Source organism: Actinomadura vinacea (genome assembly GCF_039532545.1).
Lineage (GTDB): Bacteria > Actinomycetota > Actinomycetes > Streptosporangiales > Streptosporangiaceae > Spirillospora > Spirillospora vinacea.
Genome location: NZ_BAAARW010000002.1, coordinates 404,069 through 459,347, shown reverse-complemented (window position 1 = coordinate 459,347; position 55,279 = coordinate 404,069). Strand labels below are relative to the sequence as shown.

Here is a 55,279-nt window from a genome sequence, read left to right as displayed (position 1 = left end):
CCAGCACGCGCACGCTGCCCGGGACGCAGATCCGCGACTTGTCGTTGCGGTCCACGTCGGTGCACATGGTCAGCTCGGACTCGTCCTTGGCCGACGAGAGGATCGTGCGGATCTGCTCGGCGTCCTCCAGCGCGTCGGCGCCGCGCCGGATCGTCCCGGCGATCGGGCAGGTCTCCACCCGGTCGCCGCTGACCCGCACGAACATCTCCGGCGAGGCCCCGACCAGGTGCTCGCCCTCGCCCAGGTTGAACAGGAACTCGTAGGGCGCGGGATTGGTCTCGCGCAGCCGCTCGAAGAACGCGGGCGGGGAGTCGCAGCGGCCGGACATCGCGTGCCCGGGGGTCACCTCGAACAGGTCGCCGCGGACGAACTTCTCCTTGGCGTCCCGCACCATCTGCGCGTACAGGCCCGGGACGGGCTGCGGCGGCAGTTCGGCGGCGGCCGCGGGCGGCGTCGGCTCGGTCTCGCGCGGCAGCCCGGCGGTGCCGGCGCCGTCCACCGTGAAGTCGTAGGACAGCCGGTGCGAGGTCTCCCGCTTCCGGTCCACCACGATCATCTCGTCGGCCAGGTGGAGCACCAGGTCACGCTGGTCGGCGGGACGCTCCAGGCGCGTGCGCAGCGGCTCGAACTGCAGCGACAGGTCGTAGCCGAACGCCCCGTACAGGCCCAGGTGCGGGTCGTCGCAGCGGAACAGGTCGATCACGGCGCGCAGCGCGGTGAAGACGGTCGGCCGGCGGCTGCGCTCCTCCTCGGTGAAGAACCCCTCGGCGGGCGGCACGTGCACCTCCACCCGCCCGGGTTCGTCGGCCCGGGTCTCGCCCGTGCCGCGCAGCACGGGCGAGACCGCGCGCAGCACCACCCGGCCGCGGTCGTTGAGGGCCCGCGCGGTGACCGTGCGCCCGCGCGCGACGATCTCCAGGCAGGGGTCGAGATAGGCCATGTGCCAGCGGCTGTAGCGGCCGGGATACTCCATGCCGGAGCTCAGCACGCCGCCGCGCCGCTCCCCGAGGGCGGCGACCAGGGCGTTCAGCACGTCGGACTTGCGCTCGGGGTCGACCGGCGTCGCCGTACGGGTGACCCGTACGCCCCCGCCGGTCGTGAACTCGCTGGTCTGCGAAGGTTCTGGGACGGTCTCCACCGCGGTGGCCCCTCAAGGATTCGGGCCCTCCACCCCTGGCCGCCCAACGCGAGACGACCGCCGGGAGAGGGCGGTCGCCTGGATGTCGGAACAGCTCGAACCGGCGCCGCCTCAGCGGCGCCACCACCACTTGCGCTGGCGGTTCCCGGTTCGCATGCGCCGAGCGTACCCGCAGCCGGGCCCGGCGGCCAAGCGCACCGCCCGGCCGCGTCACGCCACCGGATCGTCCTGGGCCGCACCGGGCCGCCGCCGGGCGCGCCCAGGGTTTCCATCACCGGCCGACCTTGCCATCATGAGGAGTGCAAGGGTTCGCTTACAGGAACGGGGTCCAGCTCCCATGACCGGCTCGACCAGCGGGCGGAACACCGAGTTCGAACTGCGCGGGGTCAACCATCTGGCCCTGGTGTGCAGCGACATGAAGCGGACGGTGGACTTCTACCAGGGTGTGCTGGGCATGCCGCTGATCAAGACCATCGAGCTGCCGATGGGGTGGGGGCAGCACTTCTTCTTCGACTGCGGCGGCGGGAACGCGCTGGCCTTCTTCTGGTTCCCGGACGCGCCCGAGCCGGTGCCCGGGGTCTCGGCGCCCAGGAACCTGCCCGACCGGGGCGAGCTGCTCTCGGCGGTCGGGTCCATGAACCACATCGCCTTCGACGTGCCGCCGGAGCGGATCGAGGAGTACCGGGAGCGGCTGATCGCCAAGGGCATCGACGTGGGCACGCTGCTCAACCACGACGACAGCGAGTTCGGGGTGGCGCCCGAGATGCACGACGGGGTGTTCGTGCGGTCGATCTACTTCAAGGACCCCGACGGGATCCTGGTGGAGTTCGCCGCCTGGACGCGGGAGCTGGACTCGCCCGAGGACGTCCGGCACGAGCCGCGGACCGCCGCCGACCGCACCGTCTGACCACACCTCCGATGGGGGTATAGTCCCACGTCAAACGACACATGTCCGAATCCGGCAACATGCCGGACGTCGAGTGGAACGATCCACCCAGTCGTGCCGTCTCCGATATCGGACTGTGATCCCCACCACGGTAAGCTCACGCAGTTTGCACCCCTGCGATCGGCCGGTCCCGTGATCCGGGCGGCCCTCGCGACGAGGAGGACCCCTTGGCCTCGAGCTCCCAGAAACGGCCGCCTGAGGCGCGGCGCACCGACCGCAGCCCATGGAACTGGCTACTGATCGTTCCCGTGGTGGTCCCGCTGCTGACCTTCCTGTACAACAGCGACGAGCCCCGGGTGGCCGGCTTCCCCGCCTTCTACTGGATCCAGTTCCTGTTCATCGCGCTGGCCGTGATCTGCACATTGATCGTCTACCGCGCGACCAGAAGGCGGGACTGAGCGATGTCCGACCACATCACCGAAATGATCGTCTTCGCGGCACTGTTCCTGCTGGTCAGCGGGATGGGCTTCGTGGCGGCCCGGTGGCGCCGGCCCGAGACGATGGACAGCCTCGACGAGTGGGGGCTGGGCGGCCGCAGCTTCGGCAGCTGGATCACCTGGTTCCTCATCGGCGGCGACCTCTACACCGCCTACACCTTCGTGGCCGTCCCCGCCCTGGTGTTCGGGGCGGGCGCGGCCGGCTTCTACGCGGTGCCCTACACCATCGTGGTCTACCCGCTGGTGTTCCTGGTGCTGATCCGGCTCTGGTCGGTGTCGCACGTGCACGGCTTCGTCACCCCCGCCGACTTCGTCCGCGCCCGGTTCGGTTCACCGACCCTGGCGCTGGTCATCGCGATCACGGGCATCGTCGCGACGATGCCGTACATCGCGCTGCAACTGGTCGGGATCGAGGCGGTCCTGAAGGCGATGGGGGTGCACGGCCATCTGCCGATCATCATCGCGTTCGGCATCCTGGCCGCCTACACCTACCAGTCCGGGCTGCGGGCACCGGCCCTGATCGCCTTCGTCAAGGACGTGCTGATCTACCTGGTGATCATCGTGGCGGTGCTCTACATCCCGACCCGGCTGGGCGGCTGGGGCGACATCTTCGGCTCCGCGCAGGCCAAGTTCGACAAGACGCCCGTCCCGTCCGACGGGACGTTGCTGGACGGCACCAACCAGCTCAACTACGCGATGCTCGCGCTGGGCTCGGCGCTGGCGCTGTTCCTCTACCCGCACAGCATCACCGGCGTGCTGGCCAGCAAGAACCGTGACGTGATCAAGCGGAACATGGCGGCGCTGCCCGCCTACAGCTTCGTGCTGGGCCTGATCGCGCTGCTGGGCTTCATGGCGATAGCGGCCGGGGTGAAGCCGGTGACCACCGACGGCAAGCCCGACACCAACACCGTGGTGCCGCTGCTGTTCGACAAGATGTTCCCCGACTGGTTCACCGGCGTCGCGTACGCGGCGGTCGGGATCGGCGCGCTGGTCCCGGCGGCGATCATGTCGATCGCCGCGGCCAACCTGTTCACCCGCAACATCTACAAGGAGTACCTCAACCGGGACGCCAGCGAGAAGCAGGAGGCCACGGTCAGCAAGCTGGTGTCGCTGATCGTCAAGGTCGGCGCGGTGGCCTGCATCCTGCTGCTGGACCCCGAGTTCTCCATCGACCTCCAGCTGATCGGCGGCGTGATCATCCTGCAGACGCTGCCGGCGGTCGCGCTGGGCCTGGTCACCCGCTGGTTCCACCGCGGCGCCCTGGTCGCGGGCTGGGCCGCGGGCATGGTGGCGGGGCTGTGGATGCTCTACCAGATCCCCAACCCGGCCAAGGGCAAGGCCCACTTCGGCGGCTCGGCGTACAAGCTCAGCGAGTTCGGCCTGGACACCAAGATGACGATGTACGTGGGCATGCTGGCCCTGGCCGTCAACCTGGTCGTGGCGATCGCCGGAACGCTGATCTGCCGTGCGGCCAAGCTGCCCGACGGCGAGGACGCCACCCGGGAGTCCGACTACGTCGCCGATGAGGGCGACCCGAAGGTCAAGGACCTGGAGGTCGCCTCCAGCACCTGATCGGCGCGGCACCCGGTCCACGCGGGCCCGGCCACCGCACGGTGGCCGGGCCCGCGCGCGTCCGGGACTTCGAGCGTCTCAGGAGTCCAGGTAGCCGGGGTTGGCGACCAGCAGCTTGTCGCGGACGGTCTCGGTCAGCATCGCCCTGGTCTCGGCGGCGCGGTCGTCGAGCTCGCCGGCCCTGATCGCCGCCGCCAGGGCGGCGTCGTCGGGAAGGCCGAGGGCCTCCAGCCGCGCGCGGTGCCGTACGGTCTGGGCCCCGCCCTCCGCCATCTCCCGCTCGACGATCGACAGCGCGTTCACCGCGACCAGGGCGTGGAAGCGGGCCCGGCCCGCCAGCGCGCCGACCACGTCCCGCTCGAGGAACTCGCGGACCGATTCCACCAGTTCGCGGGCGGTGGGGGCGTCATGGGGCGCGGCCATCGGCGACTCCTCGATCGAGAACAGAACGCGATTCTACCGTGCGCCCCACCCGGGAGTCCGGCCTGCGCCGAGCGGAGCCCCGGGCCCGCGGCAAAGGTCGGTAAGAGTCGGCAAAGATACGCCCGGCGCCGCCTTGAACCGGGGAACTCTCGGGAATCAACCTGCCACCTTGCGTCACAAACGCAACCGCTGTCACATCACGATCACCTCGCAGGTCGCATTCCAAGGGTCGCCTGGCATCAGGGGGATGGAGGGTGAGCGCACCCATGAAGGCCGCCACCGCGTATGCGCGGACCGTCGTCGCAACCGCACTGACCGCCACGGCGCTGGCCGTGACGGGGCCGCTCCCCGCGGTCGCGCCCGCCGCGCACGCCGACGACCTCGACATCGAGCCCGTCACCGGCCGCGCCGACCGTTCCGTCACGGTGTCCGGAGGCTGCCAGACCGACGACCGCAAGGTGGTCATCGGCGGCGCGGCACAGGGCACCGGCGAGGTGACCGACGGCTGGTTCAGCGTACGGGCGCGGGTCGTCCAGCAACGGCCCGGCAGCCACCGGGTCAAGGCGCGGTGCTCGGACTCCGGCTTCACCCAGGAGGGCCTCATCAGCGTGCAGGCCCAGCACGGGGACGACAAGCACAACGGCCATGGCGGTCACAACGGCCATGGCGGTCATGGCGGTCATGGCGGGCACGACGGCCACGGCGGGCACGAGGCCACCGAACCGCGCGGCTGGGCGCGGACGGGCGGCGGCGGCGCACGGGACGGCGGCCTGGCGTGGACGCTGACGGGACTGGCGCTGCTGGTGTGCGCCGCCGGGGTCGGGGTGTCGGCGCTGGTACGGTCCCGGGCGGCCCGTGCGAGGCCGTAGCGCCGTCGCCATCGGGCTGGTGGTCGTGGGCGCGCTCGCGATGCGCCACGGCGCGCGGGACCGCGAGCCTCGCGTGCACTACCGCGACTTCGGCGGCCCCCGCTCGCTCTGGCACATCCCGGACGGAAAGGCGCTCCCCTCGTCCGCGCCCACCCGCGTCGAGATCCCCGACATCGGTGTCGACGCCCCGGTGATGCGGGTGGGCCTGAACAAGGACGGCACCGTGGGCGTACCGCCGTTCCACAAGGCGGGCCACACCGGCTGGTACGAGCGCGGTCCCGCGCCGGGGAGCCGGGGGCCTTCGGTCATGCTCGGGCACTACGACGACATGCACGGGCCCGCCGTCTTCCACAGGTTGCACAGGCTCCGCCCTGGAGCGCGCATCCGGGTGACGCGGCGGGACCGGAGCGTGGCGGTGTTCCGGGTGGACGCGATGGAACGCGTACCGAAGTGGGAGTTCCCCCGCGCGCGTGTGTACGGGAAGGTGCGCTACGCGGGACTGCGGCTCATCACCTGCGGCGGGACGTACGACAAGACCGACCGGTCGTACAACGACAACGTCATCGTGTACGCGCACCTGACCAGAGGCGAGGTCCGGCATTCGCCCGTCTAGGGCAGCATCTGCAGCAGGTCCCATTCGTTCTCGGCGACGCGCCGTCCCAGGACGGCCAGTTCCACCGACCGTTCGCCGCCCGACAGGTGGCGGCGGGCCTGCATGGCGCAGATGACGCCCCAGCGGGCCACGCCGAACATCTCCCACCAGTGCAGCTCGTCGCGGTCCACCGTGGCGCCGCCCGCCCGTTCGTAAGCCTCGATGAGCTGCTCGTAGGTCCCGAACCCGCCGACCGGCAGGTCGGATCCGAAGCGCCACGCCTTCGCGCACAGCCAGCCCAGGTCCTCCATGGGGTCGCCGAGATGGGCGAGCTCCCAGTCGAGGACGGCCCTGACGCCGTCCGGGCCGACGATGAGGTTCCCGTTGCGGAAGTCTCCGTGCACGACGGCCGGCGGCCGTTCGGGGGGACGGCCGCGCTCCAGCCGGCGCAGGGCGAACTCCAGGGCGGGGTGCGGCTCGCCGATGGCGTCCAGCACCTCCTGGCAGCTCCGCAGCCGGTCGGCGCGGTCGAGGCCGGCGACGGCGTCCACCGGGATGCGGTGCACGGCCGCGAGGATCTCGCCGCACCGCGCGGCCAGCTCCGCGCGCGCGGCGGCCAGCGCGGGGTCGCGCAGGACGCGGCGCGGGATGCTCTCGCCCTCGATCCGCTCCATCACCACGAAGGGGATGCCGAGCGGGCCGTCCGGGCCGTCCGCCGCGATCACCTCAGGGCTCGGCACGCCGGCCGCGGCCGCCGCCCGCATCAGCCCGGCCTCGCGGGTCAGCGGCACCGCGGCCAGGGCGCCGGGCGCGCCGTCCAGCCGCAGGATCAGCGGGTGCGCCCGGCCCGCCGCGGTGACCGCCTCGAAACCGCAGGTGACCCGGGACGCGCCGCCCCCGGCCCGGCCGAGCCCGCGCACCTCGACGCCGGGCCCGTACCGCTCGGCGAGCACCCCGGCCAGCGGGCCGGCCAGCCGTTCCAGATCCATCCGCCCTCCCGCGGCCGGCGTAAGTGACCGCTTCCCATCCTGGCAGGCGCCGGCCCCCGGAGAGGACGCGTCCGGAGCGGAGGGCGGTCAGGCGCGGCCGTAGGAGTCCTCGAGGCGCTCGATGTCGTCCTCGTCGAAGTCGCCGAAGGCGATCTCCATGACCCGCACGGCGGGCCCGGACGAGCTCAGCCGGTGGGTGTCGCCGGCCCGGATCAGCACCCGCTCGCCCACCTCCGGCTCGATCCGGCGCCCGGCCACCTCGAACACCGCGCCCGGGTCGAGCGCCACCCACAGCTCGTCGCGGTCGCGATGGCGCTGGAGGCTGAGCCGCTGGCCGGGATCCACATGGATCAGCTTCACCGTGGACGGCTCGTTCAGCGTGAAGCGCTCGAAGCTCCCCCACGGCCGACGCTCGGTCTCGACGGAGGGTTCGGGCCTCAGGTCGGTCTGCACAGTCACCTCGGAGATCATCGTTCTCGACTCGGCTCGGCGGCGCCCCAGGGCAGGCCCGCCAGGATCAGATCGGCCAGGCTGTCGACCACCACCGCACGGGGCACCTCGCCGGCGTGGTCGAGCCACCAGTCGCCGGCGGTCTGCACCATACCGACGACCGCGTGCCCCCACACATAGGCCCGGGTCCGGTCGATGCCGTCGCCCTCGGCGACCATCACCTCGGCCAGTTCCCGGCTCACCCCGCGGATCATGGTGCTCATCACGCTGTGCGTGGCCGCGTCCTCCGCGCTGGCCCGGTGCATCAGGAACCGGTAGAGGTGCAGGTTCGCCGAGATGATGGCCAGGTAGGTGTCGATCGTCGAGCGGGTGCGGGCGCGCACCGAGCCGGAGCGGGAGAACTCCGCCCGGATGCCCTCCACCAGCCGGCGCGTGTGCCGCTCGGCCAGCGCCTGGTAGAGCCCGCTCTTGTCGCCGAAGTGGCGGTACAGGATCGGCTTGCTGATCCCCGCCTCCGCGGCGATGGCGGCCATCGACGCCTCCGGGCCCTCCCGCTGGATCACCCGGTCGGCCGCCTCCAGCAGGGCGCGCCGGCGGTCGGGATCGCGCCGCGATCCCGGTCTGGCCGCACCTGTGGACGTCATGGCCAGAACCGTACCGCCACCGGGGCCGGAAACCCGCGGCCGGGCACCGCTCATGATCGCTCCCCTCGCCGCGGAAGGTCCGGAACACCCCGCGGCAGTCCATCGACGGTCCGTCCAATACTGGCGATCGGACGCGGCCGGGTAAAGATCCGCCGGCCGCACCGCGGTCGCCGGGCCGCGCCCCCGCGCCGCGCGGCGTGTTCCGTCCGTTCGCGGCGCGATCGCGAAGATTTCACCGGCGGGACACCTGCTTCGCGCCGTGCGCGCGACGGCGGGTAAAGATCTGGTCAGCGGCACCCCCGGCCACGGCGGTGCCCAGGTATGGCCAGGGGCATGAACGCCGGTCGGCGCACCGGTCAGCGCACCGGGAGGCCCGTGATGGTGCGGCCGATGACCAGCCGCTGGATCTCGCTGGTCCCTTCGAAGATGGTGAAGATCTTGGCGTCGCGGTGCATCCGCTCGACCGGGTACTCGCGGGTGTAGCCGTTGCCGCCGAGGATCTGGACGGCCTCCTCGGTGACGCGCACGGCCGCCTCGCTGGCCATGAGCTTGGCCATGGAGCCCTCGGCGTTCTGGAACTCCTTGCCGGTGCGGGCCATCCAGGCGGCCCGCCACACCATCAGCCGGGCGGCGTCGATCCGGCACTTCATGTCGGCCAGCTTGAACGCGATGGCCTGGAAGTCGCCGATCTTCCTGCCGAACTGCTCGCGCTCGCGGGCGTAGTCCAGGGCGTAGTCGTAGCCGGCCCGGGCGACGCCCAGGGCCATGGCGCCCACCGCCGGCCGGGTGGTCTCGAAGGTCTTCATGGCGGCCTGCCCCTTGGCGCTCTTGCCCTCGCGCACCCGGGCGATCCGCTGGTCGAACCGCTCCTTGCCGCCGACGATCAGCCCGCCGGGGATCCGGACGTCGTCCAGGATCACCTCGGCGGTGTGCGAGGCGCGGATGCCGTGCTTGCGGAACTTCTGGCCCTGCTTCAGCCCGGGGGTGTCGGGCGGGACGATGAAGCTCGCCTGGCCCCGGCTGCCGAGTTCGGGGTGGACGGAGGCGACCACGACGTGGACGTCGGCGATGCCGCCGTTGGTGGCCCAGGTCTTGGTGCCGTTGATCACCCACTCGTCCTTGGCCTGGTCGTACACGGCGCGGGTGCGGATGGCGCCGACGTCGCTGCCGGCGTCGGGCTCGGAGGCGCAGAAGGCGCCCAGCCGGACGTCGTCGGGCGTGCCGAACATCTGCGGGACCCATTCCCCGGTCTGCTCGGGGGTGCCGACGGCGGCGACGGAGGCGGCGGCGAGGCCGGTGCCCACGATGGACAGCGCGATGCCGGCGTCTCCCCAGAACAGCTCCTCGAAGGCCACCGGGATGCCCAGCCCGGTGGGCTCCAGCCATTGGGCGGCGAAGAAGTCCAGCGAGTAGAGCCCGACCTTCGCGGCCTCCTGGATCAAAGGCCAGGGGGTCTCCTCGCGCTCGTCCCACTCCTCGGCGGCGGGACGGATCACCTCGCGCGCGAACTCGTGGACCCATTGCCGGACCTCGCGCACGTCCTCGCCGAGGTCGATGGAGAACGGCGTCGGCTCGGTGCTCGTCATCGTTATTGACCCTCTCTCCAATATTAGCTGTTACCAACGGTAGCACCCGGACCGGGCGGCGAATGCGGCACCGTGGCCAGAGTCACAAAGAGTGAGGCGACGTGCGCATCGGCGCACAAAAAAAGCCGCCGGATCCTCACCCGGGAGGAAGGCGGGGGTGGACGGGCGCCCCGGGACACCGTCGTCCGGGGGCGGCCCCGTCCGGCTCAGGAGAGCAGCGGACGGCGCACCGAGGCGTAACCGGGGACCTCGACCATCGGCGGGCGCTCACCCACGCTCACGTCGCTGACGAGCACGTCATGGCCGCCCGGGGCGCGCCGGAACTGGGTGAGGGCCGTGGCGGGGGCCTCCAGCGGGAGCATCCGGCCGTGCCGCTGCAGCCGCGACCAGACGGTCAGCAGGATCTGCGACGACATCGCCCCGAGGGCCTCGTTGGACTGGTGGGAATGGATCCGGCGGCCCAGGTCGACCTGCGCGATGGCGTCCAGGCCCGCGTCCTGGAAGACGTCCAGGAGCAGGCCCATCTCGACCCCGTACCCGGTGACGAAAGGCAGCCGCTCCAGCAGGGCGCGGCGCCCGGCGTACTCTCCGCCCAGCGGCTGCATCACCCCCGCCAGCAGCGGCCAGTGCAGGTTGATCAAGGGCCGGGCGACCAGTTCGGTGACCCGCCCGCCGCCGCCCTCCACCCGGTTCTCGCCGTTGACCAGCGGACGGTCGTAGCAGCCCTTGACGTAGCCCACCGACGGATCGGTGAGCAGCGGCCCGAGCAGGCCGGTGACGTAGCCGGTGGAGAACGCGCGCAGATCGGCGTCCACGAAGACGATCAGATCGCCCCGGGTGGCCGCCAGGGACTTCCACAGCGCCTCCCCTTTGCCCGACATCCGGCCCGTCTCCGGCAGCACGGCGTCCTGCGCGACCACCTCGGCCCCGGCGGCCGCGGCCACCTCCGCGGTGCGGTCGGTGGACCGGGAGTCGATCACCACGATCTCGTCGACCAGGGGAACCTGCTCGATCAGTTCGGCACGGATGGCGGCGACGATCGCGCCGACCGTCGCCTCCTCGTCGCGGGCCGGCAGCACCACGCTGATCCGGGTGGCGCCCTTCGCCGCGAGCAGGGTGTCGAGCGGCCAGTCCGCCGTATCGCTGGTACGGCGGCGCCACCACGACGCGACCTCAGGCAGCACGCGATCTCCCTTCCGTCGGGACCGTCTGGGGGACGAAGACGTCCTTAAGACAGGAAACGCCATGTCAGCGCAGATATTCACCGTTGGAACGGAACCAGATCAGCCGACCCGAGAACTTAACATCCGGACAACACATCGGTCATTCGGCGGCATGCCGATCCAAGAAAGCGTAAACGTCCGCCTCGTCCACACCCGGGAAGGCCCCCGGGGGCAGCACCGACAGCACGTGGGAGTGCGCGCGGGCGGACGGCCAGGCCATGCCCTCCCACCGCTCGGCCAGCTCCAGCGGCGGTCGCTGGCAGCAGTCGCCGTCCGGGCAGGCCGACCTGACCCGGTTGGTGGTCTCCCGGCCGCGGAACCAGCGCGAGTCCTCGAACCGGACGCCGAGCGTGATCGCGAAGTCGCGCTCGTGGCTGGGGTCGATGTGCGACAGGCACCAGTACGTGCCGGTCGGGGTGTCGGTGTACTGGTAGTAGACCGAGAAGCGGTCGGCGGTCTGGAACACGTGCCGGCCGGCCCACTCCCGGCACATCCGCTGGCCCTCGATGGCGCCGTCCTCGTCCTGGGGGAAGATCAGGCCGTCGTTGGCGTAGGCCTTGTAGATGGTGCCGTTCTCGTCGTTCTTGGTGAAGTGCAGCTGCAGGTCGAGATGGTGGGTCGCCACGTTGGTGAAGCGGTGCGCGGCCATCTCGTACGACACCGAGAACACGTCGGCGAGGTCCTCCACCGACAGCTCGCGCGCGGCCTTGGCCTCCTGCAGGTAGGGGACGACGGCCCGCTCGGGCATCATCATCGCGGCGCCGAAGTAGTTGGCCTCGACCCGCTGGCGCAGGAAGTCGGCGAAATCCCTGGGCACGTCGTGGTCGAGGGCGATGTGCCCGAGCGTCTGCAGCAGGATGGTGCGGGGCGTGTGCATGCCCAGCTGCTCGCGCTCCAGGTAGATGCGGCGGTTGCGCAGATCGGTGATCGACCGGACCGAGCGCGGCAGGTCCTGGACGTACTGCAGCCCGAACCCGAAATGGCTCACCAGGGTCATCAGCATCCCCTGCGACACCGCCCCGCCCCGGTAGCCGATCGCGTCCAGCGTCTGGGTGGCGACCTGCTCGATCTCGGAGAAGTGGTTGCCGCGCTCGTGCATCTGGCGGCGCAGCTCCGCGTTGGCCTTGCGCGCCTCCTCGGGGCTGGCGGTGGGCTTGGTGCGGCTGCGCCGGAGCTCCCCGTACAGGGCGAGGATGTGCTCCAGCACATCGTTGGGCATCCGCTTGCCGACCTTGAGGTGGGAAACCCCGAGCGAGCGGTAGAGGGGATCGCGCTGCGCCTCCTCCAGGGCGATCTCCAGCTGGGCGCGGCGGCTGGGCGGCTGCCGCCGCAGCAGCTCCTCGACCGGGACCTCCAGCGCGGCGGCGAGGGACTGCAGCAGCGACAGCTTCGGCTCGCGCCGCCCGTTCTCCAGCAGGGAGAGCTGGGACGGCGCCCGGCCGACGCGCTCGCCGAGATCCGCGAGCGTCATGCCGCGCGCCCGGCGCAGATGCCGCAGCCGCTGCCCGAAGGTCACCAGGTCTACATCGCTCGTCAAGTTGAGTGGTTCTTCTCGCGGCAAGGTCGTCACGGCTTCATATTAACGGAAATTTCGAACTTCTTCCGTTAATCGAGGGTCCATCCAGGCGTCGCGGCCGGGGCATAGTCGAGGCAAGCACCCAGGGGACGACACAGAAGGGCACATCATGAGCGATAGTCGCCTCAAGGGCGCAGCCGAGGAGCTGCAGAGGCAGTGGGAGACCGACGAGCGCTGGCAGGGCATCGAGCGGACCTACACCGCCGAGGACGTCGTCCGCCTGCGCGGCTCGGTCCAGGAGGAGCACACCCTCGCCCGGCTCGGTGCCGAGCGCCTGTGGAAGCTGCTGCACGAGGAGGACTACGTCCACGCCCTCGGCGCGCTCACCGGAATGCAGGCCGTCCAGCAGGTGAAGGCCGGGCTCAAGGCCATCTACCTGTCGGGCTGGCAGGTCGCCGCCGACGCCAACCTGGCCGGGCAGACCTACCCCGACCAGAGCATCTACCCGGCCAACTCGGTCCCGGCCGTGGTCCGCCGGATCAACAACGCGCTGCTGCGCGCCGACCAGGTGCAGTGGTCGGAAGGCGGCGGGCAGGACGCGGACGCCACCCACTACCTCGCACCCATCGTCGCCGACGCCGAAGCCGGGTTCGGCGGCGTGCTCAACGCCTTCGAGCTGATGAAGGGCATGATCGCGGCCGGTGCGGCGGGCGTGCACTGGGAGGACCAGCTGGCCTCCGAGAAGAAGTGCGGGCACCTGGGCGGCAAGGTCCTCATCCCGACCTCGCAGCACGTCAAGACGCTCAACACCGCCCGGCTCGCCGCCGACATCAGCGGCGTCCCGTCCCTGATCATCGCGCGGACCGACGCCGAGGCCGCGACCCTGATCACCACGGACGTGGACGAGCTCGACCGCGAGTTCCTCACCGGCGAGCGCACCGCCGAGGGCTTCTACCGGGTCCGCAACGGCCTCGAGCCCTGCATCGCCCGCGCCAAGGCGTACGCGCCCCACTCCGAGCTCATCTGGATGGAGACCGGCACGCCCGATCTGGAGGTCGCGCGCAAGTTCGCCGAGGCGGTCAAGGCCGAGTACCCCGACCAGATGCTGGCCTACAACTGCTCGCCGTCGTTCAACTGGAAGAAGCACCTGGACGACGCGACGATCGCCAAGTTCCAGCGCGAGCTGGGCCACATGGGCTTCACTTTCCAGTTCATCACGCTGGCCGGCTTCCACGCGCTCAACCACGGCATGTTCGACCTGGCCCACGGCTACGCCCGCGAGGGCATGACGGCCTACGTCGACCTCCAGGAGCGCGAGTTCGCGGCGGTCGAGCGCGGCTTCTCGGCGGTCAAGCACCAGCGCGAGGCCGGCACCGGCTACTTCGACCAGGTCAGCACGGCCATCGCGCCGGACTCCTCGACCACGGCCCTCAAGGGCTCCACCGAGGAGGCGCAGTTCCACTAGACGACCCGAGTCCCCCCAGTCCCCTCAGTTCTCCTCGGCACGAGGCTCACTGAGGACGCCGGCCCAGCCCCGGCCGGCGCGAAGAAGGCCCCTCCTCCGCTCCTACACCCGGAGGAGGGGCCTTCTGAGGTCCGCGTATGTGCGCCTGACGTGCGCCTGACGTGCGGCCGGGGTCCGCGGACCGGGGCCGACACGCGAGCGGGCAAATGGGGTTCAAGTTGGCCGATTCCGGCAGCACCATCGACACCGCCCTCCGCGCGGGATCAAGGTCTGTGCGTACCTCTTGATCACACAACGATGGAGGAGGCCCCATGGCACTGCGCCGTACCCCACGCAGCCTGCCGTACCCACGAGCCCTGCCGGTCGCGATCGCGGCGGCAGGGCTCGCCGTCCTGGCCCCGGCGATGCCCGCCTCGGCCACCGCCGCCTTGCGCTACGCCCCGGGCGCGTCCGGCGTCGGCGACACCTACTTCCCGCTGGAGGGCAACGGCGGTTACGACGCCCGCCACTACTCGCTGAACCTGGCCTACGACCCCGAGTTCGACCAGCTCGACGGGGTCGTGACCCTCACCGCCAAGGCCACCCAGAACCTGTCGAGCTTCAATCTCGACCTGTCCGGGATGGACGTGGAGCGCGTCAAGGTCGACCGGCAGAAGGCCGACTTCAAGCGGCGCGGCCAGGAACTGACGGTCACCCCGCGCAAGGGCATACGGGCCGGCAAGACGTTCACCGTCGCCATCACCTACGGCGGGGTCCCGCAGACGATCGTCGGATCGCCCATCGTCTTCGGCTCACCGTACGGGTTCCTGCACACGCCCGACGGCGCGTTCGTCGGCGGTGAGCCCAACGGCGCCTCGACCTGGTTCCCGTCCAACGACCACCCGAGCGACAAGGCCACCTACGACTACACCATCACCGTTCCCGAGGGCCTGCGGGCGGTGGCCAACGGCGTGCTGACCTCGCGCGAGGAGCGCCGGGCGTCGTTCAGCAGGCGCGCGTCGGCGACCGCGGCGTCCACCTTCAAGTGGCGCGAGGACAGCCCGATGGCGACGTACCTCACGACGATCGACATCGGCAAGTGGGAGGTCAAGACGGGCAAGACGCCGCTGGGCACGCCCAACTACGTCGCCGTCGATCCCACGCTGATCGAGAGCCAGCCGGACGCGGTGGACTTCTTCTTCAACACGACGAGCGAGGCCACCGACCTCTGGACGACCAAGTGGGGCCCCTACCCGTTCAACACCATCGGCGCCATCGCCGACGACGCCCGGTTCAACGGGCAGCCGCTCGGCTTCTCCCTGGAGACCCAGGGCAAGCCGGTGTACTCGGCGGTGCGCGACACCCCGACCATCGCGCACGAGGTGGCGCACCAGTGGTTCGGTGACAGCGTCAGCCCGGCGCGGTGGAAGGACATCTGGCTCAACGAGAGCTTCGCGACCTGGTGCCACCTCTACTGGACCGAGCAGCACGGCGGGGCGACCGTCCAGGACTCGGTGCGCGCCACCTATGCCGCCCGGCCCTTCCCCGACCCGGCGGGCCGCCCGTTCTGGTCGGTAGTGATCGCCGACCCGCAGCGCGACACGATGTTCAACCAGCGCGTCTACGCCGGCGGAGCGATGGTGCTGCAGTTCCTGAGGGAGCGGATCGGCGACGAGAAGTTCTTCTCGCTGCTGCGCACGTGGGCCACCAAGCACCGGTACGGCAACGCCACGACCGAGCAGTTCACCGCTCTGGCCGAGCAGGTCTCCGGCCAGGATCTGGACGCCTTCTTCCAGACCTGGATCTACTCCCCCGGCAAGCCCTCGCTGCCGTAGGACGGACCGCCTCCGGGCGAGCCCGGCGCTGACCGAGCGCCGGGCTCGCCCGGACAACGAAATTCGCGTGGATGTCCGCCGCGGTTTTCCGTATGCTCACCCCAAGTGGGCGTCTTTCCGTGGGTCGCGTGGTTCGCTTTCCGGCGGCACACCGCCTATCCGCTCAGCGGGATCGCGGAGGCTCTGACCAACACCGCCTTCGGCTTCATCCGCGCCTACATCCTCATCGCGCTGTGGCATGAGCGGCCGTCGCTGGGCGGCTACGACGTCACCGACGCGGTCACCTTCGCCTTCCTCACCCAGGCGCTGGTGGGGCCCGTGCAGCTGTGGGGCGGCCTGGAGCTGACCGAGCGGATCCGCAGCGGGGACGTGGCGATCGACCTGCACCGGCCCGCCGACCTGCAGGCGTGGTGGCTGGCCGACGACCTGGCCCGCGGCCTGGCGACCCTGCTGCTGCGCGGCGGCCCGCCGCTGATCGCCGGGGTGCTGGTGTTCCAGATACGGATCCCGGGGCCGGGGACGCTGGCGGCGTTCGCGCTGGCGGTGATGCTGGGCGTGCTGGTCGGCTTCGGCATCCGCTATGCGGTGGCGCTGGGCACGTTCTGGCTGCACGACGACCGCGGCCTGCAGGCGATCTCGCTCATCCTGGCGATGTTCTTCTCCGGCCTGCTCCTGCCCCTGGTGGCCTTCCCCGGCCGGCTGGGCACGCTGGCGCAGGCGCTGCCGTGGGCCGCGCTGATCCAGGTCCCGGCCGACGTGTTCCTCGGCAAGCACACGGGTGCGGAGCTGGTGCGGGCGCTGGCGTTCCAGGCGCTGTGGGCGGTGGTGCTGCTGGCCGCGGGCCGCGCGATGACGCTGGCGGCGCGGCGGAGGCTGGTGATCGACGGTGGCTGAGGGGACCGTGGCCGAGAAGGCGGCCGCGCGCTCGGCCCTGGCGGAGGCCTGCGACCGGACGGTCGGCATGTACGCGCTGCTCGCCTGGACCTGGGTGCGGGCCGCCGCACGGTACCCGGTGTCGATGTTCCTGCTCAGCCTGAGCGCGGCGGCGGTCGGCGCGCTGGACCTGGCCGCGATCGTGCTGATGTTCGCCCACACGCCGGAGATCGCCGGGTTCTCCGCGATCGAGGTGGTCTTCCTGTACGGCACCTCGGCGCTGGCGTTCGCCGTGGGCGACGTGCTGCTGGGCTCCACCGAGCGGCTCGGCCGGCACATTCGCGCGGGCACGCTGGACCCCATGCTGGTGCGGCCGGTGAGCCCGCTGATCCAGATCGCCACGGAGGACTTCTCGCCGCGGCGGCTGGGGAAGCTGATCCCGGCGGTCGCCGTGCTGGCGCTGGTCCTGCCGCGGCTGGAGGCGCCGTGGGACGCGGGCCGGATCGCGATGGTCCCGGTGATGGTGCTGTCGGGCGCCGCGCTGTTCTCGGGTCTGTGGGTGCTGACCGCCTCCGTGCAGTTCGTCCTGATCGACGGGCACGCGGCCACCAAGTCGATCACCAACGGCGGCTCGTTCCTGACCCAGTACCCGATGAACATGTTCGCCCGCGACCTGGTGCGCGGGCTGACGTTCGTCGTGCCGCTGGCGTTCGTGAACTGGCAGCCCACGCTGTACGTGCTGGACCGGCCCGACCCGACCGGGCTGCCGGAGTGGCTGCGGTTCGCCTCGCCGGTGGTGGCCGCGGCGGTATGCGCGGTGGCGGCCGCGGCCTGGCGGAGCGGGCTGCGGCACTACCGGTCGACGGGAAGCTGAGGACCAGGGCTGCGAGGGGGCATCGGGCATGATCGAGGTCGAGGGCGTATCCAAGGCGTTCACCGTCCGCAAGCGGACGGGGCGCGGGATCCGCCGCGCGCGGACGACGGTGCAGGCCGTGCGGGAGGTGTCGTTCGCGGTCGAGCACGGGGAGTTCGTGGGCTACCTGGGGCCCAACGGCGCGGGCAAGTCCACCACGATCAAGATGCTGACCGGGATCCTCACCCCGTCGTCGGGGCGGGTGCGGGTGTGCGGGCTGGACCCGTCCCGGCAGCGCACCGCCCTGGCCCGGCGGATCGGCGTGGTGTTCGGGCAGCGCACCACGCTGTGGTGGGACCTGCCGCTGCGCGACAGCCTCACCCTGATCCGGCGCCTGTACCGGGTGGAGGCGGGCGCGCACCGGGCCCGGCTGGCCGAGCTGACCGGGCTGCTGGAGCTGGAGCCGTTCCTGGACACCCCGGTCCGGCAGCTCAGCCTGGGCCAGCGGATGCGCGGCGATCTGGCGGCGGCGCTGCTGCACGATCCCGAGCTGCTGGTGCTGGACGAGCCGACGATCGGGCTGGACGTGGTCAGCAAGGCGACGGTGCGCGAGTTCCTGGAGCGGCTGAACTCCGAGCGCGGCACCACGATCCTGCTGACCACGCACGATCTGGGCGACATCGAGCGGCTGTGCCGGCGCGTCCTGATCATCGATCACGGCCGACTGGCCTACGACGGCGAACTGGACCGGCTGCGGGAGACGGTCGAACCGGACCGGGTGCTGGTGGTGGAGCTGGCCCGGCCGGGCCCGCCGATCGCGCTGCCGGAGGTGGAGGTGGTGGCGGCCGACGGTCCCCGGCAGTGGCTGCGGCTGCCCCACGCGGCCAACGCGGCGGCGGTCGTGGCGGCGCTGGCGGGCCGGTACGACGTCCGGGACATCGCGCTGCGGGAGGCCGATATCGAAGAAGTGGTCGCCCGCCTCTACCGTGGGGACCATGCCTACGAGCGTCCCGGCCGCCCGGTGGTGCCGTGACGCCCGGCGGCGCCGGTCAGCGCTGGACGGCGGGGTAGTACGCCTCGGCGGCGGTCTCCTCGTCCTCGCGGTCGGCGCCCCAGCGGCGCGGCGCCCACGTCGGCATCAGCAGCGCGAAGCCCATCATCGCGTAGATCCCCGAGCCCAGCAGCATGCGCAGGCCGAAGTCCAGGTCGCCGGCCGGCGGCACCTTGGCGGGCAGGTCCAGCACCCGGCCGGGGTCGATCAGGAAGTAGACCGACAGGCCCAGCAGCGCCAGCGCGGGGACCAGCGACACCAGCGGGGAGGCCCAGCGGGCCACGATGATCACGCCGGTGACCAGGCCCACCGCGGCCAGCAGCGCGAACGCCCCGTACATCCGGGTGCTGTCGGTGATCTCCTGCCCCGCCCCGTCGAAGGACTGCCCGGCCTGGACGTAGCCCCAGGCCGCCCCGTACGCGAGCGCGGGGGTCAGCAGGACGCCGAGCAGAAAACCGAACGCGTGGCGCACCGGGCATCACATCCCATCGCAGGAGCCCGCACCCTGCCGCGCGGGCGGCCGTATCAACCCCATCACAGCATGCGATTCCCGTACGTCGCAGCACTTCCGTCTTTATCACATTGAGTCGCGCTCTTGACGGCAAAGGCGCCACAGACCCGCGTCCGCTTCCGACCACTCCTGCAGGTGAACTGGCCGAATGCATGAAACGTCCCACACAGCAAGATCACAGAGGGTGGATCGGGGAGCCGGTCCGCTCGCCCCGTCCCGCCGTGCGCATGGGCCGTCAGGCTCCGCCGGCGGGGCCGGTGGCGGCGGCGACGACCATGAGCTGGGGGACGGAATGGTCCGATTGGACGAGCACGTGAGGCCGGAACAGGACCACGGCACGGCTCCGGGCGGCCCGTTCGCGCCCGGGGCGGCGCTCACCCGCGCGCTGGACCGGGGCACCGACGGCCTGGTGATCGCGTTCGCGCTCTGGACCCTGGTGTACCACGCGGGCCTGCTGGTCCGGCCGCCCACCTGGGTGCTGCTGGCCGTCTGGGCCGTCGCGACGGCCGCCGCCGGAGCCGGGTACGTGCTGTGGCGGCGTTCGAGGGCGGGCCGCGGCGCCGTGGACGCGGGCGGCACGGGCGCTCCCGCGGATCGCGGGCTATGGCGCGACTCCCCCGTCCGGACCTGGGCCGGGGTGCCGCGCCTGGTGCCCGCGGTCGCCCTGCTGGCGGGGGTGGGCGCGGGCACGTCGGCCGGCCTGCACGAGGCCGGCGTGCCGTGGTGGTGCACCTGGTCCCTCGGGCTGATCAGCGTGGCCGCGACCGCGTACGGGGTGCTCCGCCTCGGCCGCGCCCCCGGCACGGCCGAGGACGCCGGCGCTCCGCCGCGGGAGCGCCCCGGGGACTCGTCCGGGAACTCGTTCGGGGACAGGTGGGGCTCGCTGGTCGCGTTCGCGACCGCGGGCGCGTTCGCGGCGGCTTCCTGGTTCATGGTCAACCCCGACGGGGACGACGCCTACTTCGTGTCCCGCTCGGTGGCGGCCGGGACCGACGGACGGATCCCGCAGCACGACGTCATCTTCTCCACCGGGTCCTTCGGGCCGATCGCGGGCGAGCCGCCGGTCTCCTCGGTCGAGGTGCTCGCCGGAGCGCTGGCCCGGCTCACCGGCGTCCACCCCACCTCGTTCCTCTGGTACGCGGTGCTGCCCGCCGTCACGTTCGTCGCGGTGTGGGCGCTGTGGCGGCTGGTACGGGAGTGGGCGCCGCGCTGGGCCCTGGCCTGCTTCGTCGCGGCCACCGCCTACCTGCTGTGGTCGGGTGTGGGCCAGGCGTCGCTGGGCTCCTTCCACCTGCTCCGGATGTGGCAGGGCAAGGCGATGATGGTCTCGATCATGGTGCCGCTGCTGTACGTCCACCTGACCCGCTGGGCGGAGCGGCGCACCGCCGGCGGGCTGGTCCTGCTCACCGCCGCCGGGGTCGCCGCGGTGGGGCTGTCGTCGTCGGCGACCCTGGTGGTGCCGCTGGTCACCGTCGCCGCGGCCGCGCCGCTCGTGCTCAGCGGGCGCGTCCGGACCGGCGCCGCCGCGTGCGCGGCCATGGTCTACCCGCTGGCGGCGGGCCTGGCGGTGGTGGTGCTGCACCACGACACCAGCGTCGTCGGGCCGTTCACCGACGCACCCGTCAGCTACTCGTGGGTCCTGCTGAGCGCGACGATGGGGGTGCTGACCGGCTGCGCGCTGTGGGCCGGGTCGCGGACGGCCCGGCCCGGCGTCCCGTCCTTGATCACGGCGGGGGTGGCAGGGGTGGCGACGCTGCTGCTCGTGCCGGGCGTGCTGGACGTCATCGCCGACGCCACCGGCGCGGCCCAGGTCATGTGGCGCACGATGTGGGTGGTGCCGGCGCCGGCGCTGGTCGGGCTGCTGGCCGCGGTCCGCCCGCCGGAGGGGCTGCGGCCGGCCGCGGCTCGCGGCGATCTCGCCCGCGCGCTCCCGGCCGCCGTCCCGGTCGCGCTGTGCGCGGCGATGGTCGTCGGGGGCGTGCCGCTGTGGTCCGGCCAGAACGGGACGACGGTGACGCACCGGCCGGCCTGGAAGTTCCCCCAGCGCAACCTGTCCACCGCCCTGGCCGTCGTCCGGGCAGGCCGGGCCCACGATCCGGGACGGCCGCAGGTGGTGCTGATGCCGCAGCAGTACATGCGCGCGGTGCCGCTCCTGTCGACCAGGGACCACGCGATCAACCCCAACAGCCACTATCTGAGGCTGCTCCCCGCCCCCCGCGCCTTCATCGACGACCGCCTGCTGCTGACGACGCTGGTCACCTCGCCCCAGGCGGCCGACCCGTCCGCGGCCGAGACCCGCGCGGCGCTGCGCCGGACCGGGGTGACCGCCGCGTGCGCGCGGCGGTCGGACCAGGACGGGCTGCGCCTTCTGGAGGCCGCGGGCTACGGGAACCGGTCCCGCGTCGGCAAGCTGACCTGCGTCTTCCCGGGACGTACCTGACCCGGGATCGACGCTCTGGCACCAGTTCCAGGATGGAAGTCCGTTTTGGAGGCGTTTGTCGGGGCATCGGCGGTGCATCGTCCAGTCGCACAACGCACGCACTGGATCACAGGCACTGGGAGGAAGAATGTCGACCATCCTCATGGTCGTCCTCGCCGTAGTGATCGTCGCGCTGGTGGCCGGGGCCGGGTACCTGCTGTGGTCCCGGGCCCGCACCCGGCGGCTCCGGCAGCGCTTCGGCCCCGAGTACGACCGCGCCGTGGAGCAGCACGGCGACCGCTCCGCCGCCGAACGCGAGCTGATGACCCGCCAGCGGCGCCACGACGAGCTGGACCTGCGCGAGCTGGAGCCGCGGCAGCGCGAGCGCTACCGCGAGCAGTGGGAGCACGTCCAGGAGCAGTTCGTGGACACCCCCAAGGACGCCGTCGAGCAGGCCGACCGCCTGGTGATGGTCGTCATGGGGGACCGCGGCTACCCGACCCGGGACTTCGAGGACCGGGTCGAGCACCTGTCGGTCGAGCACGGCCGCACGCTGGACCACTACCGGCGCGGGCACGACATCAGCGCCCGCGCGTCCCGCGACGAGGCCGGCACCGAGGATCTGCGCCAGGCGATGGTGCACTACCGCGCGCTCTTCGACGAGCTGCTGCTGGTGCCCGCGGGAGGGCGTTCCGGAGACACGCCGGTGCCGGGGCACCACACCGGCCGCAAGGCGCACGGGAGCTGAGCCGCCATGCCCACCATGAATCCAGAACCGAACACACCGTCCGATCCCCTGCACCGGCCCCCGGACGAGGACAGGCGCGTCGCCGGCCGTCCGGCGGGCGTGCCCGAGGCCTCGGCCGAGCAGACCGCGCCTGACGCGCACGTCCCGGGTGAGGAACTCGCCGGGCCGCCGCCCGCGTCCGCGGCCCCGCCCGGAGCCCCCGAGCCCGAGGCGCGCGAGCCCGCGAACCACCGGGCCGGGGTCTCCGAGCCCACGGACCACGGGCCCGCCGGCCACCTCGAGCGGCTGCTGGACGCCGGCGCGGCCGACCGGTTCCGCCGCCGCTGGCGGGAGATCCAGACCGACTTCGTCGACGACCCCGTCCGGGCCGTCCACGGGGCCGACGAGCTGGCGGCCGAGGTCGTGAACGCGATCGGCCGGGCCCTGGCCGACCGCAAGCGTGCCCTGGAGGAGTCGCAGCCCGCGGACGCGGACGGCGCGCCGGGCACGGCGCCCGGCACCGCACCGGACACCGAGCGGCTCCGGCAGGCGCTCCGCGGCTACCGCGAGCTCGTCGACCGGCTCCTCGACACCTGAGGTCGCGGACCGGCCCCGGCCCGGCCCGGCGACGGCGTTTCCCGCGTTCGGCCACCAGCGGGCCCGCCCGCTGTGTAGGTTGTGCGATCGCAATGATCACCTACGGGCGGGGGAACGGGAATGTCGCCTTGGGCCGAGCTGGTCGCGGCGCTGCGGGAGGACGAACCCGCCGCCGTCCGGCCGCCGCTGCACCGCGTCGCCGAGCTGGAGCCCGGCCGCGTGGACGCCGCGCTCGACCACGTCCACCGGGCCGCCATGGACCGCTACCGGGACGGGCGGCCCGGTGAGGCGAGGGCGCTGTTCGAGCTGAACGTCGAGTTCGGCGGCGAGCCCGGCCGCGCGGTGCGGGCCGGCTGGGCGCGGATCGGCCTGGCCGCGATCGCCGCCGACGAGGGCGACCTGCCCGAGGCCGAACGGCTGGCGCTGGCCGCGACCGGAAGCGGCGATCCGGAGCTGACCGGCGTGGCGTGGGAGCACCTGCGGGCCCTGCGCCTGCGCAAGAACGACACCGCCAGCGCCGCCGAGGCCGCCCGCCGGGCGCTGGACTCCGGCCACCCGGAGAGCGCGGCCGCCGCGGCCGCCTGGCTCGCCGCCGCGCCGGAGCGGGCCCGGTCCTGAAGGTGGCCCGCGCCGCCCCCCGGGGTGAATACTGAACGCCATTCGGCAGGCGTACGAACCGGAGGATCGACGTGTCCGACTTCACGATGACCATCGGCGGGCGGGCCGTGACCGCGCCGCGCACGTTCGGCGTGATCAACCCGGCGACCGGGGAGGTGGCCGAGCAGGCGCCCGACTGCGGCCCCGAGCAGCTCGACGAGGCGATGACCGCCGCCCGGGACGCGCTGCCCGAATGGCGCGCGGACGAGGCCGCGCGGCGCAAGGCCCTCCAGGCCGCCGCCGACCTGCTGTTCGCCAGGTCGGAGGAGATCGGCCGGGTCCTCACCCTGGAGCAGGGCAAGCCGCTGAAGGACGCCACCACGGAGGTCCTCGGCGCCGGGGTCTGGCTGAAGTACTTCGCCGACCTGGAGCTGCCCCGCGAGGTGATCCAGGACGACGACAAGGCGCTGGTCGAGGTCGTCCGCCGCCCGATGGGCGTGGTCGCGGCGATCACCCCGTGGAACTATCCGCTGCTGCTGGCGATCTGGAAGCTGGCACCCGCCCTGCTGGCCGGGAACACGATGGTCCTCAAGCCGTCGCCGTTCACCCCGCTGTCCAGCCTCAAGCTGGGCGAGGCGCTGCGCGGGGTGCTGCCGGACGGGGTGCTCAACGTGGTCACCGGCGGCGACGGGCTGGGCGCCTGGATGACCGGGCACGAGATCCCCCGCAAGATCAGCTTCACCGGCAGCGTGGCCACCGGCAAGCGGGTGGCCGCGGCCGCCGCCCCCGACCTCAAGCGGGTGACGCTCGAGCTGGGCGGCAACGACCCGGCGATCCTGCTCGACGACGCCGACCCGGCGGTGGTGGCCGACAAGCTGTTCCGCGCCGCGTTCACCAACAACGGCCAGGTCTGCTCGGCGATCAAGCGGGTGTACGTCCCCGAGTCGCTGTACGGCGACGTGGTCGACGCGCTGGCCGACCGGGCCGCGGCGGCGAAGGTCGGCGACGGCATGACCGAGGGCGTGCAGTACGGCCCGATCAACAACCGGCCGCAGTTCGAGCGGGTGGGCGAGCTGGTCGCCGACGCGCTCGCGGGCGGCGCGCGGGCCGCGGCCGGCGGCAAGCCGATCGACGGCCCCGGCTACTTCTTCGAGCCGACCGTTCTCGCCGACGTCGCCGACGGCACCCGGATCGTCGACGAGGAGCAGTTCGGCCCCGCCCTGCCGGTGATCAAGTACCGCGACCTGGACGAGGCCCTCGCCCGCGCCAACGGCACCCACTTCGGGCTGTCCGGCTCGGTCTGGGGCGCCGACGCCGACCGGGCCGCCGAGGTCGCCGGGCGGCTGGAGTGCGGGACCGCCTGGGTGAACACCCACCTGGCGCTGGCCCCGCACCAGCCGTTCGGCGGGTTCAAGTGGAGCGGCGTGGGCGTCGAGAACGGCACGTGGGGCCTGTACGGCTTCACCGAGATCCAGGTGCTCCACCGCGCCAAGAGCTGATCGTTCCCCACGCCCGCACCGAGCGCGTTCCCACGGGCGGCGGGCCCCGGCCGGATCACGGGATGATCCGGCCGGGGCCCGCCGCCCGTATTCATGCGCAGAAGGTCACGACTTCGAGTCCGGAAAGTGATAGGGCCAATACTGGTGAATAACCATGGAAATGCGACACTCTCTGCGCGGGGCAGCAACCACCACATCCCCGACAGTGGAGGGCGCCGGATGCAGACCTGGGACGTCTTGCGCCAGGACGACAACGGCAACGAGTTCCACATGGCGACGCACGAGTCCCGGGTCTCGGCCCTGGCGCAGGTGCTGGCGATGGAGAGCGGCGTTCCGCACAAGCAGACGTACTGGGTGTCCGGGCCGTCCGGGCCGACCGTCCGCACCAACCGCGAGCTCTACCTGCACTTCCTGCAGCTAGGGCAGGAGGCGCGGGCCGCGTCGTGGTCCCTGTCGGCGTTCCTGCGCGCGCTGTGGAAGGTCAGCGCGCCGCTGTCCGGGCTCGACCGGCTCGAGGCCGACGACGTGGCGGCGATGTTCTCGGCCGCGTCCGGGGTGCCGCCCGCCGAGTTCGACCCGGCGTGGAGCACCAAGGACCTGTCGCTGCCGGGTGACGAGCCCGAGGGATACGCCGACTGGGAGCGCGTGATCCTCTCCCAGCTCGCCGACCTGGAGGACTTCCTGACCCACCCGCCGGGCCCGCGGGCCCGCTTCGGCGTGGACGCGCCGCGCCCGCCCGGCACGGGCCTGCGCGCGACCCCGCGCCGCTGGTACAACTTCGACCCGGCGACGTACCTGGAGTGCGCGGTGGCCGGGAGCCTGGGCGGCTGGGACGCCGACGACGGCGCCCGGATACCGCTGCCCACCGCCGACGACGCTCCGCAGCCCCGCTCCTACGTCCGCGACATCGCCACCATGAGCTGGGCGGATCTGGCCCGGATCGCGGTGTGCGGCCAGATCTACGAGTGATCCCGCTCCGGGTCCCGGAACGGGAACGGGCCTTGCCCTCCCCCGCCCCATTGTCCCCAGCCGACAACGAGCCCCCGCCGAGGTGACGGAAGGCGTGCGCGGGGTAACCATCCGGGTATGCCGCGTCTGATCCTGCTCGGCGTCGGGGCGGCGGGCTCGCCCCGGTTCGCCCCGGCGGGCCTGCTCATCGAGTACGGCCACACCCGGGTCGGGATCGACGGCGGCGCGGGCTCCGAGCCGCCCGAGACCGTCGACGCCTGGCTCGTGCGCGAGGGCGGCGCGCACGCCGACCTGCGCCGGATCGCCCGGGAGACGGGCATGTGCGAGCCCGCCGTGGCGCCCTTCCGGCACGGGCCGCTGCACGTCGACCCGCTCCCGGCGGGCGCCGGCGTGTACGGCTACCGGATCGTGTCCGGCCACCGCACCGCCGTCTGGGCGCCGGAGTTCACCGCGTTCCCGGACTGGGCCGGGCACGCCGACCTGGCGTTCGCCGGCACCGGGCCCGACCTCGCCGCGACCGCGGCGGCCGCGCGCAGGCTGGAGGTGCGGCGCCTGGTGTTCGTGCTCCTGGGCGGCCCCGTCCTCGCGGCGCTGGACGCCGGAACCGATCCGCCGTTCGGGGAATGGGGCGAGGAAGGCGGGCAATACCGGATGTGAGACCGGGCGCGTACCCGCCGTCCCCCCGGAGGTGCCCATGCTCGTCGCCGGACTCGTCCTCCTCATCGCCGGCGCCCTGCTCGCCGTGGCGGCCGACGGGTCGGCCGCCGGAGTCGACCTCACCATCGCGGGCGCGGTCGTCCTGGCCGCCGGGGCGGTGCTGCTGATCACGGGGCTGGCGCGGCGGCGCCGGGCCGCGGGCCGGCGCGGAACGCCCGGCACGCCGTACCGCACCGGCAAGGGCAAGCTCCTCACCATGGCCGCCGCCGTGGTCTACATCGTGTCGCCGATCGACCTGGTCCCCGACGTGCTGCTGCCGGTCGGGGTGGTGGACGACGCCGGCGCGCTGCTGTGGCTGGTGTTCGCCGTCGGGCAGGAGCTGGCGCGCCGGCGGTCCCGGCCGCTCACCCGTGGCTGACCCCGCCGCCGAGGTTCATCACCACCACCCCGACGACCACGATCACCGCGCCCGCGATGGTGAGCGGGCGGACCGGCTCGTCGAACAGCAGCACCCCGCCGATGAACGCCCCGACGGTGCCCAGCGCCGACCAGATCGCGTAGACCGGGCCGACGTTGAGCGACGTCAGCGCCTTGGCCATCAGCGCGAACGACACCAGGTAGCCCAGCACCACGACCACCGAGGGCCCGAGCTTGGACAGCCCCTCGGAGGCGCGCAGCGACAGGGTGGCGGTGACCTCGAACAGGATGGCGAGGGCGAGCAGGACGTACGGCATCGGCGGTCTCCTTCGGCGGACGGACGCGGCGGCGCGGAGGGTCGGGGCGCGTACGTTCACTATGCGGCGGCGATCGCCTCGAAGACCTTCATATCGGCCGCCCAGTCCGTGCCCGGCCGGGGCCAGTGCAGCGCGACCTCGTCGAAACCCAGCTCGGCGTAGCGGCCCGCCAGGTCGGCGAACGCCTCCGGCGACGCCAGCCACGGTTCGTCGGTGAAGCCGGTGAGGAACAGCCGGCGGATCCCGGCGAAGTCGCGGCCCTCCGCCTCGCAGGCGGCGCGCAGCCCGTCGAGCTGCTCCCGGACGACCCGCTCGGGGTCTACGCCGTCGCGGCGGCCGTTGGTGACCCATCCGGCGCCGTGCCGGGCGGCCAGCCGCAGCCCCTTCGGCCCGGTCGCGGCGATCACGAACGGCACCCGCGGGCGCTGCACGCAGCCGGGTTCGGTGACGACCTCGCGGGCCGAGTAGTAGGCGCCCTCGGCCGTCGTCCCGGGCCCGGTGAGCAGCCGGTCGAGCAGGCCGACCCATTCGGCGAAGCGGTCGGCGCGCCCGCGCGGCGTCCACTCCTCGCCGCCGAGGATGCCGCCGTCGGAGGTGCGGTTGGCGCCGCCGGAGCCGATGCCCAGCGTGAGCCGCCCGCCGCTCACGTGGTCGATGGTCTTGACCGCGTGCGCGGTCGGCACGGGGTGCCGGAAGTTGGGCGAGGTGACCAGGGTGCCGAGCCGGACCCGGGAGGTCACCGCCGCGGCGGCGGCCAGCGTCGTGTACGCGTCGTACCAGGGCGTGCTGCCCCGCCAGGCCATGTGGTCGTACACCCAGGCGGTGTGGAAACCGAGGTCCTCGGCCCGGCGCCACAGCTCCCCGGCCTCGGGCCACGACTCGGTCGGCCACATCACGGTGCTGATCTTCATGGTCCCATCCCACCACCCCCGGGGCGGCGGATCCACTCGCGCAGCGCCCACCACCAGTGCGCGGCGTGCGCGACCGCACCGGCCGGGGACGCGGCAGGGGCGAGGGATCCGCCGGTCAGCTCGTGGAAGCGCCGCACCCGGTACTTGACGGTGTTGCCGTGGACGTGCAGCGCGGCGGCCGTGGGCTCGATGCGGCCGCCGTGGTCGAGGAAGGCCAGCGCGGTCTCGGCCAGCTCCCGGTGGAAGGGGTCGTCGGGGTCCAGTCCGTCCAGCAGCCGGGCGGCCAGCAGCCTGCCCAGCTCGGCCTCCCCCTCGGCGGCGGTGAGCAGCGCGAGATCGGTGAGCGGCCGAAGCCCGGTCAGCCCGGAGGCGGTGCCGGCCCGCAGCGCGCGGCGGCCCAGCCGGTACAGCGGGGCGATCGCGGCGGGCCGCGCCGCGGGCGAGGCCACCAGCAGCGGGACCCCGGAGGGGCGGTGCGCCCGGTCCCCGGCCAGGTCGGGCAGCCGGGCGGGGTCGGGCAGCCGGGCCACCAGCGCGGCCAGGCGCCCGTCCACCAGCCCGCACAGCGCCGGGCCCGCCGAGGTCAGCGCCACCTCCAGCCTGCCAGCTACGGCGGGGTCGCTGATGTCGGACACCACGCAGTGGTACGGCTCGCCGGGGTCGAGCGGGGCCAGCACGGTCGGCGGCTCCCCGTGCAGCAGCTGCCGCAGCATCTGGACGTGGGTGTCGCGGGCCGTGCGGGCCATCTCCAGCTCGGCGATCCGGTGCGCGTGGACCATCCGGTGCACCAGCGCGGTGGTGATCGCGTCGATCCGGGTGACGCCGTCCAGCAGCAGGTCGGCGGGCACCCGCAGCCGCCGGCCCTGCTCGATCAGCAGGCCGACCAGGTGCGCGCGGCCGGCCTGGAAGCCGTCCAGCAGCGCGGCGACCGGGACGCCCTGGCGGGCCCGGTCCGAGCCGAGCCGCTCCGCGGCGGCCAGCGCGTCCTCGCCCGGCTCGCCGTCCTCGCGCAGCGCCGCCACCACGCCCCGGACCAGGGCGCGGGTGTGCCGCCGGGTCTCCTCCTCGGGCAGCGCCGCGACCAGGTCGGACCTGTCGCGGGCGGCCCGCACGGTCGACTCCAGCAGCTCGGGGTCCTCGGCGTGGTCGGCCACCAACCGCAGGAAGCCCTCGACCTCCGCCATCGCCCCTCCGACAGGGTTGTCCCGACCGGACAATCACCGCCATGCCCCTTGGCCCCGACCAGCCTAGACCAGCCCGCCGCCGGTGGGGTTCGGTGTCGGTAGGAAGGAGCCGCCCCCATGTCCAACGAAGAGAAGTTCCTCGACAAGCTCGCGACCGACCTGATCTTCCGGCTGCCGCCGACGTTCGAGACCGCGGCGGAGGAGCGCCGGCACCGCAAGGAGCGGCTGGCGGCCGCGCTGCGGATCTTCGGCAGGTTCGGCTTCGAGGAGGGCGTGGCCGGGCACATCACCGCCCGCGACCCCGAGCACACCGACCATTTCTGGGTCAACCCGTTCGGGATGTCGTTCAAGCACATCAAGGTCAGCGACCTGATCCTGGTCAACCACCAGGGGCAGGTCGTCGAGGGCCGCTACCCGGTCAACGAGGCGGCCTTCGCCATCCACTCGCAGGTGCACCAGGCGCGTCCCGGCGTGGTGGCCGCCGCGCACAGCCACTCCACGCACGGCAGGGCGATCTCGGCGCTCGGGCAGAAGCTGGAACCGATCACCCAGGACGTGTGCGCGTTCTACCAGGACCACGGGCTGTTCGACGACTACACCGGCGTCGTCACCGACCTGGAGGAGGGCAAGCGCATCGCGGCGGCGCTGGGCGACCACAAGGCGGTCATCCTGCGCAACCACGGGCTGCTCACCGTCGGCGACACGGTGGACGCCGCGGCCTGGTGGTTCATCACCATGGAGCGCTCGTGCCAGGTGCAGCTGCTGGCCAAGGCGGCCGGGCAGGTGGTGCCGATCGAGCACGAGAACGCGGTGCTGACCCACCAGCAGATCGGCAACGACCTGGTCGGGTGGATCAACTACCAGCCGCTGTTCGACCAGATCTCACGCGAGCAGCCCGACCTGTTCGAGTGATCCCGGAGACGCGCGGGCGGGGGCGCGGCCTTCGGGACGGGCGTCACGCGCCGCCCGCCGCCGATTCTCGCACTCTCCGCGACCATGCGAAATGATCGGCGCATGGCATTGCGGGTGGCACTCATCGGTTACGGCACCGGCGGCGCGGTGTTCCACGCACCGCTCATCGACTCGGTGCCCGGCCTGCGGCTCTCCGCCGTCGTGACCGGCGACCCCGAACGGCAGGAGGCCGTGCGGCGCCGGTACCCGGAGACCACGGTCCTGGACCGCGCCGACCGGCTGTGGGAGACCCCGGAGGAGCACGACCTCGTCGTGGTCGCCGCGCCGAACCGGCAGCACGTCCCCCTCGCCCGCACGGCGCTGACCTCCGGCATCCCGGTCGTGGTGGACAAGCCGGTCGCCGCGTCGGCCGCCGAGGCCCGCTCCCTGGCCGCGCTGGCGGCCGTCCGCGGGCTGCCCGTCATCCCGTTCCACAACCGGCGCTGGGACGGCGACTTCCGCACCGTCCGGCGGCTCGTCGGCGACGGCGCCCTCGGCACCGTGCGGCGCTTCGAGTCCCGCTTCGAACGCTGGCGCCCCGAGGTCGCGGGCGGCTGGAAGGAGAGCACCGACCCGCTCGACGCCGGCGGCATCCTCTACGACCTGGGCTCCCACCTCGTCGACCAGGCGATCACGCTGTTCGGCCGGCCTCGCGACGTCTACGCCGAGATCGACGTCCGCAGGCCGGGCGCCGCCGCGGCCGACGACGTCTTCCTCGCCCTCACCCACGAGGGCGGCGTCCGGTCCCACCTCTGGATGAGCGCGACCGCCGCTCAGCTCGGGCCGCGGTTCCGGGTGCTGGGCTCGGACGCCGCGTACACCGTGTCCGGCATGGACGGCCAGGAGGAGGCGCTGCGCGCGGGCCTCACCCCCAAGGACGCCGGCTGGGGGCAGGCTCCGCCCGAGGCGTACGGGCGCCTGGGCACGCTCATCGCCGACCGTCCCGAGCCCACCGCCCCCGGCGCGTATCAGCAGTTCTACGCCGAGGTGGCGCGGGCCCTGCGCGGCGACGCCCCTCCCCCGGTCGACCTCGCCGACGCGATCGCCGGCCTGGAGATCATCGAGGCCGCGCTGAGGACCGCGCCGGGGGCGCCCGCCGACGATCAGTAGCGCAGGTCGGCGAGCACGCCGTAGTGGTCGGAGGCGATGACACCGTCCACGGGCTCGGTGCCCAGCAGTTCGCAGTGGACGGGATGCCCGGGCGCCGCGGGCGCCGCCGCCCGCGGCACGAGCAGGGGTATCCGGTATCAGAGCACGGAGACGTGCACGTGGTCGTAGTGGTTCTGGGTGATGCTGCCGCGGTCCTCCATCTGCCGCCAGCCGCCGCTGCCGCGCATGTCGTAGATGCGCTGGCGCCAGATCACGTACTTGATCCCGAGCCGGGAGCCGTTGTCGATCACGTACTGGGCGACGGCGTCGCCGTGGGCGCGGGCCGAGGCGCTGGGCATCCGGCCGGCCGTGCTCTCCATGAAGTCGCAGGCCCGTCCCGAGCCGTGGTCCTGCGGGTCACCGGGACGGGAGCAGCCGATGGTGGGGAACGCGCCGAACTTGCCGTCGATGGCCACCAGCGCGGTGCGCATCCGGGCGGTCATCGAGTTGCCGGTGATGGGCGACTTGGTGCCGCTGGCGCCGTCGGGGCGACCCGCCGAACCGCTGGAGTTCCCGGCCGACGCGGCCGGGCGCTCCGGCTTGTACTTGGCGAGCAGCTTGCGCACCCGCGCCCGCTGGCTCTCGAGGTCCTCGACCTCGCGGCGCACCTGGTCGACCTTGGTGCGCGCCGTCTTCTGCGACTGCGCGGCCTGCGCGGACAGCTTCTCCAGGCTCTGGATCCGGCGTCCGTTGTTCCGGGACAGGTGCTCCATGACCGCGGCGCCGCGCACGGCCGCCTGCGGGTCGTCGGCCGAGATCATCGAGGTGGTGTCCATCTGGCCGGTCATGTACGTGGACGCGGCGATCCTGCTCACGTCGGACCGCGCGACGTCGAACTCCTGGGCGAGCCGCTCGGCGTCCTTGCGGGCACGGTCGGCGGCCTTCTTGGCCTCGTCCAGGGTGATCAGCTCGCCGCGGTACTCCTTGGAGAGCTGGGTGGCGCGCTTCTCTAGCTTGGCGAGCTCCTTGCCGGGATCCTTGGGGGCGGCGGGCACTCCGGCCGCCCCCGCGGCCGCCGGCAGCGTCGCCGAGGCCGCCCCCAGCAGCGCCACCACCGCGAAGCCCCGCGCCGCGCGCACGCGGAACGGGCTCCGCTTCCTGCCGTAAGGATCGAGGGCCGCCACTGATTTCTCCTTAGCACCAACGAGAAGATTGGCGGCACGCTACCACAATCACCCAATTACCCCCGGACAGTCCCGACAACACATAGCGTTACCCATGAACTACCCCGCGCATTTCGGATCACTCGAATGCGCGGGCCCCGATCGCGTCACACGCCCGGCGATAAGGCTTTTGCCGCCCCCACATCACGGCCACATCACGTCCCGTGCAGCACTTCCGCCCGGCGAGGCACGGGCGACGCAGATCACTCTCCGGACCGCGAAGAAGCGCCCGCGGCCGCCCGCGCCACGGACCGATCCCGGATCGCGGACCGGGCGTCAGCGGCGGAAGACCACCACCGGCGAGGACCCGGCATCCTCGCCGCCGTGGACGAAGACGTAGTCGGCGGGCGTGGCCAGCCGGCCCTTGCCGCGCTCGCCGGGCTCACGGGTGCGGACCGCGACCGGGTCCGCCGACAGCACGGCGGCGACGGCCGGAGGACGGAGGCCGAGCGTGATCCCGACGACCGTCCAGGGCAGCACCTGCGCGACCGTACGCCCTGGTGAGCGCTCCCCCGCGGCAACTACCGCCCATCCCCTGATCATGAAGTGATCGGAAAGATATAGCCCACGAAACACCACACTCCCCGCACTCACCATGGCCACTGCAGGGCACTCGGGCATCTTGTGCAAGGCCGGGAATGGGGGCGGCCTTTTGGGGCCGCCCCCAGGGGTTCAGCGGGGGACCAGTTCGTTCCAGTTGGGGACGCGGAGCTTGGTGCGCAGTTGCATGCTCGCCTCCCGCGGTGTGCGATTGCCCTTGCGGTTGTTGCACTTACCACAGGCCAGGACGGTGTTCTCCCAGGTGTCGCCGCCACCCCTCGACTGCGGCAGGACGTGGTCGATGGTGTGACCGTGCTTGCCGCAGTACCCGCACTGCCCACGGTCGCGCAGGTAGACGCCGCGCTTGCTCCACGGCGGGCGCCTGCCGTGCCGCCACCGCATGGCGACGTACCTGACCAGTCTCAGCACCCGCGGCACGGGAAAGCGGCCGATCGTCCGGCCTTCCTCCGCCTCCTCGACGACGGCCACCTCACGCACCAGCATGCGGATGGCGTGCCGCAGGTCCACGTTTTGTAAGGGTTCGTACGAAGCGTTCAGTACGAGCACGTTCATCGGCCACCTCCTCCCGTACCGACCACTCCACCGGCGGGCCGGCGCCCACCCGTCCCAGCAATGGGCGATCGCCCTTAACGGCGCGACGATCACCATTGAACGCGAATGGAATGGTCCGCTAATTTCCCGGCCTCACGGACTTTCCGGAGGCCACCTTCAGAGTGCCGATCTTCGTTGGCCGCGGCAACGCGTTTTTCGGCACGGCGGCGGGCGGAGCGGCAGGTGAGCGGGTGTGCATGGGCGACCTCCGGTGTCGGCTGTCACCAGGGTCGCCGGTGGCGGCGGAAAAGGGAACCGCGGCCTGTCTCGAAGTGGCCTCAGGTACCGCGCGAGACGGTGGGGAGGTCGCGGGTGGCGGCCTGGTACTCGCGGGACTCGCGCTGGCGCCGGAACCCCAGCTCCTCGTTGACGGCGAGCATGTGGGCGTTGTCGCCGACGTTGTCGGTCTCGATCTCGCGGACCTCGGGGCGTTCGGCGGCCAGCCACTCCAGCATGGCGGCCTTGACCCAGATGCCGAGACGCCGGCCGCGGTGCTCGGGGACGACCGCGGTGTCGTACTGGGCGGCGCGTTCGGAGGCCTCCACCGGGACGACGATCTCGGTGAAGCCCGCGACCGTCGAGCCCTGCACGGCCGCGACGGTGTAGAGGTCGTCGCCGCGCTTGGCGACCATCTCGGCCATCTCCCGGACCCGCCCGGCGTTCCACGGCAGGCCCTCGTACTCGGCGAGGTCGGCCATGGCGTGCTTGGCGTGCGCGAGGGCGTCGGCGTACTCGTCGGGCACCGAGCCGCGCCAGCGGGCCAGCCGGTAGCCGGGCGGGCCGGCGGCGACGAGCGCCGGGACGCGGTCGGGCGGCAGGTCGGCCAGGCGCAGCAGCAGGCCGCTGAGGGTCAGCACGCAGACGAAGCCGTGCGACTCCAGGAACGGCACGGCGGGGGTGCGGGCCAGGACCTGGGCGATGACGCTGGTGCGGCCGTCGGCGCGCAGGCCCTCGGCGGCCACCGCCATGAGCCGGGTGCCCAGCCCGCGGCGCCGGTGGGAGGGGCGGACCCTGATGTCGATCTCGCCGGGGCGGTCGGCGCCGGGCCCGCCGGGCAGCCGCAGGGCCGCCACGGCGACCGTCTCGGCTCCCTCGGCGGCCGTCCAGAGGCGCTGGTCCCGCGCGCCCAGCAGATGCTCGGCCGTCTGCGCTCTGACCGGGGCGGGCTCGCCGGCGGGGTCGGCGGCGTGGACGGCCTGGAGCACCGCGTGCCATTGCCCGATCTGCACATCGGTCGGATCATCGAGCGGGATGACGTCCATCTGCCTGTTGTACAGGATCCGGGGCGTCCGCGACCGTCAAACCGTCACCGGCCGAAGACGTTCAGTATCCGTTCCGCCGCGAGGGCGGGGGTGATCGTGCCCTCGGCGACCTCCGCCTCCAGGGCCGGGGCCAGCTCCCGGACGGCGGGGTGCTCGCGGAGTTCGGTGAGGAGCCGGTCGCGGACCATGGACCAGGTCCAGCCGACCTGCTGCCGCCGCCGGCGTTCCTCGAGCTCGCCGCTGGCGGCCAGCGCGTCCTGGTGGTCGACCAGGTGCCGCCAGACGGTGTCCAGCCCGGTGTTCTCCCGGGCGCTGCAGGTGAGGACGGGGATGTCGCGGCCGCGTTCGTCGCTGCGCAGCAGGCGCAGGGCCCCGGCCAGTTCCCTGGCGGCCTTCTTGGCCTCGGTCTCGTGGGGGCCGTCGGCCTTGTTGACGGCGATGACGTCCGCCAGCTCCAACACGCCCTTCTTGATCCCCTGCAGCTGGTCGCCGGTCCGGGCGAGGGTGAGGAAGAGGAAGGAGTCCACCATCTCCGACACGGCGGTCTCGGACTGGCCGACGCCGACGGTCTCCACGAGCACGACGTCGTATCCGGCGGCCTCCATGACCACCATCGCCTCGCGGGTCGCCTTGGCCACGCCGCCGAGGGTCCCGGCGGTCGGGGACGGCCGGATGAAGGCGTGCGGGTCGGCCGCGAGCCGGTGCATCCGGGTCTTGTCGCCGAGGATGCTGCCGCCGGTGCGGGTGGAGGACGGGTCGACGGCCAGCACCGCGACCTTGTGCCCCTCGGCGGTGAGGTCGGTGCCGAGGGCGTCGATGAAGGTGGACTTCCCGACGCCCGGCACGCCCGTGATGCCGACCCGGCGGGCGTTCCCGGTGTGCGGGGTCAGCTCCACCAGCAGCCGCTGGGCCAGCTCCCGGTGGTCGGGACGGGTCGACTCGACGAGCGTGATCGCCCGCGCGATCCAGGCCCGCGAGCCGTCCCGGACCCCTTTGGCGTAGTCGTCGAGGCCGGGGCTCAAGCCGTGTTCTCCGCCTGGTGGCCCAGCCGGGCGGCGAGGTCGCCGAGCAGGTCCAGCGCGGCTTCGGCCAGGACGGTGCCGGGTGGGAAGATCGCCGCGGCCCCGGCGGCGCGCAGCTCGTCGAAGTCCTGCGGCGGGATGACCCCGCCCACGACGATCATGACGTCGTCGCGGCCCAGCCCGGCCAGCTCCGCGCGCAGCGCGGGCACCAGCGTCAGGTGGCCGGCGGCCAGCGAGTTGACGCCCACGATGTGCACGTCGGCCTCGACCGCCTGCCGGGCGACCTCGCCCGGGGTCTGGAACAGCGGGCCCACGTCGACGTCGAAGCCCAGGTCGGCGAAGCCGGTGGCGATCACCTTCTGGCCGCGGTCGTGGCCGTCCTGGCCCATCTTGGCGACCAGGATGCGGGGCCGCCGCCCCTCGGCCGCCTCGAACGCGGCGGTCGCCGCACGGGCCTGCTCGATCGCGGTCACCCGGCCCGCCTCCTCCCGGTACACACCGGAAATGGTACGGATCTGGGCGGCGTGCCGGCCGTAGGTCCGTTCCAGCGCGTCGGAGATCTCGCCGACGGTGGCCTTGGCGCGGGCGGCGTCGACGGCCAGGGCGAGCAGGTTCTGCTCCAGCCCGGGGCCGCGGGTGCCGCGCTCGGCGGCCTCGGCGGCGTTCGTCAGGGCCGCCAGCGCCGCCCGCGCGGCGTCCTCGTCGCGCTCCGCGCGGAGGCGGCGCAGCTTGTCGATCTGCTGGGCGCGGACGGCGGCGTTGTCGACCTTGAGGACCTCGATGGGCTCGTCAGCCTCCGGCCGGTACTTGTTGACGCCGATGACCGGCTGCCGTCCCGCGTCGATCCGCGCCTGCGTGCGGGCGGCGGCCTCCTCGATGCGCATCTTGGGCAGGCCCTCGTCGATGGCCTTGGCCATGCCGCCGGCCTGCTCGACCTCGGTGATGTGCCCCCAGGCGCGGCGGGCCAGGTCGTGGGTGAGCCGCTCGACGTAGGCGCTGCCGCCCCACGGGTCGATCGTCCGGGTCGTGCCGGACTCCTGCTGGAGGAGCAACTGGGTGTTGCGGGCGATGCGGGCGGAGAAGTCGGTGGGCAGGGCGAGCGCCTCGTCGAGCGCGTTGGTGTGGAGCGACTGGGTGTGGCCCTGGGTCGCTGCCATCGCCTCGATGCAGGTGCGGGCCACGTTGTTGAAGACGTCCTGTGCGGTGAGCGACCATCCGGAGGTCTGGGAGTGGGTGCGCAGCGACAGGGACTTGGGGTTCTCCGGGTCGAAGCCCTTGACCAGCCTGGCCCACAGGAGGCGGGCGGCGCGGAGCTTGGCGACCTCCATGAAGAAGTTCATGCCGATCGCCCAGAAGAACGACAGCCGCGGCGCGAACGCGTCGATGTCCAGGCCCGCCTCGCGTCCGGCGCGGATGTACTCGACGCCGTCGGCGAGCGTGTAGGCCAGCTCCAGGTCGGCGGTGGCCCCGGCCTCCTGGATGTGGTAGCCGGAGATGGAGATCGAGTTGTACTTGGGCATCCGCTGGGACGTGAACGCGAAGATGTCGGAGATGATCCGCATCGACGGCCCGGGCGGGTAGATGTAGGTGTTGCGGACCATGAACTCCTTGAGGATGTCGTTCTGGATGGTCCCGGCCAGCCGCTCGGGCTCCACCCCCTGCTCCCCGGCGGCGGCGATGTACAGCGCCAGGACGGGCAGCACCGCCCCGTTCATGGTCATCGACACGCTCATCCGGTCCAGCGGGATCCCGTCGAACAGCTGCCGCATGTCGTAGATCGAGTCGATCGCCACCCCGGCCATGCCGACGTCGCCGGCCACGCGCGGGTGGTCGGAGTCGTAGCCGCGGTGGGTGGCCAGGTCGAAGGCGACCGACAGGCCCTTCTGCCCGGCGGCGAGGTTGCGCCGGTAGAAGGCGTTGGACTCCTCGGCGGTGGAGAACCCCGCGTACTGGCGGATCGTCCAGGGCTGGGTGGCGTACATCGCGGGGTAGGGGCCGCGCAGGTAGGGGGCGATGCCCGGCAGCGTGTCGAGGAAGTCGAGGCCGGTCAGGTCGTCGCCGGTGTAGAGGGGCCGGACGGCGATACCCTCGGGGGTGTCCCAGGTCTCGGCGTCCGGGTCGCGGCCGGTGGCCTCGGTGACCGCGGCGCGCCAGCGCTTGGCGGCCTCGTCGGCGGAGGGCGCCGCGCCGAGCCCGATCTCGGAGAAGTCGGGGATCATCGGTTCACTCCTAGATCGTCGAGGGTGGTCTCCAGCACCGCGACCGCGTCACAGCCCGCGAAGACGTGTGCGTCCACTCCCTCATAGGTCCCCTTACCCGCGAGCCACACCTTCACCGCTCCCGCCTCCTTGAGCTTGCGGGCGGCGTCCTCGGCCTGCTCCCCGTAGAGCCTGTCGCTGGAGCAGACGCAGGCGACGGAGGCGCCCGAGGCGGCGAAGCCGTCGGGCTCCCCGGCGACCGTCTCGATGCCGCCGGCCTGGAAGAGGTTGGCGGCGAACGACGCGCGCGCGGTGTGCACGGCGATCGGGCCGAGCGTGGCCAGGTAGACCTTGGGACGTTCCCCGGTGGCCGCCGCGTGCGCGTCCGAGCGGTCGCGGAGCGCCTCGAAGTCCTGCGCGTAGCGCACGACGGGCAGTCCGCCCGGCGCCGCGGGCGGCCGCGGCGCCGGGACGCGCTCGGGGAGCTTCTCGGCGAGGTCCGGGAACTCGCTCACGCCGGTGAGCGGGGCCTTGCGGCGGGCCAGGTCGCCGCGGCGGCGCTCCCAGGTGGCGGCGAGCCGGGCGGCGACGAGACCGGAGTCCAGCGCGGCGGCCAGGCCGCCGGCCCGCTCGATCTCGGTGAACCAGACCCAGGCGGCCTGCGCCGTCTCCTCGGTGAGCCGCTCGACGTACCAGGAGCCGCCGGCCGGGTCCACGACGCGGGCCAGGCTCGACTCCTCCAGCAGGAGGGTCTGGGTGTTGCGGGCGATGCGGCGGGCGAAGTCGTCGGAAAGCCCGAGCCGCACGTCGAACGGCTGGACGGTGACCGCGTCGGCCCCGCCCACCCCGGCGGCGAACGCCGCGACGGTGGTGCGCAGCATGTTCACCCACGGGTCGCGGCGGGTCACCATGGCCGAGGACGTCACCGCGTGCAGCCGCGCCGCCCGCGGCCCGCCGCCCTGGTCGTCCGCCTGGCCGCCCTCGGCCGTCCCGCAGACCTCGGCGACCCGGGCCCACAGCCGGCGGGCGGCGCGCAGCTTGGCGATGGAGGCGAACTGGTCGGCGTTCACGGCCAGCCGGAACTCCAGCTGCCCGAACGCCTCGTCCACGCTCAGCCCCGCGCCGGTGAGGGCCCGCAGGTAGGCGACCCCGGCTGCGATCGCGGCACCGAGCTCCTCGGCGTCGCCGCCGCCGGCGTCGTGGTGGGCGGTGGCGTCGACCGTGATCGCGCGCAGGCCGGGGAACCCGCGGGCGCACCGCACGGCGAGCTCCGCGGCGCCCCTGGGCCCGTCGAGCGGCGCGGGCTCGCCGGTGCGGGCCCGCAGGCCGAGCGGGTCGAGGCCGAGATTGCCGTTGGCGCGCTCGGCCTGGCCGCGATCGGTGATCAGCCGCAGCAGCGCCTCGGCGGCCTCCCCCGCCCGCGCGCCCGCGTCCAGGACGACCGGCGCCATGTCGAGGTGGACGCCGCGCAGCACCTCGGGCAGCGACTCGACCGGCGGGCCGGACTCGCCCAGGGCCAGCCAGACGGAGGTGACGCCGTTCTCCAGATCGGCGAGGATCGCCTCGCGGGCGGCCGCCGGGTCGGGGTGGGTGTGCCGCTGCCGCACGTCCCAGCCCGCCAGGCCCTCGCCCTCGGGCCGCACGGCGCGCAGGTACGGGGCCAGGCCGGGTCTTCCCGGTACGGTGTCGTCGCGCGTGTAGAGCGCCGCCATCGGAACGCCGTCGTAGGAGTCGCGGGCCAGCAGGCCCTCGATCTCGTCGAGCGGGGCGTCCTCGCTCGCCGCGCCAGACTTGCGCAGCACCCCTCGTACCATCTCCCGCCACCGGTCGCGTTCGGCCGTGGGGAAGGCGGCGGCCAGTTCGAGTTCTTCAGGCGGCACCGTCATGCCTGGATGGTAAGCGAGCGCGTATCTGCGGACCTCGACCGGGGTCGCCGTACCCCGGATGTCCTGCCCGCCTCGGCGTTGCTACTGTTTCGGGGGGTAGCCCCGACGCAGTATTTCATTATGGAACAGAGGGAATAACGCATGTCGACTGGCAGCCACGCGGGACGGCCGAAGTCCTGGGTCGCCGTGGCCGTGATCTTCATCGGGTTCACCGTGGGCGGCGTGGCGCTGTGCGTGGGCCCGAACTGGCCGATGTTCTGGGCCGGGGCGGGGATCATCGCGCTCGGCGGCGTGCTCTCCTGGATCGTCGACATCATGAGCGACGTCATCGTCGACGACCCGCGCCAGTGACCGTCTCCAGGGCGCCGGCGTGACGCTCTTCGACCGGCCCCCGCTCGAGGAGCGGATCGCCGCCCGGCAGCGCGAGCGGGGGCCGTTGAAGCGGGGCCGCTACTTCGAGCACGGCCCCGCCAAGATGCTCTTCTTCTTCGGCCTCGCGGTCGTGGTGGTCTCGCACCTGGTCGCGCTGTCGATGTACTTCGTCGCCCCGGGGCACTGAAGAATCGGGGCGTGCGAACCGCCCCCGCACCACGTAACGTCGGAAGGGCCTCGCCACGGCGCGGCCGCCTGCTCCGCTCCCGACAACGAGGTGGTGGGATGGCCCTCAGGTTCGGAGTCGAGGAAGAGTATTTCGTCGTCGATCCCGCCTCCAGGATGGTCGTCCCCCGGGCGGCCGCGGTGGTGGAACGGGCCTCCGCGGAACTGGGCGAGCGCGTCTCGACCGAACTGATCGCCTTCCTCGCCGAGGCCAAGACGTCCCCCTGCGACGATCTGGCCAAGCTGGAGGAGCAGATCCGGGAGATGCGCCGGGTGGTCGCCGGCGCCGGGGCGCGCGAGGGGGTGCGGCTGGCGGCGACCGGCACGCCGGTGATGGGCGAGCTGCTGCCGCCGCCCATCACCGCGGGCGCCCGGTACGCCGACAGCCTGGCCACCTACCGGGCCCTGGACGACGAGCAGTGCATCTGCTCCTGCCACGTCCACGTCGAGATGCCCGACCCGGAGCGGGCCGTGCTGGTGAGCAACCACCTGCGGCCCTGGCTGCCGACGCTGCTGGCGCTGGCGGCCAACTCCCCGTACTGGGCGGGCCGCGACACCGGTCACGCCTGCTGGCGGGTGATGACGTGGGCGCGCTGGCCGGTCGCGGGCCCGCCGCCGTTCTTCCGGTCGCTGGCGCACTACGAGGACCTCGTCTCGACGCTGCTGGAGTGCGGCGCCCTGATGGACACCGGGACGATCTTCTGGGACGTGCGGCCGTCGGCGCGGCTGCCCACCATCGAGATCAGGCTCGGCGACGTGGCGATGACCGTGGCGGAGTCGGTCCTGTTCGCCGCGCTGGCCCGGGCGCTGGTGCGGGTGTCGCTGACCGCCGTGGAGGCGCGCGAGCCGGCGCCCGATCCAGCGCCGGAGATGCTGCGGGCCGCGTACTGGCTGGCCGCCCGCAACGGGCTGTCCGGGGACGGGATCGACGTGTGCACCGGGCGTCCGGCCCCGTTCCGCAGGCTGGCCGCCGAGTTGCTCGCGCATGTGCGGCCGGCCCTGGCCGAGACCGGCGACCTCGACCGCGCCGCCGCCGGGCTGCGCGCCCTGCTGGAAGGGGGCACGGGCGCGCAGCGGCAGCGGGCCGCGTACCGGCGCCGCGAGCACCTGGCCGACGTCGTGGACGCCGCCGCCCTCGGCGAACAGCACAAAACCGGTCCCACACCCCGTCCGTAATAGCTGTTTTTCTGTATGAAGAGGCGGGTAGCGGTGTTGGTGACAGCCTGCCATCGGCCGAGCGGACCAGGAGGAAGCGAGCATGACGCTGCACCATCCCACCCCGATGGTGCGCCGGCGGAGGTGATCGGGCCGATGACCTCCAGGCCCGGTACCGTCACCGATGGCGCCTTCGCCCACCCGGCCCTCTTCTACCGAGGCCGGGACGAGTTTTTGGCCGGCACGGTGCCGTTCGTCCTCGCCGGGCCTGACTCCGGCGAACCCGTGGCGGTCGCGGTGCCCGGGCCCAGGCTGGCCCTGCTGCGGGACGCGGTGCGCGCGGCCTCCGGCTCCACCGCCGCCAGGGTGACATGGATCGACATGTCCGAGGCCGGGCGCAACCCCGGCCGCATCATTCCCGGCGTGCTGCGCGCGTTCAGCGACCGGCACTCCGCCGCCCGGGTCCGGATCATCGGCGAGCCGATCTGGCCGGGCCGGTCACCGGCCGAGTACCCCGCCTGCGTCCAGCACGAGGCGCTCATCAACTTCGCGTTCGCGGGACGCGAGGCCACCGTCCTGTGCCCGTACGACACCGCGGGCCTGGACGAGGACACCGTCGCCGACGCGCGCGCCACCCACCCGTCGATCGTCGACGGGGACGGGGAGCGGCACAGCGCCGAGTACGCCCCCGGCCGCGTCTTCCAGGACTGGAACCGCCCCCTGCCCGTGCCTCCCGGCATCGAGGCGACGCCGTTCGACCTGGACTCCATCCCGGCGATCCGCGCGCTGGCCGTCCGCCGCGGCGCGGCGCTGGGCCTGGGCGCCGCCCGCGCCGGCGACCTGGAGCTGGCCGTCAACGAGCTGGCCGCCAACTCCGCCCTGCACGGCGGCGGCACGGGGGTGCTGCGGATCTGGACGGAGGACGGCCACGTCGTGTGCGAGATCCGCGACGCCGGACTGCTCACCGACCCGCTGGTGGGCCGCCGCCCGGCGGGGATGAGCACCGAGGGCGGACGCGGCGTGCTGATGGTCAACCACCTGGCCGACCTCGTCCGCGTGCACACCGGCCCGAAGGGCACCACTTTCCGCGTCTACATGCGCCTGCGCTCCGGCACCTGAACCACCCTCGCGAACGGGCTCCGTGATCCGCCCGTCCGGTTCCGGCCGCCCGGCGGCGCCCGGGATCGGAGATGATCGGCACGGTCTCCGGAGGGAGCGACAATGCGATCTCGTGGCGTCCTCATCCTGGCCGGGATGCTGGCCGTCGTCCTGGCGGTCGGCGGCGTCGCCGCGTTCACCCTGTCGCGGCGGAGTCCGGGCAGCCCCGAGCTGGTCTCCCGCGACTACTTCGCCGCTTGGCGGAGCGGGTCCCTGAACGGCATGGCCGAGCTGGTCGCCGATCCGCCGCACGACTTCGTCGAGCAGCACCGGGCCCTGTCCCGGGGCCTCACGGTGGTCTCGGTCGGGCTGGCACCGGGCCCGCTGGTACCCCGCTCCCCTGACCGGGCACATCAGGAATTCACCGTCACCCGCAACCTCGGGGGCCGGTTGACCTGGACCTTCCGGTCGACCCTCGAGCTGGGCCTGGTGAAGGACCGCTGGAGGATCCTGTGGCGCCCCGCGACCCTGCACCCGGCGCTGACCGGACCCGCCGTCTGGACGCTCGCCGAGACCGAGGCCGCCCCCGCGGCGTTCACCGACAGGAAAGGGCGTGCGCTGCCGGACACCGGCCTGCTCCAGCCCTACATCGCGGCCCTGTCGGAGAACTTCGGTGACACGGAGAACGACACCTCGGGCCGGGCCGTCGACGTCGTCGAGGGCGGCGGCGGCCCGCCCCGGCGGCTGGCGGTGTTCGGCGCCGAGGGGGCCGAACGGATCCGTACCACCCTGGACCGCGGCGTCCAGGACGCCGCCGAGAAGACGATCTCCGGTGGGACCGCCGCCCTGGTGGCGGTGCGCCCGTCCACCGGGGAGGTCCTGGCCGTCGCCGACAGGCTGGGCGGGAGCAACGCGTTCCTGGGAAGCTACCCGCCGGGCTCCTCCTTCAAGGTGATCAGTGGCGGCCGCCGCGGCTGGTCGCCGCCAAGCTGATCGCCGGTGAGCGGCAGCCCTCCCACCCGGTGCCGGGCGCGGACGCGCTGCGCGCGATGATGCGCGCGGTCGTCACCGGCGGCACCGCCGAACGCGCGGGCCTCCCGGAGGGCACGGCGGGCAAGACCGGGACGGCCGAGGTCGGCGGCGGCGCCCCGCACGCCTGGTTCATCGGCTTCCGCGACGATGTGGCGTTCGCGGTGCTCGTCACGGCCGGCGGCTCGGGCGGCGAGGTCGCCGCCCCGCTCGCCGCGCGTTTCCTGCGCGCCCTGAAGCGATGAGCGCGCGGGTCGCGGGGACGGTCTAACGCTCCAGGCGGTAGACGCAGCGGGCCGTGCCGCCGAAGACGGCGTCGCGCCCGTCCGCGTCCAGGTCGGCGCACGCGGCCTCGGCGATGTCGGTGACCTGCTCGTACGTCGCGGCCAGCGTGCAGACCGGCCAGTCCGACCCGTACATCACCCGATCGGGCCCGAACACGCGCAGGACGTGCCGCGCGTACGGGAGGACGTCGTCCATGCTCCAGGCGTGCGCCGCCTCCGTCACCAGCCCGGACAGCTTGACCGTGACGTGCGGCAACGCCGCCATCGAGGTGATCCACGACGCCCACGGCTCCCACCCGCCGCCCGCGATGTCGGGCTTGCCGGCGTGGTCGAGAACGAGCCGCATGCCCGGCAGCCGCCGCGCGAACTCCAGCGCGGCCTCCGCCTGAGGTGGCCTGACCAGCACGTCGTATGCGAGCCCGGCCTCCGCGACCGCGCGCACGCCCCGTCCCACGTCGTCCCGCAGCAGCCACCGGGGATCGGGTTCGTCCTGGACGAGGTGCCGGATTCCGGCCAGCCGCCGACCGCCCTCCCCCGCGCGCAGCCCTGCCAGCCGCTCCGCCACGTCCGGCGCGGTCAGGTCGACCCACCCGACCACGCCTCTCACCTGCTCGCCCGGAATCGCCAGCAGTTCGGCCGTCTCCCGCTCGTCCTGCAGAGCCTGGACGACGACGGACGCGCCCACGTCGCCCTTCCGGACGACCTCGGCATAGCGGGCGGCGTCGAACCGGCCGCGGATCGGATCCGCCCACGGCCCGTCCATCCACGGGTAGTCGCGAACGCCGGTGTCCCAGAGGTGATGGTGCGCGTCGATCCTCATGCCTCTCCTCTGTCGAGTTCGGGCCACAGGGCGTCGGGGATCCCGGTCTCGAACATCGCGGCGTTCTCGTCGACCTCCGCCGCGGTGCGGCAGCCGACCAGCACGCTCGCCACGGCCGGATGGCGCGCGGGGAACTGCAGGGCCGCGGCCTTCAACGGGACCCCGTACGCGTCGCACGCCTCGCGCAGCCGCGCCACCTCGGCGCGGATCCCGGGGGACGCCGGCGCGTACTCGAACGTCCCGCCGCCCGCCAGGAGCCCGGAGTTGTAGACGCCGCCGATCACCACCGAGGTGCCGCGCTCAAGGCAGGCGGGCAGCAGCTCGTCCCCGGCCGCCCGGTCCAGGAGCGTGTAGCGCCCGGCGCACAGGACGACGTCGAGGTCCAGGCGGCGGACGAACCTGGTGAGCATGGCCGCCTGGTTCATCCCGGCCCCGATGGCGCCCACCACGCCCTCGTCGCGCAGTCGCGCCAGGGCCGGGTAGGTCTCGGCGTAGACCTGCTCCTCGTGCCGGTCCGGATCATGGATGTAGAGGATGTCGACGCGGTCGAGGCCGAGCCGGTCCAGCGACTCGGCCAGGGACCGCCGGACGCCGTCCGCGCTGAAGTCCCAGACGCGTGTGAACGGCGGCTCGTCCACGAAGCCCTCGTCGTCGGGTCCCTCTCCCGGTTCGAGGGGGCGGAGCAGGCGGCCCGCCTTCGTCGAGATCACCGCGCCGGACGAGCGGAGCAACGGCCCCAGGCGGCGTTCCGACCGGCCGGCCCCGTAGTGCGGCGCGGTGTCGAAGTAGCCCATTCCGGTGGCCAGCGCCCGTGCGACGGCGGCGGCCGCGTCGCCGTCGGGCACCTGGGTGTAGAGCCCGCCGATCGCCGCGCCGCCGAACGACAGGGCGGTGACCTCCACCGGCGAGCCGCCGAGGCGCCGCCGTTCGCCGACCCGCACCGTTCAGTCCTGGGCCTTGCCGGAGGTGACCCGCGCGATCATCAGCGCCACCAGGATGATGCCGCCGTAGATCGCCTGGATCCAGAACGAGGGCACCTGGGCCAGGGTGAGCAGGTTCTGGACGACGCCGAGGAGGAGCACGCCGGTGAGCGCGCCGGTCATGGTGCCCTTGCCGCCGTCCATGGCGATCCCGCCGATGACCGCCGCCGCCATCACCGTGAAGATCATGTTCTGGCCCTGGTTGGCGTTGATCGCGCCCACGTATCCGGTGAGCACGAGCCCGGCCACCGCGGCGAGCACCCCGCCGATGACGAACACGGCGAAGGTGATGCGCTCCACCCGGATCCCGGCCGCGCGGGCCGCCTCCGGGTTGCCGCCGATCGCGTAGAGCGCCCGGCCGAGCCGGTGGTAGCGCAGCACGAACCCGGCCGCGCCGAACGCGGCGGCCGCCAGCCACACCGACAGCGGGATCTCCAGGAACGTCGTGGTCGCGAGCGTGAAGAACGCGTCCGGCATGTCGAACAGCGTCTTGCCCTCGGTCGCGCCGACCAGCAGCCCGCGCAGGACGATGAGCACGGCGAGGGTGACGATGAAGGCGTTGAGCCGCAGCCGCACCACCAGGAAGCCGTTGACCGCCCCGATCGCGGCGCCGACCAGCACGATGACGACGATCCCGGCGGCCGTGGGCCACTCGGTGCCGAACCCCGCCGACGACGCCGGGAGCACCAGCAGCGCGCCCAGCGCCGGCGCGATCCCGACGGTCGACTCCAGCGACAGGTCGAACTTGCCGGTGATGAGGATCAGCGACTCGCCCAGCACGACCAGCGCGAGCGCTGCCGAGGCGCCCAGGATGCTGATGATGTTCTGCTTGGTGAGGAAGCTGTCGTTCACCAGCGCGCCCAGCACGATCAGCGCGATCAGCGCCGGCACCAGGGCGAACTCCCGCATCCGCCGGAGCGCGGGCAGGCCGGGGACCGCCCCGGTCCGCCCCGCCCGCTCGCTCACGGGAACGTCAGTCATCTGAGGTGACCCCTTCGATCGACGCGACCAGATCATGGTCGCTCCAGCCCGCCTCGTGCTCGGCGGTGATCCGGCCGTGGAAGAAGACCAGCACCCGGTCGGCGGGACGCAGGTCGTCCAGCTCGTCGGAGATGATGATCACAGCGGTGCCGGTCTCCCGGACCGCGCCGATGACGGCCAGCAGCGCCTCCTTGGACTTCACGTCCACGCCGGCCGTGGGATTGATCAGCACCAGCACCCGTGGGTCGTTGGCTAGGGCGCGCGCCATCACGACCTTCTGCTGGTTTCCGCCGGACAGGTCCGACACCGGCTGGTCCGGCCCGGCGGTGACGATGCCGAGGTCGCCGATCGACTCGCGGGCGAACGCGGCCAGCCGCCCGGGCTTGACGATCCCGTACGGGCCGAGCCGGTCGGCGATCGTCATCCCGGCGTTCTCCCCCACCGACAGCCCGGCGACCAGGCCCTGGAGGTGCCGGTCGCGCGGCACGAACCCGACCCCGGCCCGCAGCGCGCCCCGCACGTCCCCGCGCGGCAGCGGCTCGCCGTCCAGGCGGACCGTGCCGGACCCGGCGCGGCGCAGCCCCACGAGGGTCTCCGCCAGCTCGATCTTGCCGCTGGCGCTGGATCCGGCGAGCCCGACGACCTCGCCGCGCCGCACCCGCAGGTCGACGTCCCGGTACGCGCCGTCCGACAGCCCGGAGACCTCCAGCCGCACCGCCGCGGCCGAGTCCACCGCCGGACGCGACGGGCCGCTGCCCAGGCTCGCCGCCTCCCCGGTCATCGCCTCCACCAGCGCCGCCTTGGGCAGCTCGGCGACGGGCGCGGTGGTGATCCAGCGGGCGTCCCGGAAGACGGTGACCGTCTGGCAGACCTCGTACACCTCCTGCAGGTGATGGGAGATGAACAGGAACGTCACCCCCGACTCCTGCAGCGCCCGCATCCGGCCGAAGAGCCGTTCGATCTCGGTGTTGTCCAGCTGCGCGGTCGGCTCGTCCAGGATGATGAACCGGGCGCCGAACGACAGGGCGCGGGCGATCTCGACCAGCTGCCGGCTCTCCACCCCGAGGTCGCCGGCGCGCGTGTCGGGGTCGACGGCCACGTCCCAGGCGCCGAGCAGCTCGGCGGCCTCGCGGCGCATCCGCTTCCAGCTGATCAGCCCCCGCCCGCCCGGCCACCGCCGGTCCTTCCCGCCGGGCTGCCGGTTGATGAACAGGTTCTCCGCGACGGTCAGCTCCGGGACGATCGTCGACTTCTGGTAGACGCACGCGACCCGCGCGCGCCAGCCGTCCCGGTCGGCCGGCGCCGGGGCGGGCTCGCCGTCGAACCGCACCTGCCCCGAGTCCGGCGGGAAGATCCCGGTCAGCACGTTCACCAGCGTGGACTTGCCGGCGCCGTTGCGGCCGACGAGCGCGTGCGACTCGCCGCGCAGCACGGCCAGGCGGGCCTCGGCCAGCGCCACCGTCTGCCCGAACCGCTTGCTCACCCGGGCCGCCTCGGCCAGCGCGGGCACCCCGCCGGCGGCGGCCTTCTCGACTGCGGACGCCATCACTTGACCGTGTTGCCCCAGAGCGACTTGTCGTCGACGTTCGCCTTGGTGACCAGCGGCGCGGGAAGCTGGTCCTCCAGGATCCCGCTCGGCAGCTTGACGATCGTGCTGTCATGGTCGGTCTTGCCCGGCTGGAACGTCTTGCCCGCCATGGCCGCCTTGATGTAATGCATCCCGTACTTGGCGTAGGCGTCGGCGGGCTGGGACACCGTGGCGTCGATCTCACCGTTGCGGATCGCCGCGAACTCCTGCGGGATGCCGTCGTTCGACACGATCACGATGTGCTCGGGGTCGCCGGCCTTGAACAGCTTGTTCTTGCTCTTGAGGACCTGCAGCGTCGGCGCCAGGTAGACGCCGCCCGCCTGCATGTAGATCCCCTTGAGGTCGGGGTTGCCGTTGAGGACGGTGTCCAGGCCGGAGGCCGCCTTCTCCGACTCCCACTTCGCCGGTATCTCCAGGACCTTGATGCCGGGGTAGTTCTGCTTCATGCAGGCCCGGAACGCCTCCGAGCGGTCCCGGCCGTTCACCGACGCCAGATCACCCATGATCTGCACGACCTTGCCGGTCTTGACCTTGTCGCCGATCTCCTTGCACGCCTTCTCTCCGTAGGCGCGGTTGTCGGCCCGGACGACCATGGCGACCTTGCCCTTGTCGGGGGCCACGTCCACCGCCACGACCGGCACGCCCTTGCGCTCGGCCTGGTTCAGCCCGGCGACGATCGCGGCGCTGTCCAGCGGGGCGATCACCAGACCCTTCACGTTCTGGTTCAGCAGGTTGTTGATGTCGGTGATCTGCTGCGTCGGGTCGGAGTTGGAGTTGACGGTGGGCAGCGCGTCGACGCCCTGCTGCTTCGCCATCTGCGGGACGTAGTTGTTGTACGACTGCCAGAACGGCGAGGTGAGCAGCGGCAGTCCGACGCCGACCTTGCCGCCCCCGCCGGACGCGGTCCCGCCGGAGCCGGTGTCCTTGGTGCTGCCGCACCCGGCGAGCAGGGAGGCCGCCAGCGCGGCCGCCACCGGGGCGATGGCCTTGTATCGCTTCATTGGAACTCCTGTGGGGGGTGGGGAGTCGAGCCTGCTCAGGAGGACGAGGGAGGACGCGGCCGCAGCCCCTGCATGCCGCCGTCGACCGCGAGCGCCGTCCCGGTGGTGGCCCCGGCCAGCGGGCTCGCCAGGTAGGCGATCGCCGCCGCGGCCTCCTCCGCCGTGACGAGCCGTCCGGTCGGCTGCCGGGCCTCCAGCGCGGCGCGTTCGGCCGCCGGATCGCCGGCCGCGTCGAGCAGCCGCCCGATCCAGGGCGTGTCGGCCGTGCCGGGGTTGACGCAGTTGACCCGGATGCCTTCGCCGACGTGGTCGGCGGCCATCGCGAGGGTCAGCGACAGCACCGCGCCCTTGGTGGCCGAGTACAGCACCCGCCGCGGCAGCCCGGCCGTGGCCGCGATCGAGCAGGTGTTGACGACCGCGGCGTGCCCGGACCGGCGCAGGTACGGCAGCGCGGCCCGGGCGACCCGCACCATGCCGAGCACGTTGACGTCCATCACGCGGCGCCACTCGTCGTCGTCGTTGTCCTCGACGGTGCCCTGCGCGCCGATGCCCGCGTTGTTGACCAGGATGTCGATCCCGTCCAGGCGGCCCGCGGCGTCGTCCACGGCCGCCCGGACGGACGCGTCATCGGTGACGTCGCCCTTGACGGAGTACAGCAGCTCCCGGTCCTGCTCCGGCAGCGGCCGCGGATCGAGGCAGGCGACCGCGGCGCCCCGCCCGGCCAGCAGCCGCGCCGCGGCCAGGCCGATCCCCGAGGCTCCCCCGGTCACCAGGGCCCGCAGCCCGCCGAACTCGCGGTCGCTCATGGGAGGTCCCTCCAGACGCTTCCGCCCGGGTAGGCGTGGTCGGCCAGGGATTCGGGCTTCATCTCGGCCGACATCCCCGGCTCGGCCGGCGCGGCGTAGTGGCCGCGGACGATCCGGACCGGATCGGTGAAATGCTCGTGCAGGTGGTCGACGTACTCCAGGACGCGGTCCTGGGTGCTGCCGCTGACGGCGACGTAGTCGAACATCGACAGGTGCTGGACGACCTCGCACAGCCCGACGCCGCCCGCGTGCGGGCAGACCGGGACGCCGAACCGGGCCGCCAGCAGCAGGATCGCGACGTTCTCGGTCACGCCGACCCGGCAGGCGTCGAGCTGGAGCACGTCGATGGCGCCCGCCTGGAGCAGCTGCTTGAACATCACCCGGTTGGCGACGTGCTCGCCGGTGGCGACCTTGACGGGGGCGACCGCGCGCCGGATGGCGGCGTGGCCGAGGACGTCGTCCGGGCTGGTCGGCTCCTCGATCCAGTACGGGTCGAAGGGGGCGAGCGCCCGCATCCACTCGATCGCCTGCCCGACGTCCCAGCGCTGGTTGGCGTCCACGGCGATGCGGATGCCGGGGCCGACGACCTCGCGGGCCAGCCCCATCCGCCGCACGTCCTCGTCGAGGTCCGCGCCGACCTTCAGCTTGATCTGCGTGAAGCCCTCCGCGACGGCCTCGCGGGCCAGCCGGGCGAGCTTGTCGTCGGTGTAGCCGAGCCAGCCGGGGGTCGTGGTGTAGGCGGGGTAGCCCCGCTCGACGAGGCGGGCCTCGCGCTCGGCCCGGCCGGGGCGCGCGTCGGCCAGCAGGCCGACCGCGTCGGCGGGGGTCAGGGCGTCGGTGAGGTACCGCCAGTCGGCCAGGTCGACGATCTGCTCGGGCGCCAGGTCTGCCAGGAACCTCCACAGCGGCTTGCCGGCGACCTTCGCGGCCAGGTCGAACGCGGCGTTGACGATCGCGGCGGCGGCCATGTGCACCGCGCCCTTCTCGGGGCCGAGCCAGCGCAGCTGCGAGTCGTGCAGCAGGCCCTTGGCGAATCCGCCGAGGTCGTCCAGGTCGAGGTCGCGGCCGGTGACCAGCGGCTCGTACGCGCGGATCGCCGCGACGCAGACCTCGTTGCCGCGGCCGATGGTAAAGCAGAATCCGTGCCCGTCGCCGGCCTCGGTGTGCAGGACGACGTAGGCGGCCGAATAGTCGGGGTCGGGGTTCATGGCGTCCGAACCGTCCAGTGCCGCCGAGGTGGGGAACCGGACGTCGTGCGCCTCCAGCGCGATGACCTTCACCCGGACACCTCGTGGGAGGCCAGCGCCTGCCGCTGGCGGCCGAGGCCCTCGATCTCGACCTCCATGACGTCGCCGGCCCGCAGGAACGGGGCGTCGGGACGGCCGACGGCGACGCCCGCCGGGGTCCCGGTGTTGATGACGTCCCCGGGTTCCAGGACCATGAACTGGCTGATGTACCAGATCAGGTGATCGATCCCGTAGATCATGTTCTTGCTGCGGGCGTCCTGCCTGACCTCGCCGTTCACGCTCAGCCGCATGGCCAGGTCCTGCGGGTCAGGGATCTCGTCGGCGGTGACCAGCCAGGGGCCGAGCGGGTTGAACGTCTCGCACGACTTGCCCTTGTCCCAGGTGCCGCCGCGCTCCATCTGGAACTCCCGCTCCGAGACGTCGTTGCTGACGGCGTAGCCCGCCACCAGCGCTCTCGCCTCGTCCGGGGAGTCCAGGTAGCGGGCGCGGCCGCCGAGCACGACGGCCAGCTCGACCTCGTAGTCGGTCTTGACGCTGCCCTTGGGGATCAGCACCCGGTCGTCCGGGCCGACCATCGTGTTGACGGCCTTCATGAACAGGACCGGCTCGGCGGGGATGCCGGCGCCGGTCTCCTCGGCGTGGTCCCGGTAGTTGAGCCCGACACAGACGATCTTGCCCGGCCGTGCCACCGGCGGCCCGATCCGCGCCGGCGCCAGCTCGGGCAGGTTCCCGGCCGCGTACGCCGCGCGGGCGTCGTCCAGCCCGCCGGCCAGGAAGTCGCCGTCGATGTCGCGGGTCACCCCGGACAGGTCGAGCGGCGTCCCGTCCTCGGCCAGGACCGCGGGTCGTTCCGCGCCCGCCGGTCCCACGCGCAGCAGCTTCACGAAGAGGTACCCCCTTGCCCGGAGCATTGGTCCGACCAGTTCTTGATTCATCGGACCACTCGTACCGTTATGAGAACACCGATGCCCCCTGGGCTGGCAATATGTCGTGACAAAGTTGTGACTTATCCATGATTGGTACGACCTCTTGCCCTGGGGCACCATGAAGCCATGGACGCGCCGGAGCGCAACGGGACCCGCACGACGGTCACCCAGCGGGCGATCGAGCAGATCAAGAGCAAGATCGCCGCGGGCGAGCTGCGCCCCGGTCAGCGCCTGCCCACCGAGCGCGACCTGGCCGCCGAGCTCGGCCTGTCGCGCAACTCCATGCGGGAGGCGATCCGCGCGCTCACCGTGATGGGCGTGCTGGAGGCTCGGCACGGCGCCGGGATCTACGTGACCCGGCTGGAGCCGAAGGACCTGCTGGAGACGTTCGGGGTCGTCGCGGAGATCTCCCGCGGCTCCTCGCTGATCGACCTGCTGCGGGTGCGCCGGATCCTGGAGCCCGCCGCCACCGCGATCGCCGCCGCCCGCATCGACGAGGCGACGCTGGAGACCGTCCGCTCACACCTGGACCGCATGGCGCACTGCGAGCGCGTCGAGGACTTCGTGGCCGCCGACCTGGCCTTCCACCAGACGATCGTCGGCGCCGCGGGCAACCCGGCGCTGGAGGCCATCGTCGCCGGGCTCTCCACCCGGACGTTCCGGGCGCGCGTGTGGCGCGGGCAGCGCGACAGCGGCGCGATCCCCCGGATGCGGCTGGAGCACGAGCGCATCTACCGGGCGCTGCTGGCCCGCGACCCCGAGGCCGCCCGCGCGGCCGCCGCCGTCCACATCGGCGAGGTCGAGGACTGGCTGCGCAACAACATCGACTCGATCGGGTGATCCCGACGCAGGGTCAGGCGCTGTTCCGGTCGTACTCTTCGCGCGCCCTGTCCACCTCGGCCATGTGCGCCTCCGCCCACTCCTTGAGGTGGCGGATCGTCCCCAGCAGCGACAGGCCCAGCGGCGTGAGCTCGTAGTCGACGCGGACGGGCACCGACGGAGTCACCGTGCGGGTCAGCAGCCCGTCCCGCTCGAGCCCCCGCAAGGTCTGGGTCAGCATCTTCTGGCTCACCCCGGCGATCCGCGCGGAGAGCTCGGAATAGCGCATCCGCCCCTCCAGGCCGAGAGCCACGATCACGAGGCTCGCCCACTTGTTGCCGATCGTGTCGAGCAGCCTCCGGCTGGGACAGGAGGCGGCGAACGCATCGAACGCCGGCCCGTCAGCGGTCTTCACGTCCATGGCTTCCCTCCGGGTGCCTACACCACTTCAAAGTGCCTACTTTCCAAAGGAGAGTAGGTCACCGATGGTTGTGCTGTCCATCCACTGGAAGGAGAGCCATCATGGCGCTCGCACTCGTGTCCAAGCCAGACAGTCCCGCACCCGCCCTCGAGGAGGTGACGCCGCCGCCGCTGGGGCCCGGCGACCTGCGGGTCCGCGTCACGGCGGCATCGGTCGATCCCGTCGACACCCTGTTCGCCGGCGGTCTCGCCCAGGCGATCTTCGGACTCACCGGCACGGTCGGCCTCGGCCTGTCCCTGTCCGGCGTCGTCACCGCGACCGGTGCCGAGGTCACCGGCTTCTCGGCCGGCGACCCGGTCGCCGCCGTGCACGGCGACTTCACGGCCACGGTCCGCGCGCAGGCCGAGGAGACCGTCGTGCCGGCGGCGGCCGCCGCGGCGCTGCCGGCCGGCCTCGATCCGGTCGACGCGGCCGCCCTCCCGGTCAACGCCCTGACCGCGGCGCAGCTGGTGGACCGGCTCGGCCCCGCCGACGGGCGGACCCTGCTGGTCACCGGCGCCGCCGGTGCCGTGGGCGGGTACGCCGTCGCGCTGGCCGCCCACGCCGGCTGGGCCGTCACCGGACTGGCGCGCGGGTCCGACCGCGACTTCGTGCTGAGAGCCGGGGCCCGCGAGCTCGTCACCGAACTGCCGGGGCCGTCGTTCGACGCCGTCGTCGACGGCGCCGTCCTGCACGCGGCGGCCCTGGCCGCGATCCGGGACGGCGGGACGTTCGTCGGCGTGCCCGGACCGGCTCCCGCGACGCCCGAGCGGGGCATCGAGGTCACCATCATGAGCGTCGAGCCCGACGGCGCGCGGCTCGCCGAACTGCTCGCCCTCGCCGCCTCCGGCGTCCTGGAGCCGCGGGTGGCCGGCCGGGTGCCGCTGGCCGAGGCCGCGACGGCCTACGACAAGGTCGCCGGCGGCGGGCAGCGGGGGCGCTGGCTGCTGGTGCCGTAGCCGCCTCGGACGGCCCCTGCGATCAGCGCGTCCGCGCCCTCAGCAGGTAGAGGGCGAGCGCCGCCGCACCGGTCGCGGCCTGCGCGGCCAGGGCCGTGCCGAGGGCGGCGGGCGGCGAGAGCAGGGCCTGGAGCGCGGGGACGCAGCCGAGCAGGGCGAGGTCAGCGCCGGTCAGCGCCCACAGGATCGGGCCGGTCGGGACGGCGCCGGCCGGCGAGTCGATGACCGGCATCGCGTGGTCGATCGGAGGCCGCCGCGCCATCCGCAGTGCTCCGGCGGCCAGCGCGGGCGCGGCCGGCAGGGCGAGCGGCCACCAGGGGCCGCCGGGCAGGCCGCCCGCCGCGTCCAGCCCGGCCAGGGCGAGGGCCAGCCAGAGTCCGCCGGCCAGTGCCGGGAGCACGGCGCGCGCGGCCAGCGCCGCGCGGAGGCCGACGCCGGACAGCCGGGCGAGGGCGGGATCGTCCGCGTCGCGGCGGGCGCCCGCCGTGCAGGACGCGGCG

57 protein-coding genes and 1 pseudogene (1 of these 58 only partly in view) are annotated in these 55,279 nt (G+C 73.0%); 28 read left to right on the top strand and 30 right to left on the bottom strand.

Annotated elements, in window-relative coordinates; translation table 11 throughout:
* On the bottom strand, positions 1–1,138 hold the 5' portion of the coding sequence (locus ABD340_RS04005; protein WP_344587032.1) for an anthranilate synthase component I. The gene continues 1,055 nt to the left of window position 1, outside the view; the window shows 1,138 of its 2,193 coding nt (coding positions 1–1,138); its start codon is at positions 1,136–1,138; its stop codon lies beyond the left edge, outside the window.
* 337 nt (positions 1,139–1,475) lie between these two features.
* Between ABD340_RS04005 and ABD340_RS04000 the strand changes: the two genes are divergently transcribed.
* The 3 genes from ABD340_RS04000 to mctP all read left to right on the top strand — a co-directional run bounded on the left by ABD340_RS04000 (position 1,476) and on the right by mctP (position 4,093).
* On the top strand, positions 1,476–2,045 hold the full coding sequence (locus tag ABD340_RS04000) for a VOC family protein (RefSeq protein WP_344587031.1): 570 nt from the start codon (positions 1,476–1,478) through the stop codon (positions 2,043–2,045).
* A 206-nt stretch (positions 2,046–2,251) separates the two neighbouring features.
* Positions 2,252–2,482: a DUF3311 domain-containing protein gene (locus ABD340_RS03995; protein ID WP_344587029.1), complete on the top strand. Its 231-nt coding sequence runs from the start codon at positions 2,252–2,254 to the stop codon at positions 2,480–2,482.
* A gap of 3 nt (positions 2,483–2,485) precedes the next feature.
* Positions 2,486–4,093: a monocarboxylate uptake permease MctP gene (mctP, locus tag ABD340_RS03990; protein ID WP_344587027.1), complete on the top strand. Its 1,608-nt coding sequence runs from the start codon at positions 2,486–2,488 to the stop codon at positions 4,091–4,093.
* Positions 4,094–4,171: 78 nt separating this feature from the next.
* Here mctP and ABD340_RS03985 read toward each other — a convergent pair whose 3' ends face one another.
* Positions 4,172–4,516, bottom strand: a complete 345-nt coding sequence (locus ABD340_RS03985) for a DUF6285 domain-containing protein (protein ID WP_344587026.1) — start codon at positions 4,514–4,516, stop codon at positions 4,172–4,174.
* A 254-nt stretch (positions 4,517–4,770) separates the two neighbouring features.
* On the opposite strand from ABD340_RS03985, the gene ABD340_RS03980 reads away from it, so the two are divergent.
* Positions 4,771–5,385 carry a hypothetical protein gene (locus ABD340_RS03980; RefSeq protein WP_344587025.1) on the top strand — a complete coding sequence of 205 codons (615 nt, stop codon included), beginning with the start codon at positions 4,771–4,773 and terminating at the stop codon, positions 5,383–5,385.
* Positions 5,372–5,998 (top strand): class F sortase, encoded by a 627-nt coding sequence (locus ABD340_RS03975; RefSeq protein WP_344587024.1) that lies wholly within the window; start codon positions 5,372–5,374, stop codon positions 5,996–5,998. The genes ABD340_RS03980 and ABD340_RS03975 overlap by 14 nt, the downstream gene beginning before the upstream one ends.
* On the opposite strand, the gene ABD340_RS03970 is transcribed toward ABD340_RS03975, so the two are convergent.
* The 6 genes from ABD340_RS03970 to ABD340_RS03945 all read right to left on the bottom strand — a co-directional run bounded on the left by ABD340_RS03970 (position 5,995) and on the right by ABD340_RS03945 (position 12,406).
* Positions 5,995–6,966, bottom strand: coding sequence for a phosphotransferase family protein (locus ABD340_RS03970; RefSeq protein WP_344587023.1), 972 nt, complete (start codon positions 6,964–6,966; stop codon positions 5,995–5,997). The genes ABD340_RS03975 and ABD340_RS03970 overlap by 4 nt on opposite strands.
* 87 nt (positions 6,967–7,053) lie before the next feature.
* Positions 7,054–7,425: a phosphomannose isomerase type II C-terminal cupin domain gene (locus ABD340_RS03965; RefSeq protein ID WP_344587022.1), complete on the bottom strand. Its 372-nt coding sequence runs from the start codon at positions 7,423–7,425 to the stop codon at positions 7,054–7,056.
* Positions 7,426–7,433: 8 nt separating this feature from the next.
* Positions 7,434–8,060: a TetR family transcriptional regulator gene (locus ABD340_RS03960; protein ID WP_344587021.1), complete on the bottom strand. Its 627-nt coding sequence runs from the start codon at positions 8,058–8,060 to the stop codon at positions 7,434–7,436.
* Positions 8,061–8,416: 356 nt separating this feature from the next.
* Complete coding sequence (locus tag ABD340_RS03955) at positions 8,417–9,646, bottom strand: acyl-CoA dehydrogenase family protein (RefSeq protein ID WP_344587020.1); 1,230 nt, start codon at positions 9,644–9,646, stop codon at positions 8,417–8,419.
* Between the two features lie 206 nt (positions 9,647–9,852).
* Positions 9,853–10,830, bottom strand: coding sequence for a glucosyl-3-phosphoglycerate synthase (locus ABD340_RS03950; protein WP_344587019.1), 978 nt, complete (start codon positions 10,828–10,830; stop codon positions 9,853–9,855).
* 139 nt (positions 10,831–10,969) lie between these two features.
* Positions 10,970–12,406: a helix-turn-helix domain-containing protein gene (locus ABD340_RS03945; RefSeq protein WP_344587018.1), complete on the bottom strand. Its 1,437-nt coding sequence runs from the start codon at positions 12,404–12,406 to the stop codon at positions 10,970–10,972.
* 148 nt (positions 12,407–12,554) lie between these two features.
* Between ABD340_RS03945 and aceA the strand changes: the two genes are divergently transcribed.
* The 5 genes from aceA to ABD340_RS03920 all read left to right on the top strand — a co-directional run bounded on the left by aceA (position 12,555) and on the right by ABD340_RS03920 (position 18,423).
* On the top strand, positions 12,555–13,850 hold the full coding sequence (gene aceA / locus ABD340_RS03940) for an isocitrate lyase (protein WP_344587017.1): 1,296 nt from the start codon (positions 12,555–12,557) through the stop codon (positions 13,848–13,850).
* A gap of 311 nt (positions 13,851–14,161) precedes the next feature.
* Complete coding sequence (locus ABD340_RS03935; RefSeq protein WP_344587015.1) at positions 14,162–15,664, top strand: M1 family metallopeptidase; 1,503 nt, start codon at positions 14,162–14,164, stop codon at positions 15,662–15,664.
* A 105-nt stretch (positions 15,665–15,769) separates the two neighbouring features.
* The gene (locus tag ABD340_RS03930) at positions 15,770–16,558 is read left to right on the top strand and encodes an ABC transporter permease (RefSeq protein ID WP_344587014.1); all 789 of its coding nucleotides are present in this window, start codon (positions 15,770–15,772) and stop codon (positions 16,556–16,558) included.
* A complete protein-coding gene (locus ABD340_RS03925; RefSeq protein ID WP_344587012.1) occupies positions 16,551–17,411 on the top strand; it encodes an ABC transporter permease in 861 nt (286 codons plus the stop codon). Before ABD340_RS03930 ends, ABD340_RS03925 begins: the two co-directional genes overlap by 8 nt.
* A gap of 28 nt (positions 17,412–17,439) precedes the next feature.
* Positions 17,440–18,423: an ABC transporter ATP-binding protein gene (locus ABD340_RS03920; protein ID WP_344587011.1), complete on the top strand. Its 984-nt coding sequence runs from the start codon at positions 17,440–17,442 to the stop codon at positions 18,421–18,423.
* Between the two features lie 16 nt (positions 18,424–18,439).
* Here ABD340_RS03920 and ABD340_RS03915 read toward each other — a convergent pair whose 3' ends face one another.
* Positions 18,440–18,913 (bottom strand): hypothetical protein, encoded by a 474-nt coding sequence (locus ABD340_RS03915; RefSeq protein WP_344587010.1) that lies wholly within the window; start codon positions 18,911–18,913, stop codon positions 18,440–18,442.
* A 340-nt stretch (positions 18,914–19,253) separates the two neighbouring features.
* Here ABD340_RS03915 and ABD340_RS03910 point away from each other — a divergent pair, with 340 nt between their 5' ends.
* From ABD340_RS03910 to ABD340_RS03875, 8 genes are all read left to right on the top strand, one after another.
* Positions 19,254–21,392, top strand: coding sequence for a DUF6077 domain-containing protein (locus ABD340_RS03910; protein WP_344587008.1), 2,139 nt, complete (start codon positions 19,254–19,256; stop codon positions 21,390–21,392).
* A gap of 127 nt (positions 21,393–21,519) precedes the next feature.
* Entirely contained in the window at positions 21,520–22,119 is a 600-nt protein-coding gene (locus ABD340_RS03905) for a hypothetical protein (protein ID WP_344587007.1), read from the top strand.
* A gap of 15 nt (positions 22,120–22,134) precedes the next feature.
* The gene (locus ABD340_RS03900; protein ID WP_344587006.1) at positions 22,135–22,695 is read left to right on the top strand and encodes a hypothetical protein; all 561 of its coding nucleotides are present in this window, start codon (positions 22,135–22,137) and stop codon (positions 22,693–22,695) included.
* A 120-nt stretch (positions 22,696–22,815) separates the two neighbouring features.
* On the top strand, positions 22,816–23,313 hold the full coding sequence (locus ABD340_RS03895) for a hypothetical protein (RefSeq protein WP_344587005.1): 498 nt from the start codon (positions 22,816–22,818) through the stop codon (positions 23,311–23,313).
* Between the two features lie 71 nt (positions 23,314–23,384).
* A complete protein-coding gene (locus ABD340_RS03890) occupies positions 23,385–24,791 on the top strand; it encodes an aldehyde dehydrogenase family protein (RefSeq protein WP_344587004.1) in 1,407 nt (468 codons plus the stop codon).
* 219 nt (positions 24,792–25,010) lie between these two features.
* A complete protein-coding gene (locus ABD340_RS03885) occupies positions 25,011–25,760 on the top strand; it encodes a hypothetical protein (protein WP_344587003.1) in 750 nt (249 codons plus the stop codon).
* Between the two features lie 117 nt (positions 25,761–25,877).
* A complete protein-coding gene (locus ABD340_RS03880) occupies positions 25,878–26,417 on the top strand; it encodes a hypothetical protein (RefSeq protein WP_344587002.1) in 540 nt (179 codons plus the stop codon).
* A gap of 37 nt (positions 26,418–26,454) precedes the next feature.
* Positions 26,455–26,835 (top strand): YkvA family protein, encoded by a 381-nt coding sequence (locus ABD340_RS03875; protein WP_344587001.1) that lies wholly within the window; start codon positions 26,455–26,457, stop codon positions 26,833–26,835.
* Here ABD340_RS03875 and ABD340_RS03870 read toward each other — a convergent pair.
* The 3 genes from ABD340_RS03870 to ABD340_RS03860 are packed head-to-tail and all read right to left on the bottom strand — an operon-like array spanning position 26,822 to position 29,246.
* Positions 26,822–27,151 (bottom strand): DMT family transporter, encoded by a 330-nt coding sequence (locus tag ABD340_RS03870; RefSeq protein WP_344587000.1) that lies wholly within the window; start codon positions 27,149–27,151, stop codon positions 26,822–26,824. The two genes, ABD340_RS03875 and ABD340_RS03870, sit on opposite strands and share 14 nt — an antisense overlap.
* A 59-nt stretch (positions 27,152–27,210) precedes the next feature.
* On the bottom strand, positions 27,211–28,062 hold the full coding sequence (locus tag ABD340_RS03865; RefSeq protein ID WP_344586999.1) for an LLM class flavin-dependent oxidoreductase: 852 nt from the start codon (positions 28,060–28,062) through the stop codon (positions 27,211–27,213).
* Positions 28,059–29,246 carry an RsbRD N-terminal domain-containing protein gene (locus ABD340_RS03860; protein WP_344586998.1) on the bottom strand — a complete coding sequence of 396 codons (1,188 nt, stop codon included), beginning with the start codon at positions 29,244–29,246 and terminating at the stop codon, positions 28,059–28,061. Before ABD340_RS03860 ends, ABD340_RS03865 begins: the two co-directional genes overlap by 4 nt.
* 117 nt (positions 29,247–29,363) lie before the next feature.
* Here ABD340_RS03860 and ABD340_RS03855 point away from each other — a divergent pair, with 117 nt between their 5' ends.
* Positions 29,364–30,158 carry a class II aldolase/adducin family protein gene (locus ABD340_RS03855; RefSeq protein ID WP_344586997.1) on the top strand — a complete coding sequence of 265 codons (795 nt, stop codon included), beginning with the start codon at positions 29,364–29,366 and terminating at the stop codon, positions 30,156–30,158.
* Between the two features lie 102 nt (positions 30,159–30,260).
* Complete coding sequence (locus tag ABD340_RS03850; protein ID WP_344586996.1) at positions 30,261–31,307, top strand: Gfo/Idh/MocA family oxidoreductase; 1,047 nt, start codon at positions 30,261–30,263, stop codon at positions 31,305–31,307.
* On the opposite strand, the gene ABD340_RS03845 is transcribed toward ABD340_RS03850, so the two are convergent.
* The 8 genes from ABD340_RS03845 to ABD340_RS03810 form a co-directional block, all read right to left on the bottom strand.
* The gene (locus ABD340_RS03845; RefSeq protein ID WP_344586995.1) at positions 31,301–31,426 is read right to left on the bottom strand and encodes a hypothetical protein; all 126 of its coding nucleotides are present in this window, start codon (positions 31,424–31,426) and stop codon (positions 31,301–31,303) included. The two genes, ABD340_RS03850 and ABD340_RS03845, sit on opposite strands and share 7 nt — an antisense overlap.
* Before the next feature lie 18 nt (positions 31,427–31,444).
* The gene (locus ABD340_RS03840; RefSeq protein WP_344586994.1) at positions 31,445–32,470 is read right to left on the bottom strand and encodes a coiled-coil domain-containing protein; all 1,026 of its coding nucleotides are present in this window, start codon (positions 32,468–32,470) and stop codon (positions 31,445–31,447) included.
* A gap of 315 nt (positions 32,471–32,785) precedes the next feature.
* Positions 32,786–33,052: a hypothetical protein gene (locus ABD340_RS03835; RefSeq protein ID WP_344586993.1), complete on the bottom strand. Its 267-nt coding sequence runs from the start codon at positions 33,050–33,052 to the stop codon at positions 32,786–32,788.
* Between the two features lie 129 nt (positions 33,053–33,181).
* Entirely contained in the window at positions 33,182–33,622 is a 441-nt protein-coding gene (locus ABD340_RS03830) for an HNH endonuclease (protein ID WP_344586992.1), read from the bottom strand.
* Positions 33,623–33,939: 317 nt separating this feature from the next.
* Complete coding sequence (locus tag ABD340_RS03825) at positions 33,940–34,923, bottom strand: GNAT family N-acetyltransferase (RefSeq protein ID WP_344586991.1); 984 nt, start codon at positions 34,921–34,923, stop codon at positions 33,940–33,942.
* 44 nt (positions 34,924–34,967) lie between these two features.
* Positions 34,968–35,945: a methylmalonyl Co-A mutase-associated GTPase MeaB gene (gene meaB / locus ABD340_RS03820; RefSeq protein WP_344586990.1), complete on the bottom strand. Its 978-nt coding sequence runs from the start codon at positions 35,943–35,945 to the stop codon at positions 34,968–34,970.
* The gene (gene scpA / locus ABD340_RS03815) at positions 35,942–38,164 is read right to left on the bottom strand and encodes a methylmalonyl-CoA mutase (protein WP_344586989.1); all 2,223 of its coding nucleotides are present in this window, start codon (positions 38,162–38,164) and stop codon (positions 35,942–35,944) included. The genes meaB and scpA overlap by 4 nt, the downstream gene beginning before the upstream one ends.
* A complete protein-coding gene (locus ABD340_RS03810) occupies positions 38,161–40,029 on the bottom strand; it encodes a methylmalonyl-CoA mutase family protein (RefSeq protein WP_344586987.1) in 1,869 nt (622 codons plus the stop codon). Before ABD340_RS03810 ends, scpA begins: the two co-directional genes overlap by 4 nt.
* A 141-nt stretch (positions 40,030–40,170) precedes the next feature.
* Here ABD340_RS03810 and ABD340_RS03805 point away from each other — a divergent pair, with 141 nt between their 5' ends.
* The 6 genes from ABD340_RS03805 to ABD340_RS03780 all read left to right on the top strand — a co-directional run bounded on the left by ABD340_RS03805 (position 40,171) and on the right by ABD340_RS03780 (position 44,153).
* On the top strand, positions 40,171–40,380 hold the full coding sequence (locus ABD340_RS03805; protein ID WP_344586983.1) for an HGxxPAAW family protein: 210 nt from the start codon (positions 40,171–40,173) through the stop codon (positions 40,378–40,380).
* A 19-nt stretch (positions 40,381–40,399) separates the two neighbouring features.
* Positions 40,400–40,588 (top strand): hypothetical protein, encoded by a 189-nt coding sequence (locus ABD340_RS03800; protein ID WP_344586981.1) that lies wholly within the window; start codon positions 40,400–40,402, stop codon positions 40,586–40,588.
* Positions 40,589–40,686: 98 nt separating this feature from the next.
* Positions 40,687–41,802 (top strand): carboxylate-amine ligase, encoded by a 1,116-nt coding sequence (locus ABD340_RS03795; RefSeq protein WP_344586979.1) that lies wholly within the window; start codon positions 40,687–40,689, stop codon positions 41,800–41,802.
* Positions 41,803–41,937: 135 nt separating this feature from the next.
* Positions 41,938–42,900, top strand: coding sequence for an anti-sigma factor RsbA family regulatory protein (locus ABD340_RS03790; RefSeq protein ID WP_344586977.1), 963 nt, complete (start codon positions 41,938–41,940; stop codon positions 42,898–42,900).
* A gap of 102 nt (positions 42,901–43,002) precedes the next feature.
* Entirely contained in the window at positions 43,003–43,872 is an 870-nt protein-coding gene (locus tag ABD340_RS03785) for an NTF2-like N-terminal transpeptidase domain-containing protein (protein ID WP_344586975.1), read from the top strand.
* Between the two features lie 29 nt (positions 43,873–43,901).
* A complete protein-coding gene (locus ABD340_RS03780; protein WP_344586973.1) occupies positions 43,902–44,153 on the top strand; it encodes a penicillin-binding transpeptidase domain-containing protein in 252 nt (83 codons plus the stop codon).
* A 22-nt stretch (positions 44,154–44,175) separates the two neighbouring features.
* Here the strand turns inward: ABD340_RS03780 and ABD340_RS03775 are convergent, their stop codons facing one another.
* Genes ABD340_RS03775 through ABD340_RS03740 form a run of 8 tightly spaced genes read right to left on the bottom strand, consistent with a single transcriptional unit; the run spans position 44,176 to position 52,499 of the window.
* The gene (locus ABD340_RS03775; RefSeq protein ID WP_344586971.1) at positions 44,176–45,012 is read right to left on the bottom strand and encodes an amidohydrolase family protein; all 837 of its coding nucleotides are present in this window, start codon (positions 45,010–45,012) and stop codon (positions 44,176–44,178) included.
* Entirely contained in the window at positions 45,009–45,953 is a 945-nt protein-coding gene (locus tag ABD340_RS03770) for an aldo/keto reductase (protein ID WP_344586969.1), read from the bottom strand. Before ABD340_RS03770 ends, ABD340_RS03775 begins: the two co-directional genes overlap by 4 nt.
* 3 nt (positions 45,954–45,956) lie before the next feature.
* Positions 45,957–46,973 carry an ABC transporter permease gene (locus ABD340_RS03765; protein WP_344586968.1) on the bottom strand — a complete coding sequence of 339 codons (1,017 nt, stop codon included), beginning with the start codon at positions 46,971–46,973 and terminating at the stop codon, positions 45,957–45,959.
* The gene (locus ABD340_RS03760; RefSeq protein ID WP_344586967.1) at positions 46,966–48,519 is read right to left on the bottom strand and encodes a sugar ABC transporter ATP-binding protein; all 1,554 of its coding nucleotides are present in this window, start codon (positions 48,517–48,519) and stop codon (positions 46,966–46,968) included. Before ABD340_RS03760 ends, ABD340_RS03765 begins: the two co-directional genes overlap by 8 nt.
* On the bottom strand, positions 48,519–49,562 hold the full coding sequence (locus tag ABD340_RS03755; RefSeq protein WP_344586965.1) for a sugar ABC transporter substrate-binding protein: 1,044 nt from the start codon (positions 49,560–49,562) through the stop codon (positions 48,519–48,521). Before ABD340_RS03755 ends, ABD340_RS03760 begins: the two co-directional genes overlap by 1 nt.
* 35 nt (positions 49,563–49,597) lie before the next feature.
* On the bottom strand, positions 49,598–50,368 hold the full coding sequence (locus ABD340_RS03750; RefSeq protein ID WP_344586964.1) for an SDR family NAD(P)-dependent oxidoreductase: 771 nt from the start codon (positions 50,366–50,368) through the stop codon (positions 49,598–49,600).
* The gene (locus ABD340_RS03745) at positions 50,365–51,648 is read right to left on the bottom strand and encodes an enolase C-terminal domain-like protein (protein ID WP_344586963.1); all 1,284 of its coding nucleotides are present in this window, start codon (positions 51,646–51,648) and stop codon (positions 50,365–50,367) included. The genes ABD340_RS03750 and ABD340_RS03745 overlap by 4 nt, the downstream gene beginning before the upstream one ends.
* Positions 51,645–52,499 (bottom strand): fumarylacetoacetate hydrolase family protein, encoded by an 855-nt coding sequence (locus ABD340_RS03740; protein ID WP_344586961.1) that lies wholly within the window; start codon positions 52,497–52,499, stop codon positions 51,645–51,647. Before ABD340_RS03740 ends, ABD340_RS03745 begins: the two co-directional genes overlap by 4 nt.
* A 168-nt stretch (positions 52,500–52,667) precedes the next feature.
* Here ABD340_RS03740 and ABD340_RS03735 point away from each other — a divergent pair, with 168 nt between their 5' ends.
* Positions 52,668–53,381, top strand: coding sequence for a FadR/GntR family transcriptional regulator (locus ABD340_RS03735; protein WP_344586960.1), 714 nt, complete (start codon positions 52,668–52,670; stop codon positions 53,379–53,381).
* 13 nt (positions 53,382–53,394) lie between these two features.
* Here ABD340_RS03735 and ABD340_RS03730 read toward each other — a convergent pair whose 3' ends face one another.
* Entirely contained in the window at positions 53,395–53,781 is a 387-nt protein-coding gene (locus ABD340_RS03730) for a winged helix-turn-helix transcriptional regulator (protein WP_344586959.1), read from the bottom strand.
* A 101-nt stretch (positions 53,782–53,882) separates the two neighbouring features.
* Here ABD340_RS03730 and ABD340_RS03725 point away from each other — a divergent pair, with 101 nt between their 5' ends.
* Positions 53,883–54,779: a zinc-binding dehydrogenase gene (locus ABD340_RS03725; protein WP_344586958.1), complete on the top strand. Its 897-nt coding sequence runs from the start codon at positions 53,883–53,885 to the stop codon at positions 54,777–54,779.
* Between the two features lie 22 nt (positions 54,780–54,801).
* Here the strand turns inward: ABD340_RS03725 and ABD340_RS03720 are convergent.
* Positions 54,802–55,279, bottom strand: a pseudogene (locus tag ABD340_RS03720) (DUF6297 family protein); the annotation flags it as partial.

Bases quoted from the DNA above. Each gene is read 5' to 3' on its own strand.
- ABD340_RS04000 (WP_344587031.1), top strand. From the start codon at position 1,476: ATGACCGGCTCGACCAGCGGGCGGAACACCGAGTTCGAACTGCGCGGG.
- mctP (WP_344587027.1), top strand. From the start codon at position 2,486: ATGTCCGACCACATCACCGAAATGATCGTCTTCGCGGCACTGTTCCTG.
- ABD340_RS03985 (WP_344587026.1), bottom strand. From the start codon at position 4,516: ATGGCCGCGCCCCATGACGCCCCCACCGCCCGCGAACTGGTGGAATCG.
- ABD340_RS03970 (WP_344587023.1), bottom strand. From the start codon at position 6,966: ATGGATCTGGAACGGCTGGCCGGCCCGCTGGCCGGGGTGCTCGCCGAG.
- ABD340_RS03960 (WP_344587021.1), bottom strand. From the start codon at position 8,060: ATGACGTCCACAGGTGCGGCCAGACCGGGATCGCGGCGCGATCCCGAC.
- ABD340_RS03955 (WP_344587020.1), bottom strand. From the start codon at position 9,646: ATGACGAGCACCGAGCCGACGCCGTTCTCCATCGACCTCGGCGAGGAC.
- aceA (WP_344587017.1), top strand. From the start codon at position 12,555: ATGAGCGATAGTCGCCTCAAGGGCGCAGCCGAGGAGCTGCAGAGGCAG.
- ABD340_RS03935 (WP_344587015.1), top strand. From the start codon at position 14,162: ATGGCACTGCGCCGTACCCCACGCAGCCTGCCGTACCCACGAGCCCTG.
- ABD340_RS03920 (WP_344587011.1), top strand. From the start codon at position 17,440: ATGATCGAGGTCGAGGGCGTATCCAAGGCGTTCACCGTCCGCAAGCGG.
- ABD340_RS03905 (WP_344587007.1), top strand. From the start codon at position 21,520: ATGTCGACCATCCTCATGGTCGTCCTCGCCGTAGTGATCGTCGCGCTG.
- ABD340_RS03900 (WP_344587006.1), top strand. From the start codon at position 22,135: ATGAATCCAGAACCGAACACACCGTCCGATCCCCTGCACCGGCCCCCG.
- ABD340_RS03895 (WP_344587005.1), top strand. From the start codon at position 22,816: ATGTCGCCTTGGGCCGAGCTGGTCGCGGCGCTGCGGGAGGACGAACCC.
- ABD340_RS03885 (WP_344587003.1), top strand. From the start codon at position 25,011: ATGCAGACCTGGGACGTCTTGCGCCAGGACGACAACGGCAACGAGTTC.
- ABD340_RS03880 (WP_344587002.1), top strand. From the start codon at position 25,878: ATGCCGCGTCTGATCCTGCTCGGCGTCGGGGCGGCGGGCTCGCCCCGG.
- ABD340_RS03875 (WP_344587001.1), top strand. From the start codon at position 26,455: ATGCTCGTCGCCGGACTCGTCCTCCTCATCGCCGGCGCCCTGCTCGCC.
- ABD340_RS03870 (WP_344587000.1), bottom strand. From the start codon at position 27,151: ATGCCGTACGTCCTGCTCGCCCTCGCCATCCTGTTCGAGGTCACCGCC.
- ABD340_RS03865 (WP_344586999.1), bottom strand. From the start codon at position 28,062: ATGAAGATCAGCACCGTGATGTGGCCGACCGAGTCGTGGCCCGAGGCC.
- ABD340_RS03860 (WP_344586998.1), bottom strand. From the start codon at position 29,246: ATGGCGGAGGTCGAGGGCTTCCTGCGGTTGGTGGCCGACCACGCCGAG.
- ABD340_RS03855 (WP_344586997.1), top strand. From the start codon at position 29,364: ATGTCCAACGAAGAGAAGTTCCTCGACAAGCTCGCGACCGACCTGATC.
- ABD340_RS03850 (WP_344586996.1), top strand. From the start codon at position 30,261: ATGGCATTGCGGGTGGCACTCATCGGTTACGGCACCGGCGGCGCGGTG.
- ABD340_RS03835 (WP_344586993.1), bottom strand. From the start codon at position 33,052: ATGATCAGGGGATGGGCGGTAGTTGCCGCGGGGGAGCGCTCACCAGGG.
- ABD340_RS03830 (WP_344586992.1), bottom strand. From the start codon at position 33,622: ATGAACGTGCTCGTACTGAACGCTTCGTACGAACCCTTACAAAACGTG.
- ABD340_RS03825 (WP_344586991.1), bottom strand. From the start codon at position 34,923: ATGGACGTCATCCCGCTCGATGATCCGACCGATGTGCAGATCGGGCAA.
- scpA (WP_344586989.1), bottom strand. From the start codon at position 38,164: ATGATCCCCGACTTCTCCGAGATCGGGCTCGGCGCGGCGCCCTCCGCC.
- ABD340_RS03810 (WP_344586987.1), bottom strand. From the start codon at position 40,029: ATGACGGTGCCGCCTGAAGAACTCGAACTGGCCGCCGCCTTCCCCACG.
- ABD340_RS03805 (WP_344586983.1), top strand. From the start codon at position 40,171: ATGTCGACTGGCAGCCACGCGGGACGGCCGAAGTCCTGGGTCGCCGTG.
- ABD340_RS03795 (WP_344586979.1), top strand. From the start codon at position 40,687: ATGGCCCTCAGGTTCGGAGTCGAGGAAGAGTATTTCGTCGTCGATCCC.
- ABD340_RS03790 (WP_344586977.1), top strand. From the start codon at position 41,938: ATGACCTCCAGGCCCGGTACCGTCACCGATGGCGCCTTCGCCCACCCG.
- ABD340_RS03785 (WP_344586975.1), top strand. From the start codon at position 43,003: ATGCGATCTCGTGGCGTCCTCATCCTGGCCGGGATGCTGGCCGTCGTC.
- ABD340_RS03775 (WP_344586971.1), bottom strand. From the start codon at position 45,012: ATGAGGATCGACGCGCACCATCACCTCTGGGACACCGGCGTTCGCGAC.
- ABD340_RS03765 (WP_344586968.1), bottom strand. From the start codon at position 46,973: ATGACTGACGTTCCCGTGAGCGAGCGGGCGGGGCGGACCGGGGCGGTC.
- ABD340_RS03760 (WP_344586967.1), bottom strand. From the start codon at position 48,519: ATGGCGTCCGCAGTCGAGAAGGCCGCCGCCGGCGGGGTGCCCGCGCTG.
- ABD340_RS03755 (WP_344586965.1), bottom strand. From the start codon at position 49,562: ATGAAGCGATACAAGGCCATCGCCCCGGTGGCGGCCGCGCTGGCGGCC.
- ABD340_RS03750 (WP_344586964.1), bottom strand. From the start codon at position 50,368: ATGAGCGACCGCGAGTTCGGCGGGCTGCGGGCCCTGGTGACCGGGGGA.
- ABD340_RS03735 (WP_344586960.1), top strand. From the start codon at position 52,668: ATGGACGCGCCGGAGCGCAACGGGACCCGCACGACGGTCACCCAGCGG.
- ABD340_RS03730 (WP_344586959.1), bottom strand. From the start codon at position 53,781: ATGGACGTGAAGACCGCTGACGGGCCGGCGTTCGATGCGTTCGCCGCC.
- ABD340_RS03725 (WP_344586958.1), top strand. From the start codon at position 53,883: ATGGCGCTCGCACTCGTGTCCAAGCCAGACAGTCCCGCACCCGCCCTC.